Source organism: Paraeggerthella sp. Marseille-Q4926 (assembly GCF_916618935.1).
Classification (GTDB): domain Bacteria; phylum Actinomycetota; class Coriobacteriia; order Coriobacteriales; family Eggerthellaceae; genus Paraeggerthella; species Paraeggerthella hominis.
This window is the reverse complement of sequence record NZ_CAKAKF010000002.1, coordinates 228,771-286,441: the sequence shown is the minus strand read 5'-3', so window position 1 is coordinate 286,441 and position 57,671 is coordinate 228,771. Positions and strand designations below refer to the sequence as shown.

The following is a 57,671-nucleotide window of genomic DNA, read 5'->3' as shown; positions in this document are numbered from 1 at the left end:
GACGTGGCCTCGTCCACCAGGCGAATGATGCCGGAAAGCACGGTGTCGTCGCCCACGCGGTCCGCGCGCATGGAAAACCAGCCCGTTCGGTTCATGGCGCCGCCGGTCACGGCGTCTCCCGGCCGCTTCTCAACCGGAACGCTCTCCCCCGTGATGACGGACTCGTCCACCGTTCCCGCGCCCTCGAGCACAACGCCGTCCACAGGCACGCCTTCGCCCGCTTTGACCGCCAGCACGTCGCCCACGCGCAGCTCTTCCACCGGCACGCGCTCCTCGCACCCGTCCGTCAGGCGCACGGCCTCCTTGGGAGCCAGATCCATGAGCTTCGCGATGGCATCGGTGGCCCTGCCTTTCGCGCGCGCCTCGAAGTACTTGCCCAGCGTGATGAGGGTCAGGATCATGGCCGCAGACTCGAAGTACAGGTCCATGGACGCCGCATGCGCCGCGTGCAGGTCCCCTGCGCCCAGCGCGTACCCCATTTTATACAGAGCGTACACGCCGTACCCCGCCGAGGCGGTCGAGCCCAGCGCTATGAGCGAGTCCATGTTCGGAGCACCGTGGAAAAGCGCCTTGAACCCCACGCGGAAGAACTTGAAGTTCACGAACGCCACGGGGAGCAGCAAGAGGAACTGCGTGAGCGCGAACGGGATGACGTTCGCCTCGCCGAGCAGAAACGCCGGCAACGGCCAACCGAACATGTGCCCCATGCTCAGGTAGAACAGCGGAACCGTGAATGCCGTCGACACGGCCAGGCGCATCCTCACGTGCGCAGCTTCGGCGGCTGCGTCGACAACGGGGCTCGCCTGGGCGGCGCGAGCCCGACTACCGCCCGAAGCTCCGCCTTGCTCGACGCGTGGAAAAGCCCCGTATCCGGCCTTTTCCACGGCGGCGCTCACTTCGGCGGCAGCGTCCGAAGCCGATGAACCGTCGGCGTAGGTCACGTCCATGCTGTTTTTAAGCAGGTTGACCGACACGCCCTGCACGCCGTCCACCGACCGAGCGGCTTTCTCCACCCGCGCCGAGCATGCCGCACAGGTCATGCCCGTCACGTCAAATGTTTGCTTCATCTTGCATTCCTTTCCGGCACATGCCGAAACGCCCGCCTTGCAACCCGACGCTCCGTGAACACAGGGCGCCGAAGCGCCGCGTGAGAGACTCGGCGGAAGCGGAGGCAGAACCTATTGTCGCCCGAAACGTACGCTTTCGAGCTATTTTCCGTACGTTTCGGGCGACAATGACCCTGCGCGCCGGCCTTTCGCAGCGGATGTTCACGACAGCCGTTCGCGTCAGGCGTTCGCAGCGGGCCTGCGCGTCGGCCCTGCGCGCTAACGCGAGAACTTCTTCAGCAGCTGCATGACCTCGTCGATAACTTCCGTGTTGCCGCGCTCGATTTGCTCGACCACGCATGTTTCCAGGTGATTGCGCAGCATAATGGCCGAAACGCTGTGCACGGCGCTTTCCGCCGCCGCAAGCTGCGTGAGCACGTCACCGCAGTAACGGTTGTCGTCGATCATTGATTTCACGCCGTTGAGCTGGCCTATCACGCGATTGAGCCGCTTTTGCAAGTCATCCTGTAATTCAGCCGAGCGCGGCGTGTCCTTATGACGGCAGCAGCACGAACCGGCGGCGGGCGCGCTTGTTTCGCCGTTGCGCTTATCGGTTGCCATGACGGTCCTTTCTCGAAGGCGCATCCATTCTGCACATACCCCCAGGGGGCATGCGATTACGCGAAGTATATACCCGCACGGGGTATTGTCAAGCACTCTTATGGGAAATTTCGGAATACGTCGCACGGCAGTGCCGGATCGTACGCAAGCGCCCCGGGCTCCCCATCCGCCAAGATGCCGGAGACCGGCGCTTACGATGAACTTCTCGAATCCTCAACGATGCGCGCCACCGTCGGAAGGCTCGTGATACAATGCTCGACCACCTTCGAAAGGAGCTGGACCCATGTCGACCGTGCAGTCCGTGCAAGACATCAAGAAAAGCCGCCCGAGCGCGCGCGTGGCCATCGTCTCCATGCTGCTCATTCCCTTGGTGGGCGTCGGATGCCTGCTGTTTCCCGATATCGCCGAAGAGGTGCTGCCCTATTTTCTCGGCGTGCCCATGGTCCTTTCGGGCGCGGGCAGCATCGTCACGGTGGCGCGCGAGCGAAACGTCGATGCCGCGCAGAGCAGCGTGGGGACCGCCATCGTGCTGTGCATTCTGGGAATGACGACCATCGTCCATGGCTCGAAGTCCACCATGTTCATCGGAATCATCTGGGGTTTGCTGGGCCTGTACAAAGCAGGCGGCGAGTTCGACCAGATCATAGCGTCCATCAAAGCGAAAGAACCCTACCTTCTGCCGCTCGGCCTGTGCGTGTTCCAGCTGGTGCTGGCGGTGCTTTTGATCCTCAACCCCTTCGCCAATATCGAGCATCATCTGCTGTTGCTGGGACTCGAGCTCATCGTCTACCCCTTCAAGGTCCACCGCGAGCACGGCAAGTTCAAGCTGGAAGCCGAGGCGTAAAGCCAGCCATCGCCCGGAAAGCTCGACCCGCCAAGGAGCAGCCATGTGCCACCGATTCGCCACGCTCAAGCGCGCAGACATCATGAAAGCCGCCGAGTCCATCGCGGCGGAGCTTGCGCGGGAGCGCATCGACCTCAGCATGCTCGATGCGCTCGAAACGTATCGCCAGCACCTCTCCCGCCCGGTCGATGCAGCGGAAGCGTACCCCTCGTCCACCGTTGCGGTGATTGCGGCAACAGGTCGGGGCTCGCAGCTTGCCGTCGCCGATATGGTATGGGGATTCGATGTTCCTTGGGCCTCGTCGGGCACCGTGTACAACGCGCGCATCGAATCGATCCTCGAAAGCCAAGATGGCATGTGGGCGGACGCCGCTGCCCGACGAAGGTGCATCGTCGCCGTGCGTGCGTTCTTCGAAACCCACCGAAGCGAAACCGCCCTCGACAAGACGACGGGGAAAAGCGCGAAGCGCCAGTACGCGTTCGAGCGCGCCGACGGGGAGCCGCTTTTCCTTGCGGCAGTTCACGAAAAAGGTCGCTTCGCCCTTGTGACCACGAAGCCGTGCGCATGCGTGGCGGACGTGCACAACCGCATGCCGCTCGTGCTGAACACGCAGGAAGCGGCTCGATGGCTGGACGGACGATACGCCGACCTGGCCGATCGAAGCCAGGTGCCCCTGCGCGCAAAGCCCGAAGACTGAGCTTGCTCGAGCCGCTCCAACGTGCAGACGAAGTTCAGAACTCCGGCGAACCTCCCGATCAGACGCAAGGATCTCGCAAGCGGCGCTCACTTTCCCCGCTCGGACAGGAAAAGCCCCGCCACCGTAAGAAGGACGCCCACCAGAACAGGCGGCGTCAACGAGTCCCCCAGTACGACCGCCGACGCCATGACGGTCAACGCCGGCACCAGGTAGATGTAGAGGCTCGTGCGCACCGGCCCCAATTCGCGCACCGCAACGTTCCAAGTCACGAAACATAAAGCGCTCGCCCCTAAGCCCAGAAACGCCAGGTTCGCCCAGGATTGCGGCAAAAGGAGCGCAGGCCAGTCGGGCGAAAAGCCCAGCAGGGGCAGCGTCGGCACCATAAGCGCCAAGCCCCAGGCGAACGTCCGGCGCGTTGCCAGCACGCTGTCGTATCCAAACGTCGAGATCTTCTTCGACACCAGGGAGTAAACCGCCCATGTAGCGGCGGCCGCAAGGGCAAGCGCCACCCCTACGACAACCTCCCCTAGCCCTGCCCTCGCTCCGGCATCCGCCGGAAGCGCCTCCGCGCCGCCGAAACTGACCAAGCACACGCCCGCCATGGCCACCAAGAAGCCGAAGAAGAAGGGCGCGTGCAACCGCTCCTTGAAAACCGCCGCCGAAAGCAAACCGGTGAACAGGGGCGCTGCCGCCACCACGACGCCGACGATCGATGCCGTGACAAATGTGAGCGCAATATTCTCCAACAGGTAATACAGCATGACGCCCGTAGCGCCGGCCGCGATAAACCAGCGCTCCTCGGCGAAACCGCGAACCGACAACCGTCGGGGCCTTAGGGCAACAAGCGCTAAAAAGCCCATGACGAAGCGGAAGAAAAGGATTTCCACAGGCGCGAAATGCTCCAGCAGCACCTTCGTCGAAACGAAGGTGACCGCCCATATAAGCACCGTGACGAGCGCAACCGCATGCCCGCGCGCAATGGGAGAACCGCCCGACCCGCCGGCAGTTCCCAACCGTTTTCCTCTAGACGTCCCGTCGCCGCGCGCGCCAGCCTTCATGCTTCACCTTTCGTCGCAGACGAACGATAGCACGAACCGGCGCCGCGCGCGGCAAGAACGTCGATCGCTACAGCAGCTCTCCGCGCACCGACACGGTTACGACTTCGAACGGCACGTCCTTGCCGCTGAGCTCCAGCGCCGCGCACGCCGCATGCTCGATTCCGCCGCAGCACGGCACCTCCATGCGCGCGACGGTCACCGACGCGATGTCGTTGCCAGCGAATATGGCAGCCAGCTTCTCGGTGTAATCCACGGCATCGAGCTTCGGACACCCGATAACCGTGGTACGGCCGCGCATGAACCTTCGATGGAAATCAGCGTAGGCAAAGGCCGTGCAATCCGCTGCCACCAGCACGTGAGCCCCCTCGAAATAGGGCGCGCGAACCGGCACGAGCTTGATCTCGACCGGCCATTGAGCCAGCTGCGAAGGGGGCGTCGAGGACGCATCGGCCTCAAGCGCGACGTCGGGCTGCTGCAACGCAGGCCGAACCGGAGCAGGCTCCTCGGCTGCGAAGAACCGAGAGAGCGACCCCGGGCATCCGCCCGACCGGCCGCCTGCGGGTGCGGCGGCCATCCGCGCTTTGACGGCCGCTTCATCGTACGGGGCCGCCTCGCGCTCGACGAACGTGATGGCGCCCGTAGGGCACGCCGGCAGACAGTCGCCCAGACCGTCGCAGTAATCGTCGCGCAACAGGCGGGCCTTCCCGTCCACAAGGCCGATGGCGCCCTCGTGGCAAGCGCTCACGCATATTCCGCAGCCGTTGCAGGCCGCTTCGTCTATATGGATAACTCGTCTTATCATGGCAGCATCTTTCTCCTCATGCACAATCCGCCTAGCGTTCGCCGATCGTACCAGGACGCTGTGCTCTATTCCGTTGTATTCACAACAAAAAGCGCACTGAGCCGCCTCATTCACGTTCTGCACACGTTCACGGCAGCGCAACGGACGTCAGAGGAGCGCGGCGGCGTCAACGCTTGGCAAGGGCGCGCTCAACCTGCGCGACGTACATGCAATGGTAGTCGTGCTGGGAATACCATTGCTCATCGTTCTCCTTCGCGATGAAGTTCTCGGGCGGCATGTCCGCAGCGTAGAGCTTACGGCACACGAGCACCAGATCGGCCTCTTGAATGCCCGTCGTGCCATCTACGTAGTAGGGCGACAACCCGGCGCGCGCAAGCTTGTCGGCTTGATCGCGTCCCGACACCTTGCCGCAGTACGCAAGCGCCTTGCGATGCTCCTCGCCCAGAAACGACAGCGTGAAGCGGTCGTTGGCATCGACGAACTCTTTCGTGTAGCGCTGAGGACGCAGGTAGACGGTCGCCGCGTTCATCCCCCACAGCACGCCGAAACCGCCCCAACTTGCAGTCATCGTGTTACACCCGCGCTCGTCGCCTGCAGTCACGAGCATCCATTGGTCGCCGATCATGGTGAACGGGTTCATCTGCAGCTGAGCGACGTCGATCTCTTCGAATGCCATGCGAGCTCCTTCTCTCTTGTCCGCGGTCGCCGCCATGATACCGCATCTTGCGAGACGCTTGCAGCCCGCTCGCCGCTGCCGTTACCGGAAAAGAACGGACGAGTTTTGCAGATTGCTTCACGAACGCTTGACAGCCTCGCATGCGTCCGTATACTTATGAACAGTTGTTCACATGAAAAGAGGTTACCATGTCCACGGAAGAAGCTCCGCATCTTGCCAGCTCCCACGACGGAGGCTGCGCCTGCGGCAATGCCGAACATGCAATCGACGCCACGCTTGACTGCATGCCCGACGAGGAACTGCTCTACGACCTGGCCGACCTGTTCAAGGTATTCGGCGACACCACCCGCATCAAGATCCTGTACGCCCTCATGGGCCAGGAACTGTGCGTGGCGGACATCGCCGACGCGATCGGCGCCACGCACAGCGCGGTGTCGCATCAGCTGCGCACGCTCAAGCAGGCGCGGCTGGTGAAATTCCAGCGCGACGGCAAGAACGTCATCTACTCGCTTTCGGACGATCACGTGCACACGATGCTCGCCCAAGGCATGACCCATATCTGCGAATAAAGCCGAACCAAGAACGAAAGGACAGCGACATGCGCAAAGCGTTCAAACTCCAAGACCTCGAATGCGCGAACTGCGCCGCTAAAATGGAAAACGGAATCAAGGAAATCGACGGCGTGCAAAGCGCCACGATCAGCTTCATGACCTCCAAGCTGGTGATCGAAGCAGACGAAGGTCGCTTCGATGCCGTCCTTGCCGAAGCCCAGCGCATCTGCAGCAAGTACGAACCTGACTGCGTGATCGTGCGCTAGCCCCTCCAGACAACCCAGGTGCACCACGGCGCCGATCGACGCCGGGCATCGTGCGCCCCGAAACGCGAAAAGAAGGACCCTATGAACAAAAAGCAGAGACGGACAAGGAACCGCATCGTTGCAGCCATCGTGCTGTTCGTCCTCGTCTACGCTGCCGTCGAAACGCTTCCGCTAGCCACCTGGCTCGGCAGCGAAACGAACGCCTTTTGGATCGAGTTCATCCTGTTCCTTGTCCCCTACCTCATCGCCGGCTACGACGTTCTGCTGCGCGCAGCCAGGAACATCGGGCGCGGGCAGGTGTTCGACGAGAACTTCCTCATGACGGTAGCGACCATTGGCGCGTTCGCGCTCGTGCTGTTTCCCGACAGCGACCCGCACATGGCCGAAGGCGCCGCCGTTATGCTGTTCTACCAGGTAGGAGAGCTGTTCCAAAGCTACGCGGTAGGAAAGAGCCGCAAGTCGATCGCCGACATGATGGACATCGCCCCCGATTACGCGAATGTCGAACGCGACGGATCGCTTGCGCAGGTGGACCCCTACGAAGTGAACGTCGGCGACGAGATCGTGATCAAGCCTGGCGAGCGCGTGCCGCTCGACGGCGTGGTAGTCGACGGCCGAAGCCAGCTTGACACCGCGGCGCTTACCGGAGAATCGGTGCCGCGCGAGGTGCAAAGCGGCGACGAGATCATTTCGGGATGCGTCAACCTATCGGGCAAGCTGGTCGTGCGCGTGAGCAAGCCGTTCGGCGAGTCCACCGTGTCGCGCATTCTGGAACTGGTGGAGAACGCGGCCGAGAAGAAGGCGCGCACCGAGAACTTCATCACCCGATTCGCGCGCTATTACACGCCCGCCGTGGTGATCATCGCGGCGCTCCTGGCTGTAGCTCCGCCGCTTCTCACGGGCGCAAGCTGGTCGGACTGGGTGCAGCGCGGCCTGGTATTCCTGGTCGTGTCGTGCCCGTGCGCGCTCGTCATATCGGTCCCGCTTTCGTTTTTCGGCGGCATCGGCGGGGCGTCGCGCCTGGGCATCTTGGTGAAGGGCAGCAACTATCTGGAGGCGCTCGCATCCGCAGAAACCGTCGTGTTCGACAAAACGGGAACGCTGACCGACGGATCGTTCAACGTCGTAGCCGTGCACCCGCAAGCCGACATCGACCCCGACCGCCTGCTGTCCATCGCAGCGCATGCCGAAGCGTACTCCGACCACCCCATTGCGCTTTCCGTCAAGAAAGCATACAGCGGGACTCTTGATCGGCAGCGCATCGCGGATACGGAAGAGCAAAGCGGTCACGGAGTGCGCGCGACCATCGACGAGCACGTGGTGTACGTTGGAAACGACAAGCTCATGAGCTCGTGCGGCGTAGACTTCCGCGAATGCGACTTGACGGGGACCATCCTGCACGTGTCGCTGGACGGAAGCTATATCGGCCACATCGTCATAGCCGACGTCGTCAAGCCCGACGCCGCCCAAGCTGTCGCCGATCTGCGCGCGGCGGGCGTACCCGAAACCGTCATGCTCACGGGCGATCGCGCCGACGTAGCCGCCGCCGTGGCCAGCAAGCTGGGAATCGACGAGTACCGAGCACAGCTGCTTCCCCAAGACAAGGTGGCCGAGGTGGAGAAGCTGCTCGACCGCACGCACGCGCACGGTCGAGGACGGGGCAAGCTGGCGTTCGTGGGCGACGGCATCAACGACGCGCCGGTGCTCACGCGCGCCGACATCGGCATCGCCATGGGAGCCATGGGATCCGACGCTGCCATCGAAGCCGCCGACGTGGTGCTCATGGACGACAAGCCGTCGAGCATCGCGCAAGCCATACGCCTTGCGCGCAAGACCATGAGGATCGTGCGGCAGAACATCGTGTTCGCCCTGGGCGTGAAGTTCCTTGTGCTGATCCTGGCTGCGATAGGCTTCGCCAACATGTGGCTGGCCGTATTCGCCGACGTAGGCGTGGCGGTTCTTGCCATCCTGAACGCCATGCGCGCCATGAACGTGGGAAGCATGAAGCGCTAGGCGCTTTCCCTATCGCGTTGATTCGAAAGGTTGCTCGCGCTTTGGCGCGGGCGACCTTTCTTGTACTATGGAACCTTGCGAAACCGAATACGAGAAGGACGACCCATGGCCTCCGACAACCCAAAGATGCGCGAGCATCCCAACGACCCGCTGCACGGCATCACGCTCAAGACAATGCTCGAGGAGCTGGTGGACGAGTACGGCTGGAACGAGCTTGCCCGACGCATCCACATCAACTGCTTCAGCAACAACCCGAACCTTAAAAGCTCGCTCAACTTCCTGCGCAAGACGCCTTGGGCGCGCAACAAGGTGGAGGAGCTGTACAAGGAATCGGGGCTCTGGAGAAAGGAGTAGGACGAGAGTCCGTTTCCTTACCGGTAACGAAACGGATGCGGCTTTCATTCGAGATCACGAAGCCGCCTTCCCCAAGGTAGCATGAAGCCATGAACGACCTCGAAGACAACGAGCCTCCCGCGAAGCGCAACCTTGCCCGGTGCGCCATAGTCGTTCTGCGCTGGGCGCTCGTGGCCGGATGGTTCGCCCTTTCCGCGCTCGTTCAGCCTGGTGCCGAAGAACTCATGCGCGCCGCTTCCCAGTCTCTTGCCTCCGCAGGACTCGCCTTCCTTTTGGTCAATGCTCTCTGGCAGCACATGCCGCTCAAGTGGGCATGCTTGGTCGGCGCGCTTGCCGCATGCAGCTTGAACCTGCTGGCGCTTTCGCCGGACTCCTGGCTTGCCATCGCCATCGGCTCTGTTGCCGGAGTGCTGGTGGGCTACCCCGTTATCCAGCGCATCGACCACCTCATCGCATCACGCCGTTGAAGCCGGCGCGCGTCGGGCACCCTGCCCCGCTTACGCGATCGGTTCAAGCGGAACGAACGCATCGAATGCGCGACCGGGGACACGGCGCGAACTTCGCCAAGCAGCAAGATTCTGAGCGAAGATTTCGTTTAGAAAGGGCGGTTACGAGCCGTCGCCGCCAAAGCGCCGTTTCTCGACGTCCGTTCGTCCGCTATAATCTCACCAGTGAAACCAAGGCTGCGGCCGCGCGCCCGGCTTACCGACGAGAAAAAGGAGACCGCATGGATCCCAACAAGCGTCCCGACGACATGGAGCGCATCACCACGCCCGAACTGGCAAAGGCGTTCATCGACGAGCAGGTGGAGGCCATTCAGGCGCAGGTCGGCGACCAGAAGGTGCTGCTGGCCCTGTCCGGCGGCGTGGATTCGTCGGTCGTGGCGGCGCTTTTGATCAAGGCTATCGGCAAGCAGCTCATCTGCGTGCACGTGAACCACGGCCTCATGCGCAAGGGCGAAAGCGAGCAGGTTGTCGACGTGTTCCAGAATCAGTTGGATGCGAACCTGGTGTACGTGGACGCGACCGATCGCTTCCTGTCGCTTCTCGACGGCGTGGAAGAGCCCGAGGCCAAGCGCAAGATCATCGGCGCCGAGTTCATCCGCGTGTTCGAGGAAGAGGCACGCAAGGTGGGTGACGAGGTGAGCTTCCTGGCGCAGGGCACCATCTACCCCGATATCCTGGAGTCCGACGGCGTGAAGGCGCACCACAACGTGGGCGGCCTTCCCGACGATCTGCAGTTCGAGCTGTGCGAGCCCGTCAAGCTGCTGTACAAGGACGAAGTGCGCGTCATCGGCCGCGAACTGGGACTGCCCGAAGGTATGGTCGAGCGCCAGCCGTTCCCCGGCCCCGGCTTGGGCGTGCGCTGCCTGGGCGCCATCACGCGCGATCGCCTGGAGGCGCTGCGCGAAGCCGACGCCATCCTGCGCGACGAGTTCGCGGCGGCCGGCTTAGAGGGCAAGGTGTGGCAGTACTTCGTGACGGTGCCCGACTTCCGCGCGACCGGCGTGCGCGACGGCGTGCGCGCCTTCGAGTGGCCGGCGATCATCCGCGCGGTCAACACGGTGGATGCCATGACCGCCGAGGTGCCGGAGCTGGATTGGTCGCTGCTCAAGAAGATCACCACGCGGATTCTGGCCGAGGTCCCCGGCATCTGCCGCGTGTGCTACGACCTGACCCCGAAGCCGATCGGGACGATCGAGTGGGAGTAAGACGTACATTTGTTCGATAGATTATCTTTAGTGCCCGAGGGTTTCTTCGGGCACTTTCTTAATGAAGACTATTACGAAGTAGCAGCAGTTGAAGCTGCAGGATATTACAAATTCGCGGATCGTGACCAGAACGAAGCAAGCCTTCGCTGCCCTCAGGAAGCCGAATTAATCATCGCCGCTAGTGAAACCGCCTCTTGCGACTCGGGCCGCGATCCGCTTGAAGCAGCGAGGGTGCAATCGAGACAAAGGCTTAGTTCAGCAAGAGAGATATGTGCATGCAACCCTGGACGCTTCCTTAGTGTTGCTACCGCCCTTCTGCTCGACATGAGGCGTGCCAGCAAGAGCAACCTTAACTGTCTCGCGATCCGACGTCATCATGCTGGTTAAAATACGCTCCACCTCGCTTATGGTCGCGATGAGCTTCGTCAATGAAGTAAATCTCTGTACGTTGAGCGAGTAAACGCAATCCTCCACCTTGGCCGCGCCCCCTTTCACTACACTCGGCAAACTTTTACTTGACCCATGGGTTGTACAAACTTAAACTAAGTAAATCAGCGCCCACCCAAGGCTACGCTTAGCGTCCTGAAATGCGGTGGGCCTCCTTGTATCCGCGGAAGGCTCGCCATGTCCCAGGATAAGCCATTCAAAACCATAGATGAACTTGTTAGCTTGCTTGTTTACGACCGTAAAATCGAATGCGAGGATACAGACGAACTCGCTAAATTTCTCAAAGCAACGAACTACTATCGCTTTACTGGCTATGCGCGCCAATTCCAGCGTAATCCAGAATACGGGGACAACGCATTCGTCGAAGGCGCAAGCTTTGCCGACATACGGAAAATCATGGAGCTAGATAGTCAGCTTCGTAAGCTGCTGTTCCAGCAACTTACCGTAATCGAAATAGGCATAAGAGCTGCGCTTGCCCACGAACTCGGTCGTACGCATGGGAACAAAGCGTTCTATCTTGGCGAATCTTCGTATCTCAACTTAAACGACAAGCGGGAAAACATAGTTAAGAGCCTTGTGAGCGACCTCTCCCGGACAAAGGCTGCTTCTATAGCCCACTTCGCCGATGAGGAATTTAATGGCGATGACCTAGAAAGCAGGATCAGCCGTTACAGGAAGGTTCCCATCTGGGCCGCTGTGGAAGTTGTATCGTTCGGCCATATTTCAAACATGATCGAATATTTCGCTGACCGTGATTCGGTCAAAGCAGTTGCCGCGTCATTATCGTTGCAGTGGGATCCCTTCGGCAGCGTAGTGCATTCGCTGTCCGTTCTTCGTAATATGTGCTGCCACCATGCTCAGATATGGCATCACAGGCTCGACATCCAATGCCCCGTCCAGAAGAAGCTTCGCCCTCGCCACGTCAAATACGATCCAGCTGGACCATACGCCGCAATCATCATGGCGAACCATTACAGAAAAAAGATCGACGGAGACACAACCATTGCGGATGAGATCACTGCGCTTTTGGACAGCAGCCAGGAGTTTGCAAAAGGTATCTACTTCCCGCAACCGAAGTAATTCTCTCCGCTCATACCCGCCGCACCACTTCGAGCGGTACTCCCATGACTACACGCTCACCTCGCCTTCTTCGAGCACGTCCTGTCCGATCCTACGGACTGTGGCCAGGACGTCACTTAACACTTTATCAGCCTTATCCCTAAGTGAACCATTGCTGAAGATGAGCGTGCAGGTATCGGGGTCAAATTTGTGTTTTTCACCAAATACTTGCGTTATTGGACTTTAGAAGCATGCAAACAGCTTCGTGCTTATTCCTAGGGCGCTGGTCATCCACATCAAAGGCGCTAATGAGCAGTCCGTCGTGCATATCAGCAATATAATGAATGACAAGCATCGCAGGGCATTATAAGAGCGAGCGTATAGATAGAAAAGCTATGGGAGGGGAACATTATGGGGTTTAATCTTTTCTCGAAGGCAGCAGAAGCAGTTCAGAGTGCTGCAAAAATTGCCGGCGAGGTTGCCGATACGACATCAGGCAAAATTCAAGAAGCAGCGAATGCGGTTGGCGAAACGGCTTCAGGGGCTGTTAAGGCAATCGGTGGCGCTGCTGCGTCTGCCGCTGATGGTATTACCGACGCTATAAAGAATGCCCAGGAAGAAGATGAAAAGCGAAGGGCTCAAGAGCTTTCAACTTACCACGCTGAAACTAACAAGGCACTGCAGAAGTTATCTGAAAAGGACTCGGGGTCGAATGACGAATTAATATGCAGGCAAACGTCGAAGGGAGTTGTAAAACTTCCGTTGACTGAGCTTGCCGCGCTTGGTGCAGGCTTTGCTTCTCTTTCGGATTCGTTCCGCCAGATAGCCGTCCAATCAAACGGTTCGATTGCTGGCGGAGAAACCTTGTATCGCTGGAGCGCGCCGAGTATCGGAGCTGTACCGTTCGCCCGCGGAGACGGAGCAGGGTTTCTCTCAGCAACCACTGGGGCAAACGGATTAACCCAAGGCGCTTTCGTTCCTGTTGATTCAGGATTCAGCATGACGAGCATGGCGGTTGTGCCCATTGACCCCATGACGCTCTTTATTGCTGCAGCAGTTGTCAACATGGATAGAAAACTCGATGACATCAAAGAGACACAACAGGCCATTCTTGATTTCATAGAGGATAACGAGAAGGCAAAGCATATTGGCAATATTAATGCCTTAAACGAGATAACCGATGCCTATCAGCACAATTGGAATAACGAGAAGTTCAAGGAAGCCAAACTGCACTTGGTCCAGCAAATTAAGAAGGACGCAGAACAGGCGATTGTATTCAGGCGTGGCAGGATTTCGAAAGCGCAAGAAGACGGCTCGCTGATACATGGTGATATTTCCGTAAATTCAAAGCTTGAGGCTCTGAATGCAGAATTTGACCAATACCAACTCGCGCTCTACGAATTTGCCCATGCATGGTTCCTTGAAGTCATGCTTCTGGAGAACTTTGAAGAAGGCTACCTGCAAAGCGTCTGTGACAAATTGCAGCGATATTCGTTGCAGTACCGAGAGCTTTATACCGAATGCTTTGATGGTCTGATAGAAAAGTCGGCCACAACCGTGGAATCGATGCTGCTTGGCGGCGTCTCCGTTGCAAGCAATGCAATCGGCAGCGTTATCGGGTCGATACCCGTTCTAAAGGACGGTCCAGTCGATGAAGCCCTTATCGACGTTAGCTCCAAGATTGGGGATTATCGCTACACCCGAATCGCCGAGTCCCTTGCCAAAATGAAGGAAACGGGCGATACGCGCATTACACCGTTTATCGACTCTGTTGATGGCCTCAATGCACTCCATAACGAGCCAATCGAGGTCTTCTTCGATTCTGGCGAGGTAACATTCAAGTTGCCGGAATAAAACGATCTAAAAAGGGTTGCGAAAAGCATTACGGGAAAAACACCTCTGCAATTCGCTTTCCTCACAAAAGTGTTTATCAAATTCCTACGTGCAAACAGGGAGCAAACGCGCGAAATCCGTATCACCCCTATGATTCGGCTGCGGCAATCATAGGGGTGATTACGCAATGGTTCGGATCGGCGTAACTGCGGATGGCGAAGTGATGCGCATGGAGAGACTGCGAAAACGGAGTGAGAATAGGTCCCTCAAAATAACCGTAGGTATCCAAGCGAATGAAGCGACCTGTCGATTCAAAATCAGCAGGTCGCCCCTTCTATGCAAACGCGGCTCCGAGCCTGAAGTGAATGCCCGCACCACTGGGCGGGTTCAGACGCACAATCAACCGCGACGATCACGACCGGGCGCATGACCCACCCGCCAATGTCCGCGCTTTTTCTCTTCCGCTTCTCAGAACGCTGATCGAATCGAGCTTGCTTCCGCTTGCACCTTCGTGCTCACAGCGGGATTGCCAAGCGCCTTAGACGCCTCGCGTTGGCGACGCTTCGGACTCTTCGCTAATTTCGGCTCGTCAGACCTTTCGTCACCGAAGAACGACAGCGCCTCCCATTCACTCGCCACAAATCGCAGGATCTCGCCCTCCGACGCTCCGTCCCGAATACGATTCGGGCGGCTTGGAGCCTGCCGTCCTTAATCCATTCGACGATCCCCGCCCAAAACCGGCCGTCGTGATAGAGGGTCAGGGTAGACGACACGCCGATCTGCAGGTTGTTCCTCCTTTAAGTAAACAAGCCCTGCAGAGAAAGGACGACCAAGGAAGCAGGTTGCTGATGCGCATTGCGCACGCCCACGACTACCCAACGGAGACTGTGTTTTCATCCTTGATGAGATCATCGTAGTTCAGGCGTAGATTGAAGTAGCTTTAAAAAACACTCGTGGCGACGAAAGCCACACAGCATGCAAGAGGAATTAACTCATGTCGCAAAGAAAAAAGTCCTGACCTTTCGTGCGGCAAAGATATCCAATGCGATTCCGTCCATCAATCATTGCAAGCAAGGTATCGACCTCTTGTATTCTTTCGCCTCGAAACAGTTTCCGATAAACGCCCCAAGGAGTTTCTATTGCAGGATTTTCCTCGATTCGCTTTTCCCATAGTTTGATTTCGGAGTCGGAGTAACGCGGGATTTCAAAGAACAGCTCGTAGTTCTCTTTGTAGTATCGGTACACGCAGTCGGCCAGCCTTTCGCAGTATTTCTGATTGCGGATGCACGAATGCCCCATTGGCTCAAAGATCCTCTCGCCATCATAATTCATGACAAAATAGCCAATTTGCTCGTTACTGCGGTTGCACGCCAATCTCCCGAAGTCACGTTTTGCAAGATCGTTTTCGAACATATCAAGCTTTACAGTTTCACAAGACGTGATGAAACCGCCTTTTCCTACAGATGCCACAAACATGCTTCTATTGGGATTGTTTAAAGGATCGTCCGTGACAATCACATGCCCGACCGCAACATGAGGAAAACCATGGTTTAACAATGACGCAGCCTGAGAATATCCGAATTTATTAGGCGATTTTCCAGGACGCTGCCCGTCTCCCCTCAAGACTTTAATTTCTATAGCGATCGTTTCAGAAAGAACGAGGTCGTTTTCGTCGTATGGAATTGCAAGGATATCTACATCGCCAGGAAAAGACATAGTGGGGTCAATGCTTTGCGAAGGAGCAGACATCGTCACCATAAGACCAGAACGCAAGCCCGATTCGAAATAAAGATTCGGCATAATGCAGGAAAGCCATCTCCCAACAATGTTCATATTCGCAATGATCCGGGCAACAACATACTCTTCATCCCATTTGCCCGTAATCTTGCGAGAGAAGGGCGCAATCATGATTCGTCGCTCGCTGCTATCGCAATAACGAGGAGGATGCTTAGAAATAGGCTTACGATACTCTCGTCCTGTCATCTCTCTTCTTTTCATTATTTCGAATGGCTCAATTGGTGGCGCTTAGCATAAATGCCTGAAGCCATCTTCCGTTTTTTTTGATCAGCGCTTCTACTTTATCTAATAATATGTATTCTTCCAGAGACAGACCGTCCTCCATATTTTTAAGATCGCTTGCATCAACCAGGATAATGGCTCTTCCCTGCGCAGCAAGCCTCAAGGCATGCTTTTTCACTACTCTCGTAAAACCTTAATAGAAACAATAATTCCAGCTCAAGCCCCTTTTGCATCCATTACAAATGAGAAATTGCGCAAGACGGTAGCCCCGCGACTCAATTTATATTCTTGCATTCAATAAGTTTATAAACGTATCTAAAGAAACGAATTCAAATCGCCCCCCATCGTCTAGAACAGAAAAGTACGGGTATTCGAGCAATTCTTATTCCTTTCTTCGAAGAAGCTCGGACACCGTTCTAGAACACCGTACTTCATAGTGAAGCTAAGATCTTTTCGAAGTTTTACAAAACGTCGCATAAAAACCTCTGAATCAAGTCTTTCCCGAAAATTTCTGCGCTGTAGAATCAGGCTAGGCGATACCCGTTATCGGAGCTGCCGCACTTTACACTTAGACTGGGCAAAGCCCGGTGGGGTATCGCCCACTCACAACGTCAATGCTGGCTGTCGATGGCCTCATCATCTTGCCAACGAGTCGTCAACAGCCAGCACCCACCACGCCCCTACTCCCCAAGGCTCACAACCGCATCGCCAGCCAAGCGGGCAAGCAGGCTATCGTGAGTGATGACGACCACCGTCTTGCCGGACCGCGCCAGCTCCTTGCACCACAGGGAAACCTCAGCCACGCCGCGCCCGTCAAGCCCGCTTGTCGGCTCGTCGAGCACGACGAGCTCCGCGTCGGAGCAATACGCCGCAGCAAGGGTAACACGCTGCTTTTGGCCTCCCGAAAGACTCGCTGGATGACGATTCGCCACATCGATCAGGTCGAACGTATCAAGCGCCTCCCACGCGCGCGCCTTCAAATCGTCGTCGACTTTTCGACCGAGCACTACTTCGTCAGCCACGCTCCCCGCATACAATTGATAGTCAGCGTCTTGCATGACGAAATAGCTCATCCGCCTCCTCTGTCGACGAGACAGCGGCTTTCCGCCGCGCACCACGCATCCCCGCTGCTGCTTCGCGGCGCCGCACAGCACTTTTGCCAGCGTCGTTTTTCCCGCGCCGTTCCCTCCTTCGACAACCGTAACCTTGCCGCTTGCGAACACGGCATTCACGCACGCGATGCCGCGCTTGGTAGATGGATACAAATACGAAACATCTTCGACGATCCAATCCTCGCCCGCACGCTCGCTCGCTTTCGCGGAAAACCTGCGTGCCGCTTTTTCCTGTCCATAGAAAGTTCCGGCGACCATGGAAGGATGCCTGAGCCCAAAGCGAGCAGCTTCCTCCGTCGAAAGAGCAGCGAAAGCCCGCGCATCCCATCGAGCCGCGATCCTGCCATCTTTCAGGCAAACGAACTCGTCAGCTACGGGCAACATGCGATGCAGACGATGCTCTGAAATCACGATGGCAACACCCGCCTGCTTCAAGCGCATCAAGATGCTCTCGAGGTCGTCCGTTCCCTGCGCGTCCAGGTTCGACGTCGGCTCATCCAAAATCAGCACCTTGGGATTGCATGCTATGGCAGCCGCAAGGGCGACGCGCTGCTTTTGACCGCTCGACAACTCGGACAGCCGTTCTCCAAGAAGCGCGTCGATACCGCACCATGCGGCAGCGCGGTTGATCCTGCTGATGGTTTCGTCCGGATCGACGCCCAGGTTCTCGGACGAGAAGGCGATCTCGTCCCCAACCAATCCCATGAAAAACTGGCTCCGCGGGTCCTGCAGCACAACGCCCATGCCCGAAGCCCTATCGTAGGAGGTCACTTTTCGCACATCGGTTCCGCAAACGCAAACCACCCCTTCAAGGCATCCCGGGAAAAACGTACCTGCAAGCCCATCGATCATGCGCAAGACAGTCGATTTCCCATCCCCCGAACGTCCGCATAGAACCGTGCAGGCGCCCGGTTTGATCTCGAACGAGATATCGTCTACGAAACTCCCCGCTACACCGTGACGCGCATCGCACGCCGCCCCGTCGGCGGCCTCGGACTGATCGACGTAGCGAAACGATGCGCTCTCCAGCAACACCGAAGCCGTCCGCCGGCATGGCATCCCGCTCATACGTAAAACCCCGTTCCGTACAAGAGGGCGCATGCGCATGCGAAGACCGCGACAACAACGACATCGCGCGCGGCGAACCCCACGTGGTATATCGACGAACGCCCTGTCTGCACGTCAATCCCCCTTAATTCGGACGATGCGGCAAGCTCGGAGGACAAACGCAAGCAGCGCATTACAAGCGGTGTGTACAAGCACTCGTACACAAGCCCCAGATGGGAAAACGCATCGACAACCCGAGGAAACACGCCTCGCATGCGAAGGCCGCGAACTATGGACGAGAACTCGAACGGAAGGATCGAGGCGAATCGAAACACCATGCATACGCCGATCAACGCGCGGTTCGGCATGTGCCACCTGCGCAAGGCGCACATGATAGCCGACGGCGAGAGGGTGAAAAGCGCGCTTCCCGCCGACATCGGCGGCATCATGTGCATGAGGCTTACGAACAGCACGCCGTAAAGTCCGGGCAGCGGAACGAAGCTGAGCCCGCAGATCACCGCGAAGCTTACGCACATCCTCGCAGCCAGCCTCGCCCTGCCGTTCGCCGCAAGATAGGCCGCGCAGAGGATCTGGAGACCGACGAGTTCGGGCAGCCCCACAATAGCCAAAGCCGCCATGCCCGCAGCCAGGATGACAAGCAGATGCGTACGGGGATCCAGCCCAAGAACGCCCTCCTTCATATCGGCATGCAAGAAAGCCGCCTTGTGCGCAGACCCATTTCCAGCCGCAACAGGCTCGATACGCTGCCGCACTGCGGAAGGAGGAGAAAACGGATCCGTACAGTTTTCCAATGGCGTCTCCATAGCGAAACCCTTACGCGATCTTCGCTTTGCGGACATGCTTTTTCAAGAACTTGCCGCCAATAAAACCACCCGCGAACGTACCGGCAGCGAACATAGCCAGCATAAGAACAATCCATGGCAGCTCGGTATATTGAGCCACCATCGCAGCGATGTCAGAGGCGCTGTAGTACGCGCCCAACTGCTGCATGTAAGCTTCTTTGAACAGCAGATACGGAACTATTCCGTAGAAGGCGAATGCAACCCAGTACACGTAGTAGCCCAGCACAACGCGTTTCACCTTATGATACGAATCCTTCCCCCACATAAGCAATTCGCCCACGATCGCGCCGACGATAGCCACGGGAATGCAATACAAGCCGCCCATGATCGCGTAGAAAATGCCGAAGACGATGATCGAGGCGCTCAACACTCCGCGTTTTCCTATACGGTCGGCCATAACCAGGTAAAAAGGTGTTGCGAGCAGCGGAAACAGCCATGACCCAACGAAGAAAGTATTCTGAGGCGATAGCAGCATGTCCTCCACCATCTTCGCCGCCATAGTAACAACAACAATGATGATGTTGAAAACGACAAAGGTTAAAACGTCATGGGTAGTCCAGCCCCCGCCTCGTTTCGAGGACTGAGAAGACGAGGCGTCTTCCCCTCGATCGTATACCGCTTGCGACATAACGAGCGCTCCTTTCAAGCCAACGGCTTATCAATCGGTTATGGTTAGCTTTAGCTAACTTTTGCTACAATAGTCGATGAGTTCATAAGGAAACGCGGCTCAAGCAACAACCGGCCGATTTCGGCATTAAGGCGACCAGACAAGGCTGCGTCGTTTCGACGCCTTTACCCGTGCGCGAAGGAGTGGGAGCCCTGCGTTCTTTCGGCTGTTTGATTTTTTCGCAATGACGACAGAGGGCACCGGCAATCGAAGGAAGGGGAACGCGAGCATGCTCGATATAAAAAGCGACCTGTACGACAAGGCGTTTCAGCAATGGAACATGACGCCGGTCGCGTCGGAGCGCTCCTATGCGCAAGCCGGATGCTCGTACCGGATGGACAACGAAGAAGGCTCGGGCGAATACTGGGTCTATTCTCGAGACAACTTCTTCGCCGTCAGTGCTTTTCGAATCGAGTTCAAAAGCCAAGGCATCATGCGCTTTCGCCATACCGAGCACCTTTCAGTTAGCTACTACGACAAAGCCGGCTTGATCGCAAAAGCCCGCACTGCCACGCCGAGGCCCGGAACGGTCTCCACCTACATCGCGAGCGAAGGAAACGAGTACGTGGCGCGCTTTCTTCCTGGCTCGACCGTGCAGGCCACGTCGATCACCGTATCGCCGGACTATTACAGAACCTACCTGCATGAACGGTTCGGCAATATACCCGACATGCGCAAGGCTTTCCTGCTCGTCGACGGAAGACCGGACTGCCCGGAGCTCATCGCCCTCTTCAAGCAGATCAAACGCTATCGAGGAGCCGGCATGGCGGCTGACTTGTTTTACGAAGGGGCCGTAGCCGAAGCGCTGGCGCTCATCATCAAACGAGCAAGCGAGATCGAAGAAGAGGATGCCGGACGAGAAAGCGCTTTGTCGCCGCTCGACGACCGGAAATCGCTTGACAACGTCGGCAGCTTCATTAGAAACAACCTGGACGCAAACCTTACCTGCAACGTGCTGGCCCATCGCGCATGCATGGGCCAAACGAAATTCAAGGCAACGTTCAAAAGCTACTTCGGAGCGTCCCCCAACGCTTTCGTTACCGAAGCGCGCATGGAAGAAGCTGCCGAACTTTTACGGACCACCAACATGCCCGTGGCCGATATTGCCGAAAAGGTCGGTTACAGAAAGCCGGCGGCGTTCGCCGAGGCGTTCAGACGTCATACCGGCATAGCCCCAAGCGCCATGCGCGGCAAGCGAATGCGTTAGCGCAGGGTCCATGCGGCCCTTTGCCGTCCCGTCTTCCGTTTTCCACCCGACCGCCTAGATTGGCCCGTCGGTTTGACAAAGAGCATCGCGAGCGGTAGCATCCAAAGTTAGATATAGCTAATTTCTAATTGAAGCACGGATCGAAAGCCGCGCGAAGCACAAGTCGCAAGCACCCCCCTTCCCCGCCCAACCAGGAGCTGCTTTATGTCGAACAGCGAACCGAACAAGAAGTTCTGGGACAAGGTCGCGCCTCTGTACGCGCCCCTTGTCGAAAGGCGCAACGGACCTTACCCTCAGCTGTGCCGAGAATTGAGAAATTGGCTGGAAAGGGACATCGACGTGCTTGAACTGGCCTGTGGAACCGGGCAGCTGACCTTCGCGCTTGCAGGGAGAGTCCGCTCTTGGGAGGCTACCGATTTCTCTGAGGCCATGATCGAAAAGGCTCGCACGCGATCGCCTGAAAGCCGCGTCTCTTTCTCCGTGCAAGACGCCACGAGCCTTCCTTATCGCGAAGCGTCCTTCGGCGCCGTGGTCGTCGCCAATGCGCTGCACGTCATGCCCGCACCCGAACTCGCACTGCACGAGGCGCATCGCGTTCTGAAACCGGGCGGTTTCCTGCTGGCCCCGACGTTCGTCCACGACCGGGTAGCATCCCCTGCAAGGCTGCGATTGATGGAGGCGGTCGGCTTCAAGACGTTCCACGAATGGACGTCCGAAGAACTGGCTTCCTTCGTCCAAAACTGCGGCTTCCATGTGATCAGCGCCAATCTGGTCGAAGGCGGTCCCGTCCCCGAATGCGTCTTGATAGGAATGAAGTCCTAGGCGCCCGGCGCGTCAACCACGCCCGAATGCACGATTCTGTTCCCAATGTTGCGCTCGGGCGCATATTGAAACCCGTTCGTCGGCAATGAGCATCCGCGACCAGGCGAAACGCACAGTCGCACCGAAGATCGTCGCTCTGCATGCCCTTCGAGCGCAACATTGCAGTAAGAATCGTGCGGCAAGCAAGTCGTCTGCCTCCGACGCCGCCTGCAGCCCCTTAAACGCTCGCACGGACGACGGACGTTTGGAACCTGCGATTGACCAATTCGGGAGTGAATTCGAAGCCGCTCGGCGCCACGCCATCGCCTGGGGCGAACACGCACGTCGAGAAACCCGCCTCCCGGACGGCGCGCTCGAACGTGCGCTTGCTGCGTGCTGCGCCGAACACGTTGCCGCGCGCAGCAAGCCGGCTCATCGGATCTTTCGACAAAGGAGACTCGGCGAACACGCCCGCGTGGTACAGAAATCCTCCCGATACGAGCACGCGCGCGATCTCGCGCAGCGCGGACGGCAGATCGCGCACCAGGTTGAGCGCGCTGTTCACGACCACCACGTCGAACGTCGCATCCTTGACGCCGGCGGCCCGCAGATCCTCGGGACACCCCTGCGCAAACGCAAGGGTTCGCCTCCAATCGTCACCTTGAGGATGGTTGCGAGCCGCTTGCTCTCGTGCGTGCTCAATGCGATCCTCGTCGGGATCGATTCCCAAAACGAACCCGTCCGGTCCTACCAGATCGGCAATTTTGTAAGCGCCCTTGCCGCTACGGCACAAAAGATCCAGCACGCGCTTGCCCGAAAGACCATCGGGAAGCGACATCTCGCAGCGGGAGCTGTACCCTTGGCGCGGCAGGGCCGCATAGTAGCCCTCCCCGGAAAGCTGCTCCTCCGAACGCCCGCGGGTTTCCACCCCCAACGAATCAAGCAAGCCGACAAGCTCGTCTATGGTTTTGGGATTTTCCAACATGCTCGCTCCTGAATCCAGAAGGTCGCGCCCGACAAGGGCGGCACCCTCCCTCGTCGGCAGCCGTCATGGAACTCCCTCGACTATACCACCGTGCCCAACCCAAATGCAGGGTTGTTTTTTAACCGGATACCGCCTAGTGCCGAATGCCGATGCAGCACGGCGCCTCGCTAGTCCAGCGAACTCGTCTCCAGAAGCGACTTACCCTTGGTCTCGGGCGCCATGAGCACCGACAGCACCAATCCCAGGATCACGAGCCCCGCCGCAACAAGCATGGTGGGTCCTATGCCGTATGCAGCCAAGAACAGCGGCGTACCGTACGTGGCGATGATGGTGCCGATACGCGAGATACCGATAGCCACGCCCACCGCCGACGCGCGCACTTCGGTCGGGAACAGCTCGTTGGGATAGAGCCACTGCAAAATGCCCGGCCCGCCGCTGAAGAATGCGTACAAACCGAACGCCACGATGATCACGTACACGGGAGCATCGGGGAACAGGCCCAGGATAACCAAGCCCACGGCCATAAGCGCCAGCGAACGAATGAGCAGCGGGCGGCGACCCATCGAGTTCAGCCAGAACATCGCCGGAATAGACCCGATCAAGAAGAACAAGCTGACCACGCTCTCGCCCAAGATGGCCTCGTGCCCCTCGCCCAAGCCGAACGCTGTCATGATCTCGGGACCGAACGTGTAGATGGCGTACATAGGCACCACCTGGCACAGCGTCAAGATGCCCAGAAACACGATGCGCTTGGCATAGCCGCCCGCGAACACCTTGCGCAGGCTGGTCTTCTCGCCCGGCTCCTCAAGCTCAAGCTCCACGCCCTCGCCGAAGACGCGACGCATGACCTCGTCGGCCTCGGCGGTGCGCCCTTTCTGCGCCAGCCACATGGGCGATTCGGGAATGTCGTGACGGCCGATCAGCAAAATGATACAGGGAACCACCGCCGACCCGAGCATCCACTGCCATCCGTTGGGAACGCTGTACAGGAAGTAGCCCACGAACGCCGCAACGGTAGCGCCCAGATACCACGCAGCCGACACCATGCCCATCGAAATGGATCGATGCTGCTTGGGGGTGAACTCGGCAATGAGCGACGTGGCGATAGGATAGTCCGCGCCCACGAACACGCCGATGAAAAAGCGCGCCAAAACCAGCTGGAACGGGTCGGCGCAGAACACGCTCAAGATAGAGAACAGGCCGATAGCCACGATGTCGACGATGAACATCTTCTTGCGCCCGATGCGGTCGGTCAGGTAACCGCCGAGAATCGTGCCCACGAAGATGCCCAGCAGAACCGACGCGCCGATAGCGGCGCTCCAGGCGCCCGTCAGGTTGAACAGCGGCGTGATCTGCGTAAGCGCCACGCCGATCAGGGAAAGCACGTACCCGTCCAAAAACGAGCCGCCGCTCGAGAAAAACGTGATCTTGCGCAAAAACGGGGTCATGGCAACGTCGTCCATGGTCTTCTTGGCGGACTTCTTCACCTTGCCCACCATACCCTCGCCAATCTGCTTGGCACCGTCCATCGCCTCGCCCATTGTCGGGCTCGTCACCTGCGTGATCTGCTTCACATCATCCATGCTCTCGTCTCCTCACATGCTAAAACCAGCTCCGCCCGCGTCAATCGCAGGAGGCGATCCTTGGGCTGAGGGTTCCTGAAATATCCTTGGAGCGAAGCAACGGTCTTTCAGGCACCCTCAGCCCAAGGATCGACCCCGCCCGGTTGAACCTGCTACTCCCAGGTGCAAATACCGAAGTTCAAGTGCGGCTTCGCGCCCGTCTCGTCCACGTCCGCATCCACCAACTGGAAGCGGATCTCCTTCTCCCCCACCTTCCACATGCGAGTTTGAAGCGCGGTGCCCGGAAGCACCGGCGAAGTGATCCTCGTCTTGAATCGCTTCATGCGCTCAGGCTCGCCCGGGAAAAACGAGCTGATGATGTGGCGCATGGCGAAGCCGCCCAAACTCACGCCGTGCGCGATCGGACGCGCAAGGCCGGTCTGCTCGGTATAGGCGAAGTCGATGTGCTGCTGATGCCAATCGCCCATAAGACGATAGATGAGCGGCATGTTGAGCGGCATCGTCTCCTCGACCACCGCATCGGGCGCACGATCAGGCATCTCGACGATGTCCTTCGGCGGCTTGGGCCCGCCCCATCCACCGTCGTAGATGCACACGTCCCATGTCTCGGTTTCACACAACAGCGTCCCGTCGGAGGCGAAGGAACGTCCCGTCTGCTTCGACAGGCACCCGCGGCCCTCGCCGCGGTCGTACAGCGCGTCTTGCGTCACGAACGTCTCGATGCGGTCGCCCATCGGGAAGGGAGCATGCAGCTTGATCTCGAACCCGTAATGCAGCGAGCCATCGTAGTTGTAGCCGTAGTCAAGCGTGCGCGTCATCTCCTCGTGCACCGTCAACGGCACGCCGAAAATGGGGAGCACCTTGAGCTGCGGGTTCTCCGCGTCATGCTCGTTCACGTACTCAAGATCGGTCTTGCCGTCGAATCCCGCGTTGCAGCCGAGCGCGCAAATCTCCAGATCCTTGAACGTGTACTCCCGCACGAACGGCCCGAACTCCTTGCCCACGATCTCAGTGCTAATAGCCATGACCCTCTCCTTATCTCCCAACCAGAAAAACAGCACCCATTCACCAGGTTCTCAAGTACGCCCCGTCCACCGACCCCTTTCCCCGCTCTCGTCGAAAGTCGAGCACGTTCAAGAGACTTCGCAGCGACGGGCGGCCCGGGCGGTATCCACCAAGCGAGTTCCGCAGCGAAGCGAGGACTGTTCGAGCGACTGGATGCCGCCCGGGCCGCCCGTCGCCGACAACAGGTTACTTCAGCAACTTCTTCTCGATCTTCATAGAGCACGTGCGCGGAAAGTCGTCGACGATCTGGACGAACGAGGGGACCTTGAAGCCCGCCATGTGCTCCTCGCAAAACGCCAGCACCTCCCCTTCGGTGATCTCGACGCCCGCGCGCGGCTTCACGAAGGCTTTGACGGCCTGGTCGCGAATAGGGTCGGGCACGCCGATCACCGCGGCCTCGTCGACGGCGGGATGCTGCATGAGCACGCTTTCAAGCTCGCTGGCCGATATGTTCTCGCCCGCTCGCTTGATCATGTTGGCCTTGCGGTCGACGAAGAAGAACCAGCCGTCCTCGTCCATGTAGCCCTTGTCGCCCGTGCGCAGCCATCCATCCTGGGTGAACGTGCGCGCCGTAGCCTCGGGGTCGTTGTAGTACTCCTTCATGATGGTGCGCCCGCGCGTGCCCTTGACCTGGATCTCCCCCAATTCGCCCGCAGCGGCTTGCACGCCGTCGTCGCCCGCAATGCGAACCTCGTACCCCAAGCCCGGGCGTCCGACGCTCGGCCAACGACGCGGACCGGTCGGAGGGTCGGTAAGCACCCAGCTGATCGACTCGGTGGAACCGTACGTGTTCATGATGCGCACGCCGTAGCGCTCCTCGAACGTGCGCTTCTCCTCGTCGGAAACGGCCAGGAAATACAGCATCTCGCGCAGGCAATGATCCTTTTCGTTCGGATCGACCGGTTGCAGCAGCAGGGTGCGCAGCATCATGGCCACGCATTGCACGACCGTGGCTCGATAGTCGCGGATCTGCTTCCAGAAGCGGCTCGCGCTGTACTTCTCCACCACGATGAGCGTAGCGCCCGCCGTGAGCACCGGGGTGAGCGCCGCCAGTTGGAAATTGGAATGGCAGGCAGGCATGGTCGAAAGCATGCGGTCGTCGCGCGTAAGCGACACTTCCCAATCGCCATACAAGCCGCTGAACAGCATGTTCGCATGCGTAAGCACAACACCCTTCGGACACGACGTCGTGCCCGACGTGAAGATGATCTCAACCGGGTCGTCCGAGGCAAGGGGGCGTTCCTCGCGTAGCACGGTCGGCTCGCACGCGCGCGCCTTGTCGAAACAGCGCACCGGAACGGAAGCGGGCAAGCCCGCTTCGGCATCTGCCGAACCGCGCGCAACGAACACGCCTTTGGCAAGATAGCCCTGCTCGTCAGCCAAACCGTCGTACAGGCCGACGAAATCCGCCTCCACCACTGCGCACGACGCGCCGGTACGCTCGAGCACGAACGCCGCCTCTTCGGCCAGGTACTGCTCGTTCATCGGTACCATGACGGCACCGATCTTCGCCAAGCCGAACAGGCACATCATGAACTCGGGGCAGGTGTGCATCTGCACGGCCACCCGCTCGCCCGCCTCGATGCCCAACGTGAGGAACAGGTTGGCGGTTCGGTTGATCTCCTGGTCGAACGCGCTGTAGGAAAACTCGCACGTCGCGCCCTCGCGATCCTGGAAGATGAGGAACGTGCGGTCACCGCACGAGTCGACGAGTCCCGTCCAAAGGCTTCGCAGCGTTTCGTTTCCTACGATGTCGGTCACCCGTCTCACCCTTCTCGTCCTTCGACCCCTCGTTCAATCCCCTACCCGCACGATGCCGCCGTTCGACCGCGCTTCGCTTTCGGAAGGCGGCATCGTGCGGGTGCGCGGAACGTTCGGGCCGCGCACCCGCATCCGGTTTCACCGGACGGCGGTCCCTTGAAAACGGAACCGCGCTACGGGCGGCGTGCCTATCGCAAGCCGCCCGCCAAACGCATGGACCTTATTCGCTGATCTTCACGACGCCGGCCTCGGCCAGCTCGTTGATCTGCTCGGGCGTGTAGCCCAGCTTCGTCATGATGTCCACGGTGTCGCCACCCTGATGCGGCATCGGACGCCAGATCTGACCCGGGTTGTTCTTGAACTTGGGGAACACGCCCAAGCCGTGGAACGTCTCGCCGTCGACGGTCTCCCAGTCAACCCACGTGTTGCGCAGCTTCAGGTGCTCTTCCTTCACGAGATCTTCCATGTCGTTGACCACCTGGGCAGCGATGCGGTGCGCAGCGAAATCCTCTTCGATGTCGTACTTGGAGTTCGCCAGGCAGTACTCCTCGAACGCCTTCTGGATCTCGTCGGCATGCGGGTTGGACAGCCACAGGCCCGACGTGTCCTCGGGAATGTCCTCGGTGCCCCACAGATGTCCCAGGCCGATGGTCTCCAGGAAGTACTTGTTCTGGTCGACGCCGTACAGGCACACGCCCAGGAAGCCGTCCTTGCACTTGAACTCGCCGATGCCGCACAGGTTCTGGTTGCGCGCGCCGGGGCGGGGCCACTTGATGCCCTCGTTCAAGTAGTCCACCAGGTAGTACTGGCCGATGGCAAGCAGCGTCTCGTACATGGCCAAGTCGATGCTCTCGCCCTTGCCGGACTTCTCGGCCTTGTAGAGGGCCGCCAGCGCCGAGCTTGCGATCATGAGCGTGTTGAAGTAGTCACCGGCGTACGGTCCGGGCAGCATCGGCTGCTCCTCCGTGCCGTTCTGCATGATGATGCCGGAGTAAGCCATCACCGTCAGGTCGTACGCAGCGCGCTTGACCATCTTCGGGTCGCCTTCCTGGCCGAAGCCGGAAACATGCACGATGACCATCTTCGGATTGAGCTCCCACAGCACGTCGTCGGTGATGCCCTTGCGCGCCCACGTGCCGCCCTTCGATGCCTCCATGAAGATGTCAGCATCCTTCACAAGGTCGAAGAACACCTTCTTGCCCTCTTCGGAGAAGTAGTTCAAAGCCACGGAACGCTGGTTGCGGCGCTCGGCCTGCTTCACGTACGCGGTATCGCGGATGGTGTCGCCCGCGCCGGTGTTCTCGAGCCAGATGACGTCGGCACCCCAGTCGGCCATGAGGTCGGCTGCTTTCGGGCAGGCCAACTCGACTGCTGCGTAGACGACCTTGACGCCGTCGAGGGGGCCGTAGGACGGCTTGTCGGTAGGAATTGCCATGTTGTTCCTCCTTGTTCGCATGGGTTTCAGGATGCGGGGGCGCTATCCGCGCCCCCGTGGACGAGCGGCAGGTTACTTCTGCTTGTACTTGATGGAAGCGCCCTTGGAGGTGGCCAGGATCATCATCTCGTCGGTGCCGCCGGAAACGCGGTCGACGCGCAGGTCGCGCCAGATGCGGTTGATGCGATGCTCGCTGGCCACGGCGATGCCGCCCATGATCTGCATGGCGTCGTCGGTCACCTCGAAAGAGGCGTTGGCGCAGTAGTACTTGCACATGGCGGCCGCTGCGGCGTTGAAGTTGCCGTCGTTGTTGTCGGCGTTCCAAGCAGCCTCGTACAGCATGTTCTTCATGTTGGTCAGCTTGATGCACATCTCGGTGATCTTGAGCTGGTTGAGCTGGAAGCGGCTGATGGGCTTGCCGAAGGCGATACGGGAGTTCGCATGCGCCATGGCGTCCTCGAACGCGCAGATAGCGGTGCCGTAGTCACACGCGCCCACGAGCCAGCGCTCGAAGTTGAAGTCGGACACGCCGCGCATGAAGCCGTTGCCCTCTTTGCCGAAGATGTCCTTTTCCTCAAGTTCCACGTTGTCCAGGTAGACTTCGCAGCAGCTGTCCATGCGCAGGCCCAGCTTGGTCAGCGGGGACAGCTTCACGCCCGGCTTGGACATGTCGACGAAGAACTCGGTGAACACGGACTCGTCGTCAGCGTTCTTGGCCATGATGACCAGGTACTTCACGCCAGCGGAGGAGGTGATGAACGTCTTGGTGCCGTTCAGGTAGATCTTGCCGTTCTCGCGCTTGTACGTGGTGGCCAGCGCGCCCACGTCGGAGCCGGCGCCCGGCTCGGTGCATGCGGAGTTCCAGATCTGCTCGCCGGAACCCAGCGTGGACATGACGGCTTCGATCTGCTCTTCGGTGCCCTCGCGGATGATGGTCTCGAAACCGGGCAGCTGATACAGCACGTAGGTGGGAGCGCCGTACTTGCCCAGGATCTCGTACACGGCCATCAGCGTCACGCACGGCTGCTCAAGGCCCAGACCGCCATGGCTCTCGGGAAGCATGATCTGGTCGAAGCCCAGCTCGCACAGGCCCTTCACCCAGCGAAGCGGGTACTCGTGCGCTTCGTCGCACTCGTGGAAGTAGGTCTCCCAGTTCTCGCTTTCCATGTACTCGCGGTAGCTATCGACGATCAGCTCCTGCTCGTCCGTCAACTTGAAATCCATGACGATCCTCCTTTTTGTATGTGTTCAGCGGGATCCTCCCGCTTTGAAACCTGAATGATGTATCTCTCGCCTACAGGCCCATCTGCTGGCGATAGAAGGTCGCACCGTGCTCAAGGGCGTCGTTCGCCTCGTCGAGCATCTTGGTGTAGTGCAGAAACGCGTGGATAACGCCTTCGAACAGTTCGAAACGGTACGGAACCCCGTACTCCTCGCAGATCGTCGCCAGCGTGGTGCTGTCGTCGCGCAAGGGGTCGTACTCGGCCGCCGCGATATAGCAAGCAGGCATGTCGCGCGTCATGTCGTTGAGGAACAGGTTCGCGTACGGGCTTTCCTCCAGCTCGGCGGGATCGTTCGCGTACATCTGCATGTAGAACTTCCAGTCCGCCTCGGTCAAGCCGTCCCACGAGCCGCCCAGAAGGCGCATCGAAGACGAATCCTTGAGCCCGAACCAGCCGTAGTACAAAAGGCAGCACTTCACGAAATCGCTGCCGCCCAGCTCCTCGCGCAGATACATCGTGGCCGCAAGGCTCAGATGCGCGCCGCCCGAATCGCCCGCGAACGACAGGCGCTCGCCGTCGATGCCGTGCTCGGCACCGCGCTCGTGCAGGTACGCAGCAACAGCCGCAACCTCGTGAACCGCGCTCGGGAACTTCGCTTCGGGCGAAAGCCGGTAATCCACGGCCACCACGGCAACGCCGGCGTTGCGAGCAAGCACGCGGCAGATGCGGTCGTGCGTGTCCAGGTTGCCCAGGACGAACCCGCCGCCGTGCACGTACACGATAGCCGGAGTCTCAGGCTTGCTCGCGGCGCGCGCCGCGGCGGACTCGTCAGTGGGATAGTAGTAACGCACCGGGATGTCGCCGTACGGACCCGCCACGGCAGCGTCGAGCTTTTCGGCCATGACCGGGCCGCCTTCGACCCAGTACGCGCGACCGGCAACGTAGTTCTCGCGCATCTTCTCGAAACCCACGCTCGTGTCGTTCGCGTCGCCAGCCAGCTCGTCTTCCTTCGCCAGCACGGCGTTCATCTGCGGATTGATCAGAGACAGTACATCGAGCTTGTTCACGTTCGCCTTCCCTTTCCGATCGGTGATGCAAAGCCGCGGAGGGCTCGGGCGAACCGTCGCCCTCCGCGGTGATCTGTAAACGCAGCGCTTGGATTACGCCTCTTCGGCCTGAGCGGTCGAGCCGAAGTGCTTCTTGACCGTGCGGAGCAACATGACCAGGCAGAAGCAGCCGATGACGCCGAACATGATTTCGAATCCGAAGATCATGTTGAAGGCGGCGGTGCCCTGAGCGTCGATCATGCCGCCGTACCAGGTGTGGATGAACACGTCAGGCAGGAAGCCGACGACCGAGAGGATGCCCGTAGCGGTACCGAAGATGGACATCGGGATCTTGACCTCGGACAGCGGGGAGGAGCCGATGGAGAAGGCGCCGTAGGTGGTGAAGCCGAACACGACCACCAGGATGGAAGCGATCACGGCACCGGAGGGATCCTGCGGGAAGAGGATGAACCCGACGAGCACGGCGACGGAGAGGATCAAGCCGCCCAGGATGGCCTTCGAGGGGCTCTTGATCTTCGTGGCGATGTAGCCGATAACCGGGCCGGCGATGAGGCCGATACCATAGGTGCGGATAAGGCCGACCACGTTCACCAGGTTGCCGTCGGCGTTGAAGCCCTGCGTCAGGTACGGGGTGGTGTAGGTAGCGCCCTGGTACACGGCATACACGCAGAAGTAGGCGACGCAAGCCCAGATCACGCCGGGGTGCTTGACGGCCTGCAGAGCCTCGGACACGCTGAACAGCCTCGCGTCCTTGTTGATCTCGCCCTTGAAGTCAGGGATGATGAAGTACGAGACCACGCCCAGGATGGCGATCATGACGCCCAGGAAGATGAGCATGGCCTGCACACCGGCAGAGCCGGAGATGGCAGCGATGATGCCGGCGTTTATAAGGCCGATGACCAAGCCGGTCACGCCGTAGATGGAGTAGCTGACGCCGATCTTGGAGGCGTACTCGTTCTCCTCGCAGCACAGGCGGATCACCTTGAAGCGCGTGCCCCACCACACCAGGATGGAGGTAACGCCCATGAGCACGAACAGGATCAAGCAGATCTGCACGGAGGGCAGCGTCGCGTATACGAACACGAGCACTGCGGTGGCCAGGAAGCCCAACCACGCCAACGTGCGCATCCGGAACTTGTCGGCTACGATGCCGGAAGGCAGGTAGCAGATCATGGCAGCGATGCCGTAGGCGGACACCATCAAGCCGAGGTCCGCGTTGGTGGCACCGAGCGCCTGCATCAAGGGATCGTAGAACACGTTCTTCAGGTACATAGGCGCGTAGATAATCGACGAGCCCATGGAGATGAGCACGACGAGCGCCCACTTGTGCAGCGTGGAGAGTTCCTTATAGGTAACCTCTCCCTTGCTCTTGGCAAGCAACGACATCTTTCATTCCTTTCTCCTTGTCTTTGCCCGGCCTCGCGGCCGGCCGCCGGTAGCTTTCCCTCGGCGTCCGGCTGCCAAGTCGAGCCGATGGGTGCATTCTGTCCTCGAGCGGTCGAATTAGCATCGCAAAATGCCCACTAATTAGGCGAATACTTAATTTCTTGCGAGGGTTTCATGACGAACTAGTGATAGGTTTCTATACTAACGATTGCGAAGCTATGCACTGCAAGTGCTGAACAATCTGAGCAGTTCAGCGGCATCATCATCTATCACAAACGCACGATAGGAAGGATGGTCGACTTCATGGCACCCCAAACGGCAGCATCTCCTGCCACCGGAACGGAACCGCGCGAGGCTTTTGCATCCATCATGGCCCGCCCGTCGTTGAAGTACGTGGGTTTCGCGCTTCTTCTTGCCTGGCACTACGCGCTGTGGTTCGTTCCCCACATGTTCGCGCAAACTCAGCTGCTCGATGAACGCGTGACAATCGCCTGGCTCGTGAACCTGGGGGCCACCGTCCTCTTTCTTTTAGCGTTCGCCTTCTTGCTCGGACGCAAGAAGCACCTCTCATCCTATAAATGGATGTACGTGGCTGCCCCCGCGCTGACGGCGGCAGCCACGTTGACGCTCTGCCTGCTCCCCCAGGTGTTCACTGTTCCGGGCTTGGCGTACGCGCTTTCGTTTTTCCTGGGAGCAACCGAATCGGCTATGTGGATCCTCTGGGGCGAGCGCTACGCGTGCGTGAAGGCGAACTACTCGCTGCGCCACATCGGCACGACGTTCGGCGTGGCGGTCCTGGCAACCGTCGCTATCGCCTGGGCGCTGCCGACGTACGTGACCACGGTGTTCGTGGCCGCGCTGCCCATCGCATCCGGCGTGCTGCTGGTGCAGGCTCGTCGCGACGGCGAGCGGTCCTTTCCCGTCCTGCTGCCGAAAAGCGCGGCGCAAGGCGGGCTCAAGAACATGGTAGCCGTCAGCGCCATCACGTTTCTAGCGAGCGTCGCCTGTTACTTCCTGGTCGCCATCATTCCCTGGGAGGTGCTCCCCACCGACGACCTCAGCTTCACCCTGGGCATCATAGGCGGAGCCGTGCTCATGCTGGGGCTGGCCGGAATAGCTCTTCTCACGAAGGACAAGGCCAACATATTCAAGATGTTCCCGTGGATGATCGTGCTGCTGATAGCGGCGTTCGGCCTTTTCCTGGCCGACCCGGTCACCTACTTCCCCTCGTTCATCATGGCCACGGGCATCTCTTCGCTCATGGAGATCCTGCTCATCATGTACTTCGGCATCTTGACGTCGAAGGGCTACGTCACGCCCGCCATGGCCTTCGCGTTCGCCGGCGGGTTCGTACGGGCGGGCATCGCCGTGGGCAACACCTGGGCCGTAGGCTACGAGCACGCACCGCAACTGGCAGCGGCCATCACGCCGGAAACGTGCCTTGCGCTTATCTGCTTGCTGGCGGTATTGCTGATCCCGCTCGTGCGCCAAGAGTTCAACATCATCGCCCTGACCGCAGCCCCGCCCACGAAGGCCGAAATCGACGAGATTTGCGCCGAAGTGGCGAAGGAGTTCAGCCTGTCGGGTCGCGAAAGCGAAATCCTCGTGCTTATCGCGCGCGGGTACACCACTAACAACATGGCCGAAAAGCTGGTGATATCGCCGTACACCGTGAATACCCACGTGCGGCATATCTATGAGAAAATGCAGATACACAAACGAAGCGAGCTGCTGAACTACCTTAATATGCAGCGCAGCGACTTTTAGGAGGGGTTTTGGGGGAAGCGAACGCAACCGAGCAGCGCATGAGCCCGACGCGCACGCGCGCGTCGTGGAAGCCCGGCGTAAGCAGCCACCCCCTGCCGTTTTTCCGCTGCACCGAATGCCACGCCGTGCTCTGCGCCGTCGACGACGCAGCGGATCTTCGGATCGACCGCTCGCTGCGGCGCGAAGACGCGACGCTCCCCTTCGCCGGAAACGCGTTCGCCCCTTCGTGCTGCGGACGGCTCATGGAGCGCTTGGAGCCGCTTCCCGACGGCCAACGCGCCGGTTTCTCGATCGGCTACGAAGTGGTAGGCGGAGTCGACGCGAACGCGCTGCGCGTTCGATGGAGCTCGACAAGCGATCATCCGCTGCGCTGGGTCGCGCTCAAGACGTTCACCGGCGTGCAGCTGAAGTACGTGCTGCCCGGGAAAAAGCCGCCGCTCGTATTCGCGTTTGCAGACGAGGACGCCTACGCGTACTGCAACGAGGATCCATGCCGCGCTTGCACGTTCCGCTGCAAGCGCGGCTTTCACCTGTACGCCTATCTGGACGGCCTAGGCTTGATCGACCAAGCCGTCCACGCAGAAACCCTTAGGATGTAGAGACAGGCCGCCCTTCGGGCCAATGGCCGAAATCCACATCGTCTGAATCGAACCGCTTGACGAAATCGATGAACGAGCGAACTGCCCCGCTTTTGTAATGCTTCTTGCTGCACGCGAGGTACACCCAGTAAAAATCGCGGGGAACGCCTTCGATGGGAATCATCGTGATGTCCGAGAACAGCTTGATCCCAACCGAGTTCAGCATGAGCGCGCCGGTACCGCCGTCAATCGAGATCACCGAAGCCATGGAGATGTCGTCGTCGTAGTTTTGCACGACGCCTTCAAGAGCCGCTTCTTCGAGCAGCTTTTCAACTTGTTCTCCTATGGGAATTCCCCGTCGATACGTGATAAGGCGCATGCCGCGCAAGTCGTCGAACGTCACCGAGGAGCGCCGCGAAAGCGGATGACCGGACCGAACGCACAGCTCGAGCGGACGGTTCAGCACCGGAAAGTAGGCTATGTCGGGCTCGTTTTCCCGTTTCCCGCAAAACGCCAAGTCCAAGGTTTCGTTGTGCAAGTTCTGCGTCAAGTAGTTCGTGAACGCCTGATGGATCTCGATGCTCACGTTGGAGCCGAATTCCGCCTGGTAGGCGCGCAAGAGCGCCGGCAGGTAGTCGTCCTGCACGGTAAAGATCATCCCCAGATTGACAAGGCCGTGCAAGTCTCCCTTGCGCGCCTCCATAGCGGCAACGCCCTCGTCAAGCTGGCGCAACGAAGCGCGCACGTACTCGTAGAATTCCGCGCCGTGCGGCGTAAGCTTAATAGATCGTCCGTCTCGCTGGAAAAGAGGAAGCCCCAGTTCCTTTTCGAGCGAGGATATAGCGTCGGACAGCGTCGGTTGCGTGATGTACAGCTCCTTCGCCGCCCGCGTGTAGTGCTGCAGTTCCGCCAACTTCTTAAAGTAGTACAACTGCGATAAGTTCACGATTTCCCCCTCGTTCGCCTCGAAGCAATGATAAAAGAAGTCCCCTCCCCCCGACAAGACTTCCCTTACACCGAAAAAAGGGGGATCCGCGAAACCGGATCCCCCGTGAAGCTTTTCAGAAGAGCCGCCCCTTTTTCTCGAGACGTTATTCAGTCCACTGGCTCTTGAACTTTTTGGCGTTGGAGAAGGTGAAGAAGCCCAGCATCAGGATGAGAGCAAGCATCACGAGTCCGACGATGAACACCACGTTGAAGCCGAAGCTGGAGCCGATCCAAGCCCAGATCATGGACGCGAACGCTGCGATCAGGTTGAACACGGTGCTGACGCGGGAGTAGATGACCGAGTACTCACGCGAGCCGAACGACTGGCGAACGATGATCGGCACGAGCACGACCGCAGTGGCGTAGAAGGCGCCGAAGATGAACGACCCGATGTAGAGCATGTACTCGGAAGCAAAGCCCAGCCAGCACAGCAGGATACCGGCAACGCCGCACACGAAGGCGAACACGAGCGCGCCCTTGGAGTTCTTGTCGGCAACCGCGCCCAGGATGATCTTGAAGATAGCCTGGCCAACCATCATGACCGTGGTCATGAGACCGCCGACCACCAGCACGTCGAAGGTGACGTCCGTCAGCGACTTGGTGTAGGTGGGGAACTGCATGGCGATGAGAACGGCGATGTTGATGATACCGGCGCACACGCAGACGGCGTAGAACGCGGGGGTCTTCATAGCCTTTGCAGCAGAGAGGCCCATCGGCTTGGCAGGAGCCTGGCCGGCGGCGACGGAAGCGCCGTACGGAGCAAGGCCGCAGTCCTCAGGAGAGTTGCGCACGCAGAACAGCGTGAACGGCAGCGAGGTGACAAGCGCGATAACAGCCCAGATCAGGTAGATGGTGTGGAAGTCCATGCCGCCGGAGCGCAGCGCGGTGAACACCGCAGACCAGATAGCGCCGCCGATGCCCGTGAAGGCCATGCACAGACCGATGAACGTACCCGCCTTAGCGGCGAACCAACGGTTGATGAGCGTGGGGATGGCAAGCCACAGGATGGAGATCTCGCCCAGGCCCAGCAGCACGGCCGCCAGGTAGAACATCCAGATCTCGTTCGAGAAGCTCATGAGCAAGAACGCGCCGCCCACCAAGCAAGCAGAGACGGACAAGATGATGCGGATGTCCATGGTCTGCAGAAGCTTGCCCATGAACGGAGAAGCGACGGTCATCGTCAGGTACATAACCGTGACGTACATGGCGAAGGCAGTAGTTTCGACCCCCAAGCCCTCAGCCACGACCGGCTGGAACAGGCCCCACGTGGAGAAGCACAAGGCCGAGCATCCGAACGTGATCATGATGCCCGTGAGAACGACGAGCATGTGGCGCACGCTCATCTTCTCTTTCGTTGCTGTTGTACTCAATTTGATCCTCCTAAGAATGTCTGTCGCCCCTTTTCGTGAAATTGAGTCACACGAAAAGGAACGGCGCCCCTGAACCGATACTACACAGAGCTGGCTCTCTGGGCAGCATTGTCCCCCGTTCGCCGAAACGTGAGAATGGTCATACTTGAGAAACTGACCGAGGAAATGCTTCCTCAATGGACAATTGCCTATATTTGAGTAGGTATTACATACAAAAAAGACCTGCAGAATCGAAAACGCATTCTGCAGGTCATTAAAACACAGGACAGGGATGCTCTTTGTGCCGCATCCCAACGCAAGAAATTTCCCTTAGTATTTGTCCAGAACAAGCGGTGCGGCAATGTACACCATGATCTGGTCCGTACCCTCTGCAATCTGGTTGCCGCGACAATCCTGCCAAATTTGACTGACGCGCGCATGCTCGGTATAGCCCATGCCGCCGAGTATCTGCATGGCGGAGCTGGCCACGTCGGTTGCAGCCGCCGGGACGTAGCGCTTCATGAGCGCCACGGACAGCCGCTCGTCGTCTTCCCCGTTGTCCACGGCAAGACAGGCGCGATACAGCATGGAGCGCATGTTGTAGATGCTCACCTCCATGTCCACGAGCATCTGCTCGATCTGCTGGAACCGCCCGATCTGCACGCCGAACGCCTTGCGGCTGCGCGCGTGCTTGACCGCGTCCTCCATAGCCGCGCGCGCCATGCCCAAAGAGCCCGCGCACGTTGTCACGCGCCCGAACTCCAGCATGCGGAACAGCTGACGGAAGCCAGCGTGGCGTCCCGTCAGACGATACTCCGGCTGCAACTCGACGTTCTCGAACACCACCGTGGAAAACGGCAGCATCGACTGCCCTATCTTGTTCACCGGATATGCGCGGATGCCCTTCAGATCGCGCGGCACCAGCCAGAACGTAAGCGCAGGGTACTTGTCCGAGCCCTCCGCGTCGCGGTCGATGGCCGCAACAAGGATGTAGGGCGCGTACTCCCCGTTGTTTACGAACGTCTTGCACCCGTTCAAAATCAAGCGCCCGTCGACCGTGCGGTTGTACGTCTGCATGTTCATGGAGTCCGAACCGGCTTCCGGCTCGGAGATGGCAAGCGCGAACATAAGGCGGCCCGTCTTGCGGTAGTCGTCGACGATAGCGTCGAACTCGCTTTGCGCGGCGAACTCGCCCATGAGCGCCAAATTGAACAAGTCGATCTGGAACGGCAGCGTCGCGCCCGAGCAGCGCGAAAGCTCCTCGATGATAAGAGCTTGGGAGCACAAGCTGAACGCGCCGGGGCCGTCGCCGTCCGCAAGATCCTCCAACCCGAAATACAGGTCGACGAATCCCTTGACCACCTCATCAGGCAGTCCTTGGTCGCGGCGCCACTGATGCACCAGCTCGGGCTTGAAGCGCTCTTCGCCGAACGTCCGAAACGCCTCGACGAGCTTGCGCTGACCTTCCGTCAGGCTGAAGTCCACGATGGGATCCTTTCTCCTATATATAGGCAAGACGCTTTCGTGCGCCCTCGTTTCAAGGACGCGTTTTGGCTCAAGCGCCCGATCTTCTCTAAAAAGTATAGCGGGCATCTGCCCCGCCGTTACCCCCAGTTTAGCGAATTCAACCATGTCAAACGGCAAAACGCTTCCTAACCGACAAAAACCCATGCCGTTTGCGATCATGGAGCAGTCCAAGACCGCAGTCGCTCGGCCCGTAGCAAACCGAAGCAGGCTAGCTTCGGGCTGAAGCATATAGAAGCACATCGCCCGGACGAATCAATAGATCTGTGTACGCAGAAGGCGCATCTGGTAAACAAATAGCGTTGCATGTGAGTATTTCCGGCAAATTTAATATTAATTGCAAAAGTCCATCAAGTATTAGCAATTGTCCATAGCAACAAAAACAAGAACATGTGAGTATAACGACAGGAGAAATCACCGACCGCAAAAGAAAGGAGAACCGTCGTATGACCGTCACTGAGAAACTCAATGGCTACGGCCCGCTCGCGGGCATCAAAGTGGTCGAGATGTGCACGTACGTCGCGGCTCCCGCAACTGTTCGAGTTCTGTCCGAAATGGGTGCCGAGATCATGAAGATCGAGTCGTTCGATGGCGACATCCAGCGCACTCAGGGCCCGGGCTTCGGCTGCGAGCTCACCGACACCGAGGATCCCACGATCGACCTCAACAACACGAACAAGAACTGGATCTCCCTCAACCTGAAGTCCGAGGAAGGCCTGGCCATCGCAAAGAAGATGATCGGCGAAGCTGACATCTTCATGAACAACATGCGCACGGCCGCCCTGGAGAAACTGGGCTTGGACTATCCCACGCTTTCCGAGCAGTTCCCGGGCCTGATCTGGGCTCAGATGCGCGGCTACGGCGAGCACGGCGAGTTCGCGCACGCTCCCGGATACGACGCGGTCTGCTGGGCTGCACGCGGCGGCGTTGCCGGTACCTTCTGCGAGAAGGGCACCTCTCCCGCCATCCCGCCTCAAGCGTTCGGCGATTACAACACGGCTATCATGATGGCCGCAGGCATCCTGGGCGCGCTTGTCAACAAGCTGCGCACCGGCAAGGGCGACAAGGTCGTCGTCAACCTGTACCACGCAGCCATCTGGGGCGGCAGCATCGGTATCTGTGCCCAGCAGTTCGGCGCCGACTATCCGAAGTCGCGCACGAACGTCCCCAACCCGTTCAACAACACGTACAAGACCGCTGACGACAAGTGGATCTACATCTGCCAGCCGCAGCACAACCGCTACTACAACGACATGATGAAGATCATCGGTCGCGACGACCTGGTCGACAGCCCGGACTTCGCCACCATCGAGAACATCAAGGCCAACAACCTGCAGCCCGATCTCATCAAGATCCTCGAAGAGGGCTTTGCGAAGAAGGAACTGGACGAGTGGCTGCCCATCCTGTCCGAGTGGCAGGTGCCGAGCCAGAAGGTCTTCCGCTTCACCGACATCATCAAGGACGAGGAAGCCTACGTCAACGACGCTATCCGCAAGGTCGAGTACAAGGCGTTCGGCGAGCATGCGCTGCCCACCACCCCGATTCGCTATGCGAGCTTCGGCGATCCCCCGGTAGTGCTGTCCAAGCCCATCGGCTACCACACCGCCGAGTACCTGCAGAAGTACGGCTACACCGACGAGCAGATCGCGGAACTGGAAGCAAACGGCGCTGTCAAGTGCTACCACGGCGAAGAGGTTCCCGACGTGGTCTTCAAGTCCCAGCGTCAGGTCGAGGGCAAGGTCGAGTGCAAGTTCTAAATCCTTGAATAGGGCATTGATTCAGAAAAAGGAGCCTTCGGGCTCCTTTTTCGCATTCGGGTGCGCAGATGCCATGATGTCAACGCATGGCCAGCTCCGTCGCATCGCTTGATCTCAACGCCAGTGTATTGTCGATCCAAAAACACGTTCTTCGGGCTGAAAACGTGTTTTTGGATCGACAATGACCGCCGCAGGCACGCAAAAGGGAGCCAACCGGGCTCCCTTTCAACCACTTGCGCCAAACTGCGCAGATCGCAGCCTGACGCAGGTTCGAACACCTGGCAGCGCTACGCTCCCAAGCGCTCCAGCAGCTCTACCATATCGCGTCCCAGCTGACGAGCGACATCGAAGGCCACCTGGTCGTCCTCGACGCGACGCCACTGAACGCGCCCCTTCTCGGCGTTGAAGCCAGCGTACTGGGTGGCGGCAGCTCCGGACCCAAGCACCGGACCTTCCGGGCGAGGATGCACCACGAGCATCTCCTGCGTAGCGAACCAGCGGTCCATGGTGGCAAGCGTCTCCTCCACGCCGCAATCGCTCAACCCGGCCGTAGCCACCATGCCGCCCACCTTGCCCTTGAAGGCGTTGGCCACCATGTGCTGAGGGCGCGTGCGCTCCATGAACGTCTTCATGCGAGCCGAAACGCTCGAGAAGTAGTCGGGAGAGGCCAGCACGATACCGTCCGCAGCCAAGAGCTTTTCCACAAGCGCCGCCATGTCGTCCCCCGAGAGCGCGCAAGCAGGCTTCGCAAGGCACGCGTTGCATCCCACGCAGTACTGAATATCCAAATCGGCAAGCTCCACAAGCTCAACCTGCGCGCCTGCCGCCGACGCCTCGTCAAGAACCGCCGCCAAGAGATGCGACGTGCCCTTTCCGCTTCGATGGCTTCCGTTTACACCGATGATTTTCATGCGATTCCCTTCTCCGCCTCGGTATAGGACAGTGCCCCCGCGCCAAAGGGCACGAGGGCACTGCAAAGCATTCGAACGTTACGCTTGACGCGTTCTTACATGTTATGGAACGCGTACTTGTCCGGGTTGTCCTTGACGTCCTGCTTGTTCTTCGGGTTCATCTTGAGGGTGCCCATGATGCCGTCGTTGGTGTTGGAGGCCAGCACCTGGTTGCGGTTCTCCATCTTGATGACGTTCTCGAAGCTGGTGCCGTCCAAGGAAGCCTGCAGGCATTCCTTCGTCAGACGCAGGCCGAACGGAGCCGTGGCATCGCACATCTGCTGAGCGAAGGCAACAGCCTCCTCAACCACGTCGTCGTCGGCAACGACCTTGTTCGCGAAGCCCCACTCGAGCAGCTTCTCAGCGCCGAAGCGGTTGGGGTTCATGAGGATCTCGCAAGCGCGAGCATAGCCCACGATCTTGGGCAGGAAGAACGCGCCGCCCATGTCGGTGCCGGTGTAGCCGATGGACAGGTAGCCAGCGTTCATCTTGTAGGACTCGCCCAGGAAGCGCATGTCGCATGCGCAGGAGATGGACAGGCCGCCGCCCACAGCGTAGCCCTTGAGCGCGCCGATGATGGGCTGCTCGCAACGACGCATGTTGATGATCTGGTCGGAGCACATGCGCTGCATGATGTAGAAGTCGCGCTGGATGCGGCCCATGTCCTCGGGCGGATCAAGAGCCAGGTCGTTGAGGTTGAAGCCGGCGCAGAAGGACTTGCCTTCGCCCGTCAAAACGATAGCGCGGCAATCCTTGTCCAGGCGAACCTTGATAAGGAAGTCGTTGAACTCGCTCATCTGCTTGTACGACATGGCATTGAGGTTGCCCGCGTCATTGAACGAGCAGATGTAAACCGGACCGCGCTTCTCGATCAGCAGTTTTTCGTACTCGTAGTCGAACTCCGGCAGATGATAGCTTTCCTGATATACGCTCATTGGTTTCAAGCCCCTTTCCCTGTGTTCCTCATTTTTACGTTTTGATCCATACGATTTTTTTAACGCACACAGGCTGGTACTATAGTCACATGCTACCCCGGCATACACCACGGACAATTCAATAGTATTGTTGATTTTGGAAGCCCTATTGGTAACACATTTCAAATAATGACCGGAATCTAAAGGGGATCTACCGACGAAAGCGGTCGGGCGCCCGCGCTTCCCGCATTGTCTCAGCACGCATCACGTCGGCCGAATCGGGCTCGTTCTCAATCGCGGGCGCGTCCATGCCGCCCGCCGCCCTGCTGGCAGGCCCCGCGGCTAACCGGACGCTCGCACCGCTCGCCTGGGATTATAGGCGCTCCCTATCGTTTCATAGGAACTACCGATAGGTCCCGAAGCATTTCACCGACAAATCATACCTTCAGCATCATACAATGGCCGCAACGCACATGATCCATGCAAAAGGCCGCACAAGCGCGGCATCGCAGTCCGCATCTCGAACACGAGGAGGCCACCCCGCACAGGCAAGTCATACACCATCGGCACTGAACCAGCTTCAACCCGCTTTGCTGCAAAGCGCATCGACAGTTCAAGGGCATAGGCGGGCAAAAGTCGATCAGGAGAGGACATCAGGGGCATGATAACCGATCTAAAAATCAACGAGGATCGCAAGCGGCACTACTACGAGCAGGGGTATTGGACCGAGAAAACACTGGGGGATCTTTGGAGCGAGCGGGTGGCCAGCCATCCGGAACGCGAATACGTGTGCAACGACCAGGGCTCGCGCTACACGTACGGGGAGATTGACGACAAAGCATCGCGTCTGGCCGCATGGCTGGTCGAACAGGGTGTGCAGCCCGGAGACGTCGTGACGTTCCAAATGCCCACCTGGGCGGAATTCTGCATCGTCTACGTAGCGGCGCTCAAGGCAGGTGCGGTCATGCATCCGCTGCCCCGCAACTTCAACGACGCCGACCTGGTGTACGGCATGAACCTTGTCGAATCGAAGGCGTTCATCTGCCCAACGAGGGCTGGCAAGGTTGACTTCGAGCAGCAGATCCTGAGCATCGTCGACCAGATCCCCTCGCTCGGCCCGGTGGCGCTCGTCGACAAAGTGGAGCCCAAGCATTCCGATCTGCCCGCCTTGAGCGAGATCTGCTCGCAGTACGAGCCTTTGTCGAAGCGGCCGGCCATCACGTCCGACGACATCGCGTGCATCCTGTCCACCTCGGGGACCACGGGCAAGCCCAAAGCGGTTCTGTTCACGCACAACAACCTTATCTTCTCGGAAAGCTCTTTCGTGAAGGGCACCGAGCGCACTTCGGACGACGTCATGTTCATGGCCTCCCCGCTCAACCACGCCACCGGCTTCTACCACGGCCTTATCTCCCCCATGATCCTGGGCGGGCGCACAGTGTTGCAGCAGGATTTCCGCCCTGCTCAGGCCATCGAGCAGATGAACCGCGAGAAGTGCACGTGGTCGATGGGCGCAACGCCGTTCATCTACGACATGCTCAAGTGCATCGAGCACGAAGGCGGCCCGCAGATCGAAACGCTCGAGCTGTTCCTGTGCGGAGGCGCGCCGGTTCCCGGTTCGCTCGTGCAGTGCGCCGCCAACCACGGCGTCATGCTCTGCGAGGTCTACGGTTCCACGGAAAGCTGCCCGCACATCTTCGTTCCGCCTGCGGCTTGCCGCGAATGGAACGGGTCGTGGTCGGGAACGCCCTTCCCCGGCATCGAAGTGCGCATCGTGGACATGGACCGCAACGACGTGCCCCTGGGAGAACAAGGCGAGGAGATTTCGCGCGGGCCCCATCAGTTCGTCGGCTACCTCAACGCGCCCGAGCGCACCGCCCGCGCCTTGGACGACGACGGCTGGTTCTACAGCGGCGATTTGGGATACATGGACGAACGGGGACGCATTCGCATCAACGGTCGCAAGAAGGAGATCATCATCCGCGGCGGCGAGAACATTTGCGCTCGCGAAATCGACGACGACCTGATCGGCTGCCCCGGCATCGGCGAAACGGCCACCATCGGCATGCCCGACGAACGCCTTGGCGAACGCATCTGCACCTTTGCCGTGCCCACCGACGACCGCCGTCCCACCGTGGCAGACGTGACAGCCTACCTGGCCGAGCGCCATGTCGCAAAGCGCCTGTGGCCCGAGCGCATGGAGTACATCGATGCCATCCCGAAGACGGCGACCGGCAAGGTGAAGCGCTTCGAGCTGGCACAGGAACTTGCCAAGCGCATGCAAGCGTAAAGGTTGTTCGAGAACGGCTCTGAAGGCAGCTAAAAGGCCCTGTACCAAGGAGCGCACAGCGTGCGAGCTCCACGGTACGGGGCCTTTCGCGCCATCGAAGACCGAAGCACGCGTCAACCGTTACGAACCTGATCGCATGACGGCGATGCGGGGCGCCCTCAAATACGGGTCGAGGAAGCAGCCTCTTCCTGCAAGTACGCGATCTGCGCTTGAACGTTGACGCGCGCAGCGGGATTCAGACGCGCGTCAACGTCGTCGTACACCGTTTCCAGAATACGATCGACATCGAACCCCGCCCCCGCCGCGACGATCTTCCTCACGCGGTCGAGACGGCTCAGACGGTGCGCCGTCTGTCGGTCGATCAAGCCCAAGGGATCGTCGATCGGCAATCCATGAGCAGTCAACAGCACGCGTATGCGCCGCGTTCGAACGATGCGCCTCAAGCGCTCCAGGCTGGCTATATAGTCGGACAGCGTGCCGTCCGGCCAGCAGATGAGCGTGGAGCTCTGACGGAACACGTGATCGCCCGTCACAACGGACCCATCCTTGGGAAACACGAGTCCGATGGAGTCCTTCGAATGGCCCGGCAAAAACACCGCTTCGAGCGCAGGAGCATCTGCCCCCAGGTCAAGAGGACCCTCCGAAAGCGTCTGAGCACGACGCCCGAGCAGGGGCGCCTTCGCCCGTCGTGCGAACTGCTGCGCGCCTTCGGCATGGTCGTAATGGTCATGCGTGAGGACCACCGCCGCAACGCGCAGCCCGTCCTCTTCACACGCGGCATGAACGGCATCGAGGTGCGCGGGCAGCGCAGGACCGGGATCGACCACGACGCACCCCGTGCAACCCGGTTCCGAAAGCACCCAGGTGTTGGTTCCCACGTACGTGAGCGGCGAAGGATTGTCGGCTAGAATGCAACGCGCCCGCGCAGAGAAGCGCCCGCCGCGCCACGTAGCCCGATCGGCAGGCACGGTGCCCGGAGCGGGCCGGGGAAGCTCGCGCTCGCACGCAGCTACGGAAGCACGCATCGCAGCACCACCCCTTCGGGTTCGCGCTTGCACGGCTCGAGCATGATGCGCCGAGCGCCATCGACGCCCGCCGCGAAAGACTCGGGGCTTTCGGCATACGCAAGATGGGATAAGTTGTACACCGTCGGAGGCACAAGGCGCATCTCGCCCCGAGCGCCTTTCTCCAGCGCGTCGACCGGATCAATCCAACCAGCGCCGTTCGCTTCGCTTGTACGGTCATCGGGAACCTGCCCCTGCGGAGCAAGCGCGGCGAAAAAGTACGTATCGTAGCGACGCGGCTCGAATTCGGGCGTCAGCCAATGGGAACGCAACCCTAGAAGATCGGCGCGCAGCACAAGTCCATGGCGAAGCAGAACCTCCGCGAACGACGACTCGTGCTCGGCAAGACGCTGCCGCTCTTCAGCCCATTCGGAGGTGCCCACCTGCTCAACCACGGCGCCGTGATCCCGTCCCGCCAGCAGCACGCCGCACTCCTCGAACACCTCGCGGGCCGCCGCCGTCACCACCCGCCGCGCCGTTTCCTCGTCTACGCCCATGCGCCGAGACCAGACGGCAGGCGAAGGACCCGCCCAAGGAAGGCGCTCGTCAGCGTCGCGAGGGTCCACTCCCCCGCCGGGAAACACCACCGCATCGGGAACGAACGCCATGGTTTTCGCGCGGCGCAGCATGAACACTTCGCGCGGGCCGCGCACCAGCATCACCGTGGCGGCAAGGCGCGGAGGCACAGGGTCAGCGCCCGACGCGACGTACGAGCGAAGTATCTCCGAAAGCGCTTCGCCCACCGGCACTTCCAGCAGTTCTCCTGAGCGCCACGCATTCACCGCGAACTCCTTCCCGCATACGCCCCGACGCCGCCGCAAGCAGAATGCGGCGGCGTCTACGACACGCTATATCAATCGAAGAGCCTCGGCAAGAAGCTCCGCCACGTCTCTTGCGGGAACGTCGGCGTCGCGTGCCGCCAACCCGTCCTCGAACATGGCAAGGCAGAACGGGCACGCCGTTGCCACCGCATCCGCGCCCGTAGCAAGCGCCTGGTCGGTTCGCATGGCGTTGATGCGCTGGCCCTCGCGTTCCTCGAGCCACATGCGCCCGCCGCCCGCGCCGCAGCAGAAGCTCTGTTCGCGTGTGCGCTCCATCTCCACCACGCGCGCGCCGCTGGCGGTCACCAAGGCACGCGGCTCTTCGTACACGTCCGCATAGCGACCCAGATAGCACGAGTCGTGATAGGTAACGTACTCGAACGGCAGTCGCGAGCTCATGCCGGCGGTGCAGCCCAGCTTGCCCTCTCTCACCAGGCGCTCCAGCAGCTCGACGTGCCGCACCACCTCGAACGTGCCGCCCAGCTGCGGATAGTCCCGCTCGATCACGTGCGCGCAGTGAGGGCACTGCACGATGATCTTCTTCGCTCCGTACGCCTTGAGCGTTTCGATGTTCTCGGTAGCCAGCTGATAGTACACGAACTCGTTGCCCAGGCGCCGCGCGGCATCGCCGCAGCACTTCTCTTCGTTTCCGATGACGGCGAAGCTCACGCCGGCATGCTGCAAGAGCGCCACCAGAGCGCGCGACACCTTGCGGTTGCGCGCATCGTACGCCCCAGCGCAACCGGGCCAGTACACGTACTCGGCATCCGGTACGTCGGCCAACGTCGGCACGTCCAGCCCCTCGGCCCAGGACAAGCGGCTCTGCCATCCCAAGCCCCACGGGTTTCCGTTGGTCTCCAAGCTGCGGAACGTCGAAGTCGCCTCGCTGGGAAACGCGCTTTCCATCGACACCTGGTACGTACGCATGCCGACCGTCTTCGGAACGTGCTCCAGAAGCGCCGGGCAAGCCTCCATGCACGCGCCGCACGTCGTGCACGACCAAAGCGCTTCGGGAGAAATCACATCGCCCACCAGTGCCTTGTCCAGCACCGCCTGCTGCTGCTCGGTCGGCTCGAACGCGACCGCCGGAGCGCCACCCTCCTTCGACCCCGATTCGGAACCCGCCGCCTGCGCCACCTCGGCTTTGCGCTGGGCGAGCACGATCGGCCCGCGTTCGCTCAGATGAGCATCGAGCGATTGCATGAGATCTTTCGGGGACAGCGGCTTTCCGCTTGCATGGGCGGGACACATAAGCTCGCAGCGCCCGCACCTGACGCACGCCTGTGCATCGAGCAGATCCTTCCAGGTAAAGTCCTCCAGCTTTCCAACGCCGAATTCCTCCAGGTCCTCGTCCTCCAGGTCGACGTAAGGCAGCGTGCCCTTCGGCTCCAAGGAACGGCAGTACACCGTGGCGGGCACCAGCAGCACGTGCGCCAGTTTGGAATACACCCAGTACGCCAGGATGCCGAAAGCCACGGCCATGTGGCCCCACCAGAGAACCCTGTGGACAAACGAGATCTGCTCTGCGCTCCAGGTGGCGAACAGCTGCGCGAACAGGTTTCCTATCGGCGAGAACGCCGCCCAAGGATCGCTCGTCCCCACGATGCGCAGACCTTCGACGAAGAAGCCCGACACGCCGATGACCAAAAGCCACACCAGCACGACGATATCGGCCGGCTTCGTATCCAGCGAAGGGTTCGACCCTGAAACGCGGCGAACGATGCAGGCGACCATCGCGATGCAGAACGCAAGCCCTGCGACGTCGGTGGCGAAGGCCAGAAAGTACAGGTAGTAATCCCCTTTTGCTATATCAAGCCCCAGGTCAACCTGAGCTGCATAGGTAACGGTGGACACCGCCATAACGGCCATGCCCACGTACATCCCCAGGTGAGCCAGCTTGATGCCCGCCCCGCGCCCCTTGAGCACCGAAGCCTGCAGAACCGCATCGACGAACGCGCCTTTCAAGCGCTCGCGCGGATTGTCCGTCCGATCAGCCGGAAGCCCCACCTTCCATAAGCGGTAGCGCCGCCAGAAACAGTAAGCGGCTACGGCCAGCACCAGCAAAAAGCACGGGTACATGATCCATGAACCCTCGATGTTCCACAAAGCCTCGCGAGAGGGAACCGCCGCGTCCACGCTACGATGCCTTGCCGGCGCGGAACGCCTCGGTCAAAAGCGGAACTGCCTCGAACAGGTCGGCTACGATACCGTAATCGGCCACCTTGAAGATGTCCGCTTCGGGATCGCGGTTCACCGCCACGATGCACTTCGAACCCGCAGCTCCTGCCATGTGCTGGATGGAACCCGAAATGCCGCACGCGATGTAGAGCGAAGGCGCAACGGTCTTGCCCGTCTGCCCAACCTGGAACTGGATGTCGGTCCACCCCTCGTCGACCGCAGGCCGCGATGCGCCGACCGCGGCGCCCAGCACGTCGGCAAGCTCTTCGATCAGCGCGAATCCCTCTGCGCCCTTCGTGCCGCGCCCGCCCGACACCACCGTATCGGCCTCGGTCAGCTCCACGCGGCCCGACGCCCGGCGCACCACATCGGCCACCGTCTGGCGCACGTCGCCGAAGCCGTCCACCTGCTGCATGACAACGGAAGCCGTCCGCTGCTCGTCTGCCTCAAGGGGCTCGAACGCCTTCGGACGCACAGTGGCCAGCATGGGGCGCGCATCGGCTGCGAAAACGACGTCGGCCTGGACCTTTCCCGAGTACGGCTCGCGCGTGAACGCGAAGCCCGCTTCCTCGTCGCGCGCGATCGCCACCACATCGGCCACGAAGCCGGTATTGAGCCGCTGAGCAAGCACGGGAGCCAGATCAAGTCCCGTCGCCCCCTCCGCGAACAGCACGGCATCGGGGCGTTGCTGCTCCGTCAACGCTTGAAGCGCCGACGCGTACGCGTCGGTGGTGTACGTCGCCAACGCCGCATCGTCCAGCACGGCAATCGCATCGGCGCCCGCATGGGCAAGGCAATCGAGCGAAGCATCGGCAAGCCCGCTGCCCAGAACTACAGCGGTCACGCTGCCGTCGCCCTCGGCGGCCATCGAGCGCGCAGCCGCCAGCATTTCAAACGTCACACGCGGAAACGAACCGTCTTTCGGCTCCGCATAAACCCAGATTCCTGCCATCGGTGATCCCCTTTCGTCCTACAAGACCTTGGCTTCGCTAGCCAGCAAATCCATCGTGGCGCGAACCACCTCGGCAGTCGTTTCGCCTTCGACGATGCGCCCTCCCTGACGAGCGGGCTTCTCGCGATAGCGCAGCACGCGGGTCCGAGGCTCCACCTCAACCACTTCCGCCTGATCAACGCCTATATCGGCAAGCGTCCACACCGTGACGGGCTTCTTCTTCGATTGCATGATCGACCGAACGTTAGGATAGCGCGGCTCGGCCAGGCCCTGCTGCGCCGTCACCACGGCGGGCAAGGCAACGTCGACCAGGGCAACGCCGTCGTCGATCTCGCGCGTGGCGTGCACCGTTGCTCCCGCTACGTCAACCGTCAGCTCCGTGACCACCTGCACGCACGGCAAGCCGCGAAGCTCGGCAACGCGCGGCATGGTTTGTGCGCTCGACGTATCGGCCGACTTGCACCCGCCCAAGATCAGATCCACGGACAGGCGTTCAAGGGCGGCGGACAGCACGCGCGCCTTCGCCGCACCGTCCACGCCGGAAAGAGCCGGGTCGTCGATGAGGTACCCCGCATCCGCGCCCATGGACAGCGCATGGCGAACGGCGGGCATCGACTCGTCCCCGCCTACGCACACGACGAAGACCTCCCCGCCGTGCTCCTCTTTCAACTGCACCGCCCGCTCGACCGCGAACTCGCTATACGGATCGATAACGAGCGTCTGGCCCTCAGTCGACACGCGTCCCTCGGAATCGACACGCACCTCTGCCTCGGTGTCGACGGTTTGCTTGATGCAGACTGCAACGTTCATGGGCAGCCCCCCTTCGTAGTCATCGCGCTGCATGCGGCGGCGCAACGCTTCCTAATACTCCTTCAGAACCGATTTCGCAATAAGGGAACGCTGAACCTGGCTGGTTCCCTCGACGATGGTGAACGATTTTGCATCGCGGTAATAGCGCTCGACCGGGTAGTCCTTGCACAGGCCGTAGCCGCCGAAGATCTGCACCGCCGTTTCCGACGCCTTCACCGCCGCCTCGGAGCAGTACACCTTGGCCACCGAAGCGGTTTTCATCATGGTCTGGATGTCGCCGCCGAACGCGGACGACGCCTGGTCGAGCAGCAGACGCGAAGCCTCCAAGGATATTTCCATATCGGCCAGCATGAAGCGGATGGCCTGTAGATCGGCGATATGCTTGCCGAATTGGATGCGGTCCTTCGCGTACGCTGCCGCCGCCGCAAGCGATGCGGCCGTCACGCCCGTGGCAAGCGCGGCAACGGCCAAGCGACCGCGGTTGAGCGTGTGGTGAGCGATCTCGAAGCCGTCGCCCACGTTGCCCACCACGGTTTCGGGGCCCACGTGCATGTTCTCGAAGAACAGCTGCGACGTCACGGAACCGCGCAGCCCCATCTTGTCTTCTTTGCGGCCGATGATCAGGCCCGGCGTGTCCTTATGCACGATGAAGCACGAAGGCTTCGATTCGCCGTCCTCGTTGACGCGCGCGAACACGGTGAAGTAATCCCCCACGGCGCCGTTGGTGATGAATATCTTGCTGCCGTTGATCACGTAGCCGTCCCCGTCGGGCAGAGCCGTTGTCGCGATGGAGGAAATATCGGAGCCGGCATTGGGCTCGGTCAGCGCAAAGCAGATCTTGGCTTCGCCTGCGGCCAGCGCGGGAAGGATGGACTCCTTCTGCTCGTCGGTGCCGGAAAACACCAACGCGTCGGACCCGATAGCCGAGATAAGGATCATCAGCGCCACGGCCGGAGACTCCCGTGCAATGCGCTCGATCACCCGCACCCAGCAGTGCATGCTCACCTCGACGCCGCCGTGCTCCTCGCCGTACGCAAGCGCGAACAGCCCCTGCTCCACGAACAGCTCGTAGATGTCCTCGGGGAACTCGTCCTCCTCGTCAATATCGGCAGCACGCTGCGACACGACGTCGACGCACAGATCGTCCACCATCGCGAGGATCATGCGCTCCTCTTGCGTTAGTTCGTACATGGGACCCCTTCCCTTATCGTGCTTTGATCGAGGATTGATAGCAGGAGGCCGCCGCATACAGGTCGAATCGCCCACAAGCGATTGCAACGGCGTATTCCTTTCCCACTGATTACTTTCATGATAGAGCGTCACCAAGGTATGCCTACGGTCAAAACAAACGGAATGAGCATCATTGCTGGCCAAAGATTTGGTTCTGTTCCTTCCTTGCGCATGCGCAGTCAAGTCCGATTGGGTAAGCTGCGAATTCTGCCCCGCTACGCATGCGCGAAAACTGCACACAGGAAAGTAAATGACCGGGTCGCATCAACCTCCGACGCGCTATCATCACACTGAGAGATCATTTGAATTGCGCCCGGAGAACGCAAGGCGCAAGCAAGCCCGCAAAGGAGAACCACTATGGCCGTCCAGCTTCGGCAGATCATCGAAGTGCCGTGCGAGATAGACGCGCTTTCTCGTCTTGACGTACTGCGCCAGCTGGACGACGACGCGTTGGCTGCGCTCAACGTCGATCCGTCCGAACTCGACGAACCCTCAACCGAGGAAGAGCCCGCATCGGGCGATCCGGACGAGGTGGCCGACGAGCCGTACGAGCCCGCGCTTTCCGAAGATGCCGCGCATCGCATCGACCGCGCCATCGCCGCCTGCCTAGCCGCATACGAACCGCGCGGAGCCTACAAGGTGTTCAACCCCGCTATCTGCACGCTGCCTCCCAAATACGTCGAGCCTGCCATCAAGCTGGTCGGCACCATGATGGTGTTCCACGGGCAAAGCTCCTACGAGAAGCTGCGTCGCGCCACGCACTGCGCGCTCATGGCCGCAACCATCGGGCCCGAACAGCCCGAAGCGCTGCCCGCAAACGCGGACGACCTCGATCGCGCCATCGCACGCGCATGCGCGCTGGCCTTGGTGGAGAGCACGGCCGACCACGTGAACGCCGACATCGTGAAAACCGCCCTGGACGAAGAGCTCTACACCGACGACCGGCTCTGCCCCGGCGTCGGCGACTTCCCGCTGGAATCCCGTTCGCAGTTCGTGTTCTACACGCAGTCCGAGCAGCGCCTGGGCTTGAAGCTGAACGCCGACGGAGCGTTCGACCCTCCCTTCAGCACGGTTGGCGTCGTGGGCATGTACGACCCCACGCAAAAGGGCCGCAGGCGCGCGTGCGGACGCTGCAAGTACCGCTCCTTTTGCTCCATTCGCGCCATCGGCATGAACTGCCACGGAAGCAAGGGATCTTTCAAGAACCTCTAAGCTCCTCTTCTTGCAACAACGAACGCCTCCCGCAAAGCCCTGCGCATGCAACGCGCAGGGCTTTGACGTCGCACCCCCCCATTCGCGCCCGCAATCGATCCGGAGCGCCCCTGTAAACGGCGAGAAGCCCCAGCTTGCACCGGGGCTTCCGCATCGCTTTCGGAAACGTCCCAGAAAAGACGATCCGACGGGTAGGTGGGACTTAGATCGTGTACAGGTGATCCGGATCCTCCACGGCCTTCGCGTACTCCTTGAGGATACCGCGACCGGAGATGTGCACCATGATCTCGACGGTGCCGCCACCGATCTGGAAGCCGCGGCAGTCGAGCATGAGGCGGGACACGCGGGTCTCGTCGGTGTAGCCCAGGCCGCCCATCAGCTGCAGAGCGCGCGAGCAGCAGTCGGTCATCGCGGGAGCACCGTAGCGCTTGAGCATGGCGGCGTCGTTGTTGACGGGGATGCCGTTGTCAAGCTTCCAGCAGGTGCGATACAGGAAGTTACGGGTGTTGGAGAGCTCGATCTGCATCTCGACGATGTGCTCCTGAACCAGCTGGAACGTCTTGATGCCCTTGCCGAACTGCAGACGCTCGTTGGTCCATGCGCAGGCGTCGTCCATGGCAGCCTGAGCCTCGCCCAGAAGCTCGGCCAGAAGCACGCAGCGCTCCCACTCGAAGTTCTTCATGAGCTGGTAGAAGCCCTTGCCCTTGATGCCCAGCAGCGCGCTTTCCTCGACCACGACGTCATCGAAGTGGATCATCGAGAACGGCATGATCTGCATGCCGATCTTGTTGAGCGGCTCGATGATCACGCCGGGAGCGTCGGAAGCCACCAGGTACATGGACATTTCCTTGTTGTCGCGGGACGGATCCTCGTCCTTGCAGACAACGATGAAGCCGCCGGAGTTCTCGCCCGAGGTCACCCAGGTCTTCGTGCCGTTGATGTGGATCTTGCCGTCGGCATCCTTGGTGGCGCAGGTTTCCATGCCCTGGTTGTCGGAACCGGCACCGGGCTCGGAGATGGCCAGGCAGTACGGAGGATAGCCGTTCTCCTTGTAGTAGTCGATAGCGTACTTGACCTGCTCGGGGTTACCGAACTCGCACATGTCGAACATGATGAGCAGGTTGGGAGCCATGGGGATATTGCCGCCAGCATGGTTGAGCTCTTCGATGATCATGGCCATGGTCACATGGTCGACCGGCTTTCCGCCGTACTCCGCGGGCAGGCCGTACATGCCCCAGCCGTCGTCAACCCAAGCCTTGGCAACCTCGGGAGCGATGCCGCGGTTCTTGTAACCGGCAGCGATGACTTCCTCGGTCAGGTGCTCCTTGCACCACTCGCGAATACCCTTCTTGATCTCGAGCTGTTCCGGGGTGTAGCTGAAATCCATGTTTCCTCCTTCAAAGGACGGTCTCTATTCAAAACACTTGCGTGCTTGAACCTTGGTAATCGGATGCCGCCGTTGCAGCAGACGGCATCCGCTTCCGGAGGCGCAGCGTCACCGCGCCTCCGGGTCGCGCCATAAGAACTACAGGGTCATCGACGCTGCGTAGCCGCCCTTGACAGCCTCGAGCGTACGGTAGACCTTGCCGGCCGGCGTGGTAGCGTCGCCGATGAGCTTGGCGTTCGGGAACACCTTGGCGATCTCGTCGTAGAGCTTGGTGTTCTGCTCGACGCCGAGCGACGTCAGAACGGTATCGCACTCGATAAGCTGCTCTTCGCCGGTCTCGACGTTCTGAACCTTCGCGCCCTTCTTCGTAACCTCGACCAGGCGGGTCAGCGGCATGAGCTTCACGCCCTTGGACTTCACCAAGTTGATGGTGGGGTTCTTGTCGATGATGCCGATGCCGTTGCCCATCTTCTTGGCTTCTTCGATGACCGTGATCTCACGGTTCTCGCACATCGCCTCGGCAACTTCCAAGCCGGCGAATCCGCCGCCCACGACCACGACGCGCTTGCCCACGATAGCGGTGGGACCGGACGCCATGTTCAGGCCCATGCGCATGAAGCCCACGGTACCGCCCTGCGCCTTGATGGCCGCGACGGCAGCCTTCCACAGCATGCCCTTGCCCTCGGGAACCTTGCCGGAGCACATCTCTTTGATGTCCTCGGACTTCACGACGTTCTTGCCGTCGATGCCGGGAACGTCAAGGCTGATGATGCCGCCGCCGGGAGATACGATGACCTCGTCGGGGTTGAGAGCCTTCACTGTGTCGGCATCCACGTAGGTGTTGAGCTTGACCTCGATGTTCGGATGCAGCTTCATCTCTTCGTTCCAGTAGGACACCAGCGGCTCGATCTTGGCGTTGAGCACCTGCGCCATGCCCAGCAGGCCGGCAACGCGATCGGACTTGTCGAGCACGGTCACCTTGTGGCCGCGGACGGCCGCAACGCGAGCAGCTTCCAGGCCACCGGGGCCAGCGCCCACGACGACAACGTGCTTCTGAGCCTCGGCCGGCTTCTCCTCGGGCAGGCCCACCTTGACGCCTTCCCACACGTTGGCGTTGACGGAGCACTGGCACGGCTTGCCGATGAAGATGTTGTCAAGGCAGCGGCTGCACACGATGCAGGGGCGAACCTGCTCGGGATGACCGGCGGCAACCTTGGCAGCCGTATCGGGATCGGCAATGAACTGGCGCGCCATGCCCACGGCGTCGCCGTAGCCCTGCGTGACAACCTTGTCGCACATGTCGAGCGTGTTGATGCGGGTGCCGGGGAAGACGGGCTTGTTCGTAACGGTCTTCACCTGCTTGGCAAGGTCGATGAACTCGCCTTCGGGAACGATCTGGTTCGCGACCGGGCGCGGAGCCTCGTGGAAGCCGGCCTGCACGCTCCAGGCGTCCACGCCGTGCTTCTCGACGATCGGGATGATCTCGAGGGTGTCCTCGATGCGGTTGCCGTTCGGCATCAAGTCGTCGGCGGAGATGCGCACCAGGATGGGCATGTCGTCGCCGCAGGTCTTGTGGATCTCGTCGACGATCTCGCAGAGGAAGCGAGCGCGGTTCTCGGCGCTTCCGCCGTACTCGTCGGTACGATGGTTGGAGTACTTGGACAAAAAGCGCATGACCATGTAGCCGATGCCGGCATGGATCTCGATGATGTCGATGCCGCTGTCCTTGGCGCGCTTGGCAGCTTCGCCGTACTGCTTTACCACGATGGCGATCTCTTCTTTGGTGTACTCGCGCTCGGGCATGCCCACGAACGGACCGCTGGGAACGTCCTTGGAGGGAGCGTAGGACAGCAGCGGATCGTCGCCGGAGGCGCGCCACTCGTAGCACAGCTGCAGCTGAGCGGCCACCTTGGAACCGTGCTTGTGGCAAACCTCGGCGATGCGCTGCCAACCGGGATTGAACTCGTCGGCCCAGATGCCGCATGCGCCCGTCGTGGTGTGGTACTTCGGCTCCGTGTTGAAGCAATCGCAGATGTACGCGCTGCCCACTTCGATCAGGCCCACGCCGCCCTTAGCGCGCTGCTCGTAGAAGTCCACCAAATCGTCCGAAATGTGATAGTTGTCGACCTTCTCGATCGTCATCGGCAGCATGACGAACCGGTTCCTCAGCTCGACGTTGCCGATCGAGAACGGCTCGAGCAGCTTCTGATACTTTGCCACGTTACAACCCCTTTCCGCTTTGCGTTTGCCAAGCGTTCATTCACGTGATACGCCAAGAGGGCGACTCGTCTTGCCCGACCTCTTGATCGTCATTGTACGCGCTGACTTTTAGGCTGACGATGGACAGATAGATTAGATTGTTGGTTATTCGGGGTGTTTAACCCAACATTGCTGGTACAAATTGCCCATTTAGTGGGCTTTTTAGGGCATAGTTATCCCAATTCTGGGGGTTTGCAAACTGCAAACATGCACATTTTTTTTATTTTGTCCTAGAAATAGCCGGCAGCACACGCTATACTGCAAGCGTTCACCGCAGGCCGTACAATCCGAGAGCGAGGCAGCCCTATGAACGCGCTAAGCACGATGCTCCTCATCGCCGACACCTTCGTGGCGCTTTGCGACGAAATGCCCTTGAAGAAAGTGTCGATCAGCGACATCATCGAGCGCACTGGGAAGAACCGCAAAACGTTCTACTACCATTTCGAAAACAAAGAATGCCTCATCACGTGGATATTCCGCTACGATTTAGGCCAGGAGCTCAAGAAGCGCTTCCCCGAAAGCGCGCTGGTGTACGAAGAGAACTCGAACGACTCCATCTCCCGCTTCCCCTACTACATCCTGCAGAAATCCGGCGTTCGCTCGCTCGACCATTCCGAGTTCTTCGAATGCTTCGGCAACGTGCTGGAGACCAAGCGACGCTTCTACACGCAAGCGCTCGTGGACAACAGCCCTTATTCGCTGCGCAACTACCTGTACAACCTGTACTTGCCCGCATTGCGCACGGACATCGACACCATTTTGTCGAACCGCTACCTTCCCAACGAGAACATCCAGTTCCTTGCCGAGTTCTACACCTGCGCGTTTCTGTACTACTACATCCGCAAGTGCGACCAGCCCACTGTCGAGCATTTAACCGGTCAGGCAGGCCCCTTCGCCAACATCATCCACAGCTCGCTTGAAATGCAGATCAAGGAAGCGCAGCTGCGACGCAACCTGTAGGCTTTCAGCGCCCCGAAGGAAGGCTGCGGATTGCGCGGCCTTCCTTCGGGGCGCTGTGCTTCTCATGCGAGAAACTTCGGCGGCAACGCGGCAGATCCCAGTTCGCGCACGGCCGCGCTCATAGGCTGAAGATGAGGTCCTACCAGAAGCTTCGAAGTTGCATGCGCCAGCAGCGCACCCTGCCCGTTGCGCACTTCAGCCTCGCAGAAGCACATGGTGCGACCTCGCTTGATAACGCGACCCGTCGCCGTAACGGGACCGACGCTCGAAGCCTTGAGGTTCGATACGTTGATGTCCATAGTCGTGCAGCCCTCGTCCTCTTCAAGCCATCCGTACACCGCCCAATACGCAGCGCAATCGAGCAGCGAGGCGTACGCGCCGCCATGGGCCCCGCCGAATGCGTTCATGTGCTTGCGCTGAAGATCGCACGACGCGACGCACGACCCCTCGCCCAGCTCCACCAGCTTCACGTCAAGCAGCTCG

The 57,671-nt window shown here is 60.1% G+C and carries 50 protein-coding genes and 1 pseudogene (2 of these 51 cut by a window edge); 18 read left to right on the top strand and 33 right to left on the bottom strand.

What is annotated here, in order from left to right; all coding sequences use genetic code 11:
* Positions 1 to 1,067, bottom strand: the start of a protein-coding gene (locus tag LG373_RS04505) for a heavy metal translocating P-type ATPase (RefSeq protein WP_225749125.1). 1,525 nt of this gene lie to the left of the window's left edge; the window shows 1,067 of its 2,592 coding nt (coding positions 1-1,067); it begins with the start codon at positions 1,065 to 1,067; the stop codon falls past the left edge of the window.
* Positions 1,068 to 1,325: 258 nt separating this feature from the next.
* Positions 1,326 to 1,667, bottom strand: a complete 342-nt coding sequence (locus LG373_RS04500; RefSeq protein ID WP_216528477.1) for a metal-sensing transcriptional repressor — start codon at positions 1,665 to 1,667, stop codon at positions 1,326 to 1,328.
* A gap of 283 nt (positions 1,668 to 1,950) precedes the next feature.
* Here LG373_RS04500 and LG373_RS04495 point away from each other — a divergent pair, with 283 nt between their 5' ends.
* Both LG373_RS04495 and LG373_RS04490 read left to right on the top strand, forming a co-directional pair.
* Positions 1,951 to 2,511 (top strand): hypothetical protein, encoded by a 561-nt coding sequence (locus LG373_RS04495; protein ID WP_114566049.1) that lies wholly within the window; start codon positions 1,951 to 1,953, stop codon positions 2,509 to 2,511.
* 43 nt (positions 2,512 to 2,554) lie between these two features.
* Positions 2,555 to 3,208: an SOS response-associated peptidase family protein gene (locus LG373_RS04490; RefSeq protein WP_225749124.1), complete on the top strand. Its 654-nt coding sequence runs from the start codon at positions 2,555 to 2,557 to the stop codon at positions 3,206 to 3,208.
* A gap of 86 nt (positions 3,209 to 3,294) precedes the next feature.
* On the opposite strand, the gene LG373_RS04485 is transcribed toward LG373_RS04490, so the two are convergent.
* From LG373_RS04485 to LG373_RS04475, 3 genes are all read right to left on the bottom strand, one after another.
* Positions 3,295 to 4,266, bottom strand: coding sequence for a DMT family transporter (locus tag LG373_RS04485; protein WP_225749123.1), 972 nt, complete (start codon positions 4,264 to 4,266; stop codon positions 3,295 to 3,297).
* A 67-nt stretch (positions 4,267 to 4,333) separates the two neighbouring features.
* Entirely contained in the window at positions 4,334 to 5,068 is a 735-nt protein-coding gene (locus tag LG373_RS04480; RefSeq protein WP_225749122.1) for an ATP-binding protein, read from the bottom strand.
* A 166-nt stretch (positions 5,069 to 5,234) separates the two neighbouring features.
* Positions 5,235 to 5,744, bottom strand: coding sequence for a flavin reductase family protein (locus LG373_RS04475; RefSeq protein WP_225749121.1), 510 nt, complete (start codon positions 5,742 to 5,744; stop codon positions 5,235 to 5,237).
* 188 nt (positions 5,745 to 5,932) lie between these two features.
* Between LG373_RS04475 and LG373_RS04470 the strand changes: the two genes are divergently transcribed.
* From LG373_RS04470 to LG373_RS04435, 8 genes are all read left to right on the top strand, one after another.
* Positions 5,933 to 6,313, top strand: coding sequence for a helix-turn-helix transcriptional regulator (locus LG373_RS04470; protein WP_114566044.1), 381 nt, complete (start codon positions 5,933 to 5,935; stop codon positions 6,311 to 6,313).
* A gap of 29 nt (positions 6,314 to 6,342) precedes the next feature.
* Positions 6,343 to 6,561 carry a cation transporter gene (locus LG373_RS04465; RefSeq protein ID WP_114566043.1) on the top strand — a complete coding sequence of 73 codons (219 nt, stop codon included), beginning with the start codon at positions 6,343 to 6,345 and terminating at the stop codon, positions 6,559 to 6,561.
* An 81-nt stretch (positions 6,562 to 6,642) separates the two neighbouring features.
* Complete coding sequence (locus LG373_RS04460; protein WP_225749120.1) at positions 6,643 to 8,574, top strand: heavy metal translocating P-type ATPase; 1,932 nt, start codon at positions 6,643 to 6,645, stop codon at positions 8,572 to 8,574.
* Positions 8,575 to 8,679: 105 nt separating this feature from the next.
* A complete protein-coding gene (locus tag LG373_RS04455; protein WP_216528472.1) occupies positions 8,680 to 8,928 on the top strand; it encodes a VF530 family DNA-binding protein in 249 nt (82 codons plus the stop codon).
* Positions 8,929 to 9,017: 89 nt separating this feature from the next.
* The gene (locus LG373_RS04450; protein ID WP_225749119.1) at positions 9,018 to 9,395 is read left to right on the top strand and encodes a hypothetical protein; all 378 of its coding nucleotides are present in this window, start codon (positions 9,018 to 9,020) and stop codon (positions 9,393 to 9,395) included.
* A 260-nt stretch (positions 9,396 to 9,655) separates the two neighbouring features.
* Positions 9,656 to 10,639, top strand: a complete 984-nt coding sequence (gene guaA, locus LG373_RS04445; protein ID WP_225749118.1) for a glutamine-hydrolyzing GMP synthase — start codon at positions 9,656 to 9,658, stop codon at positions 10,637 to 10,639.
* A gap of 624 nt (positions 10,640 to 11,263) precedes the next feature.
* A complete protein-coding gene (locus LG373_RS04440) occupies positions 11,264 to 12,166 on the top strand; it encodes an Abi family protein (protein ID WP_225749117.1) in 903 nt (300 codons plus the stop codon).
* Positions 12,167 to 12,556: 390 nt separating this feature from the next.
* Positions 12,557 to 13,999, top strand: a complete 1,443-nt coding sequence (locus LG373_RS04435; protein ID WP_225749116.1) for a hypothetical protein — start codon at positions 12,557 to 12,559, stop codon at positions 13,997 to 13,999.
* A gap of 447 nt (positions 14,000 to 14,446) precedes the next feature.
* On the opposite strand, the pseudogene LG373_RS12300 reads toward LG373_RS04435, so the two are convergent.
* The 6 genes and pseudogenes from LG373_RS12300 to LG373_RS04405 form a co-directional block, all read right to left on the bottom strand.
* Positions 14,447 to 14,751 (bottom strand): annotated as a pseudogene (locus tag LG373_RS12300) (YjdF family protein).
* 214 nt (positions 14,752 to 14,965) lie between these two features.
* Complete coding sequence (locus LG373_RS04425; RefSeq protein WP_225749115.1) at positions 14,966 to 15,961, bottom strand: hypothetical protein; 996 nt, start codon at positions 15,959 to 15,961, stop codon at positions 14,966 to 14,968.
* 28 nt (positions 15,962 to 15,989) lie between these two features.
* Complete coding sequence (locus LG373_RS04420; RefSeq protein WP_225749114.1) at positions 15,990 to 16,175, bottom strand: hypothetical protein; 186 nt, start codon at positions 16,173 to 16,175, stop codon at positions 15,990 to 15,992.
* 502 nt (positions 16,176 to 16,677) lie between these two features.
* Positions 16,678 to 18,177 carry an ABC transporter ATP-binding protein gene (locus LG373_RS04415; RefSeq protein ID WP_225749113.1) on the bottom strand — a complete coding sequence of 500 codons (1,500 nt, stop codon included), beginning with the start codon at positions 18,175 to 18,177 and terminating at the stop codon, positions 16,678 to 16,680.
* Complete coding sequence (locus tag LG373_RS04410; RefSeq protein ID WP_225749112.1) at positions 18,174 to 18,980, bottom strand: energy-coupling factor transporter transmembrane protein EcfT; 807 nt, start codon at positions 18,978 to 18,980, stop codon at positions 18,174 to 18,176. Before LG373_RS04410 ends, LG373_RS04415 begins: the two co-directional genes overlap by 4 nt.
* Positions 18,981 to 18,990: 10 nt before the next feature.
* Positions 18,991 to 19,647, bottom strand: coding sequence for an MptD family putative ECF transporter S component (locus LG373_RS04405; RefSeq protein ID WP_225749111.1), 657 nt, complete (start codon positions 19,645 to 19,647; stop codon positions 18,991 to 18,993).
* A 268-nt stretch (positions 19,648 to 19,915) separates the two neighbouring features.
* Between LG373_RS04405 and LG373_RS04400 the strand changes: the two genes are divergently transcribed.
* Together LG373_RS04400 and LG373_RS04395 are read left to right on the top strand one after the other, a co-directional pair.
* Entirely contained in the window at positions 19,916 to 20,893 is a 978-nt protein-coding gene (locus tag LG373_RS04400) for a helix-turn-helix domain-containing protein (RefSeq protein ID WP_225749110.1), read from the top strand.
* Between the two features lie 204 nt (positions 20,894 to 21,097).
* The gene (locus LG373_RS04395; protein ID WP_216528461.1) at positions 21,098 to 21,715 is read left to right on the top strand and encodes a class I SAM-dependent methyltransferase; all 618 of its coding nucleotides are present in this window, start codon (positions 21,098 to 21,100) and stop codon (positions 21,713 to 21,715) included.
* Positions 21,716 to 21,932: 217 nt separating this feature from the next.
* Here LG373_RS04395 and LG373_RS04390 read toward each other — a convergent pair whose 3' ends face one another.
* From LG373_RS04390 to LG373_RS04355, 8 genes are all read right to left on the bottom strand, one after another.
* On the bottom strand, positions 21,933 to 22,679 hold the full coding sequence (locus LG373_RS04390; protein ID WP_225749109.1) for a class I SAM-dependent methyltransferase: 747 nt from the start codon (positions 22,677 to 22,679) through the stop codon (positions 21,933 to 21,935).
* Between the two features lie 167 nt (positions 22,680 to 22,846).
* Complete coding sequence (locus LG373_RS04385; protein WP_114566027.1) at positions 22,847 to 24,262, bottom strand: MFS transporter; 1,416 nt, start codon at positions 24,260 to 24,262, stop codon at positions 22,847 to 22,849.
* A gap of 152 nt (positions 24,263 to 24,414) precedes the next feature.
* The gene (locus tag LG373_RS04380) at positions 24,415 to 25,287 is read right to left on the bottom strand and encodes a MaoC/PaaZ C-terminal domain-containing protein (RefSeq protein ID WP_114566026.1); all 873 of its coding nucleotides are present in this window, start codon (positions 25,285 to 25,287) and stop codon (positions 24,415 to 24,417) included.
* 226 nt (positions 25,288 to 25,513) lie between these two features.
* Positions 25,514 to 27,088, bottom strand: coding sequence for a crotonobetaine/carnitine-CoA ligase (gene caiC / locus LG373_RS04375; RefSeq protein WP_114566025.1), 1,575 nt, complete (start codon positions 27,086 to 27,088; stop codon positions 25,514 to 25,516).
* Positions 27,089 to 27,308: 220 nt separating this feature from the next.
* Positions 27,309 to 28,523, bottom strand: a complete 1,215-nt coding sequence (gene caiB / locus LG373_RS04370) for an L-carnitine CoA-transferase (RefSeq protein WP_114566024.1) — start codon at positions 28,521 to 28,523, stop codon at positions 27,309 to 27,311.
* Positions 28,524 to 28,595: 72 nt separating this feature from the next.
* Complete coding sequence (gene caiA, locus LG373_RS04365; RefSeq protein WP_114566023.1) at positions 28,596 to 29,747, bottom strand: crotonobetainyl-CoA dehydrogenase; 1,152 nt, start codon at positions 29,745 to 29,747, stop codon at positions 28,596 to 28,598.
* Between the two features lie 70 nt (positions 29,748 to 29,817).
* On the bottom strand, positions 29,818 to 30,813 hold the full coding sequence (aes, locus tag LG373_RS04360; RefSeq protein WP_216528458.1) for an acetyl esterase: 996 nt from the start codon (positions 30,811 to 30,813) through the stop codon (positions 29,818 to 29,820).
* A 93-nt stretch (positions 30,814 to 30,906) separates the two neighbouring features.
* The gene (locus LG373_RS04355; RefSeq protein ID WP_225749108.1) at positions 30,907 to 32,199 is read right to left on the bottom strand and encodes an MFS transporter; all 1,293 of its coding nucleotides are present in this window, start codon (positions 32,197 to 32,199) and stop codon (positions 30,907 to 30,909) included.
* 303 nt (positions 32,200 to 32,502) lie between these two features.
* Between LG373_RS04355 and LG373_RS04350 the strand changes: the two genes are divergently transcribed.
* Together LG373_RS04350 and LG373_RS04345 are read left to right on the top strand one after the other, a co-directional pair.
* Entirely contained in the window at positions 32,503 to 33,966 is a 1,464-nt protein-coding gene (locus tag LG373_RS04350; protein WP_114566123.1) for a helix-turn-helix transcriptional regulator, read from the top strand.
* An 8-nt stretch (positions 33,967 to 33,974) separates the two neighbouring features.
* The gene (locus LG373_RS04345; protein ID WP_225749107.1) at positions 33,975 to 34,565 is read left to right on the top strand and encodes a hypothetical protein; all 591 of its coding nucleotides are present in this window, start codon (positions 33,975 to 33,977) and stop codon (positions 34,563 to 34,565) included.
* Here LG373_RS04345 and LG373_RS04340 read toward each other — a convergent pair.
* The 3 genes from LG373_RS04340 to LG373_RS04330 form a co-directional block, all read right to left on the bottom strand.
* On the bottom strand, positions 34,555 to 35,490 hold the full coding sequence (locus tag LG373_RS04340) for a LysR family transcriptional regulator (protein ID WP_114566020.1): 936 nt from the start codon (positions 35,488 to 35,490) through the stop codon (positions 34,555 to 34,557). The two genes, LG373_RS04345 and LG373_RS04340, sit on opposite strands and share 11 nt — an antisense overlap.
* Positions 35,491 to 35,635: 145 nt before the next feature.
* On the bottom strand, positions 35,636 to 36,901 hold the full coding sequence (locus LG373_RS04335) for a CynX/NimT family MFS transporter (RefSeq protein ID WP_225749106.1): 1,266 nt from the start codon (positions 36,899 to 36,901) through the stop codon (positions 35,636 to 35,638).
* 309 nt (positions 36,902 to 37,210) lie between these two features.
* Positions 37,211 to 38,365: an acyl-CoA dehydrogenase family protein gene (locus LG373_RS04330; protein WP_114566018.1), complete on the bottom strand. Its 1,155-nt coding sequence runs from the start codon at positions 38,363 to 38,365 to the stop codon at positions 37,211 to 37,213.
* Positions 38,366 to 38,850: 485 nt separating this feature from the next.
* On the opposite strand from LG373_RS04330, the gene LG373_RS04325 reads away from it, so the two are divergent.
* A complete protein-coding gene (locus LG373_RS04325; RefSeq protein ID WP_216528455.1) occupies positions 38,851 to 40,161 on the top strand; it encodes a CaiB/BaiF CoA-transferase family protein in 1,311 nt (436 codons plus the stop codon).
* 287 nt (positions 40,162 to 40,448) lie between these two features.
* Here the strand turns inward: LG373_RS04325 and LG373_RS04320 are convergent, their stop codons facing one another.
* Together LG373_RS04320 and LG373_RS04315 are read right to left on the bottom strand one after the other, a co-directional pair.
* The gene (locus LG373_RS04320; RefSeq protein ID WP_216528454.1) at positions 40,449 to 41,072 is read right to left on the bottom strand and encodes a flavodoxin family protein; all 624 of its coding nucleotides are present in this window, start codon (positions 41,070 to 41,072) and stop codon (positions 40,449 to 40,451) included.
* Between the two features lie 95 nt (positions 41,073 to 41,167).
* Positions 41,168 to 42,046 carry an enoyl-CoA hydratase/isomerase family protein gene (locus LG373_RS04315; protein WP_114566015.1) on the bottom strand — a complete coding sequence of 293 codons (879 nt, stop codon included), beginning with the start codon at positions 42,044 to 42,046 and terminating at the stop codon, positions 41,168 to 41,170.
* A gap of 640 nt (positions 42,047 to 42,686) precedes the next feature.
* Between LG373_RS04315 and fadK the strand changes: the two genes are divergently transcribed.
* The gene (fadK, locus tag LG373_RS04310) at positions 42,687 to 44,315 is read left to right on the top strand and encodes a medium-chain fatty-acid--CoA ligase (protein ID WP_225749105.1); all 1,629 of its coding nucleotides are present in this window, start codon (positions 42,687 to 42,689) and stop codon (positions 44,313 to 44,315) included.
* Between the two features lie 158 nt (positions 44,316 to 44,473).
* Here the strand turns inward: fadK and LG373_RS04305 are convergent, their stop codons facing one another.
* The 6 genes from LG373_RS04305 to LG373_RS04280 form a co-directional block, all read right to left on the bottom strand.
* A complete protein-coding gene (locus LG373_RS04305; protein ID WP_225749104.1) occupies positions 44,474 to 45,340 on the bottom strand; it encodes an MBL fold metallo-hydrolase in 867 nt (288 codons plus the stop codon).
* Positions 45,325 to 46,161: an NUDIX domain-containing protein gene (locus LG373_RS04300; protein ID WP_225749103.1), complete on the bottom strand. Its 837-nt coding sequence runs from the start codon at positions 46,159 to 46,161 to the stop codon at positions 45,325 to 45,327. Before LG373_RS04300 ends, LG373_RS04305 begins: the two co-directional genes overlap by 16 nt.
* Positions 46,162 to 46,227: 66 nt before the next feature.
* Positions 46,228 to 48,336 carry a heterodisulfide reductase-related iron-sulfur binding cluster gene (locus tag LG373_RS04295; protein ID WP_225749102.1) on the bottom strand — a complete coding sequence of 703 codons (2,109 nt, stop codon included), beginning with the start codon at positions 48,334 to 48,336 and terminating at the stop codon, positions 46,228 to 46,230.
* A 1-nt stretch (position 48,337) separates the two neighbouring features.
* On the bottom strand, positions 48,338 to 49,330 hold the full coding sequence (locus LG373_RS04290) for an electron transfer flavoprotein subunit alpha/FixB family protein (protein WP_225749101.1): 993 nt from the start codon (positions 49,328 to 49,330) through the stop codon (positions 48,338 to 48,340).
* Between the two features lie 18 nt (positions 49,331 to 49,348).
* Positions 49,349 to 50,140: an electron transfer flavoprotein subunit beta/FixA family protein gene (locus LG373_RS04285; protein WP_114566122.1), complete on the bottom strand. Its 792-nt coding sequence runs from the start codon at positions 50,138 to 50,140 to the stop codon at positions 49,349 to 49,351.
* Between the two features lie 51 nt (positions 50,141 to 50,191).
* Positions 50,192 to 51,331 (bottom strand): acyl-CoA dehydrogenase family protein, encoded by a 1,140-nt coding sequence (locus tag LG373_RS04280; RefSeq protein ID WP_216528447.1) that lies wholly within the window; start codon positions 51,329 to 51,331, stop codon positions 50,192 to 50,194.
* A 396-nt stretch (positions 51,332 to 51,727) separates the two neighbouring features.
* Between LG373_RS04280 and LG373_RS04275 the strand changes: the two genes are divergently transcribed.
* Entirely contained in the window at positions 51,728 to 52,582 is an 855-nt protein-coding gene (locus LG373_RS04275; RefSeq protein ID WP_216528446.1) for a phage tail protein, read from the top strand.
* A gap of 202 nt (positions 52,583 to 52,784) precedes the next feature.
* Here LG373_RS04275 and LG373_RS04270 read toward each other — a convergent pair whose 3' ends face one another.
* Together LG373_RS04270 and LG373_RS04265 are read right to left on the bottom strand one after the other, a co-directional pair.
* Complete coding sequence (locus tag LG373_RS04270) at positions 52,785 to 53,969, bottom strand: acyl-CoA dehydrogenase family protein (protein WP_225749100.1); 1,185 nt, start codon at positions 53,967 to 53,969, stop codon at positions 52,785 to 52,787.
* Positions 53,970 to 54,107: 138 nt separating this feature from the next.
* The gene (locus LG373_RS04265; protein WP_114566006.1) at positions 54,108 to 56,189 is read right to left on the bottom strand and encodes an FAD-dependent oxidoreductase; all 2,082 of its coding nucleotides are present in this window, start codon (positions 56,187 to 56,189) and stop codon (positions 54,108 to 54,110) included.
* 345 nt (positions 56,190 to 56,534) lie between these two features.
* On the opposite strand from LG373_RS04265, the gene LG373_RS04260 reads away from it, so the two are divergent.
* Complete coding sequence (locus LG373_RS04260; protein ID WP_225749099.1) at positions 56,535 to 57,188, top strand: TetR/AcrR family transcriptional regulator C-terminal domain-containing protein; 654 nt, start codon at positions 56,535 to 56,537, stop codon at positions 57,186 to 57,188.
* Between the two features lie 62 nt (positions 57,189 to 57,250).
* On the opposite strand, the gene LG373_RS04255 is transcribed toward LG373_RS04260, so the two are convergent.
* On the bottom strand, positions 57,251 to 57,671 hold the 3' portion of the coding sequence (locus tag LG373_RS04255; RefSeq protein ID WP_225749098.1) for a PaaI family thioesterase. It continues 65 nt past the right edge of the window; the window shows 421 of its 486 coding nt (coding positions 66-486); the start codon falls outside the window, past its right edge; it ends in the stop codon at positions 57,251 to 57,253.

What these genes read in the sequence shown, in the direction of transcription:
- LG373_RS04500 (WP_216528477.1), bottom strand. Translation starts at nt 1,667, where the DNA reads ATGGCAACCGATAAGCGCAACGGCGAAACAAGCGCGCCCGCCGCCGGT.
- LG373_RS04495 (WP_114566049.1), top strand. Translation starts at nt 1,951, where the DNA reads ATGTCGACCGTGCAGTCCGTGCAAGACATCAAGAAAAGCCGCCCGAGC.
- LG373_RS04490 (WP_225749124.1), top strand. Translation starts at nt 2,555, where the DNA reads ATGTGCCACCGATTCGCCACGCTCAAGCGCGCAGACATCATGAAAGCC.
- LG373_RS04485 (WP_225749123.1), bottom strand. Translation starts at nt 4,266, where the DNA reads ATGAAGGCTGGCGCGCGCGGCGACGGGACGTCTAGAGGAAAACGGTTG.
- LG373_RS04480 (WP_225749122.1), bottom strand. Translation starts at nt 5,068, where the DNA reads ATGATAAGACGAGTTATCCATATAGACGAAGCGGCCTGCAACGGCTGC.
- LG373_RS04475 (WP_225749121.1), bottom strand. Translation starts at nt 5,744, where the DNA reads ATGGCATTCGAAGAGATCGACGTCGCTCAGCTGCAGATGAACCCGTTC.
- LG373_RS04470 (WP_114566044.1), top strand. Translation starts at nt 5,933, where the DNA reads ATGTCCACGGAAGAAGCTCCGCATCTTGCCAGCTCCCACGACGGAGGC.
- LG373_RS04465 (WP_114566043.1), top strand. Translation starts at nt 6,343, where the DNA reads ATGCGCAAAGCGTTCAAACTCCAAGACCTCGAATGCGCGAACTGCGCC.
- LG373_RS04460 (WP_225749120.1), top strand. Translation starts at nt 6,643, where the DNA reads ATGAACAAAAAGCAGAGACGGACAAGGAACCGCATCGTTGCAGCCATC.
- LG373_RS04455 (WP_216528472.1), top strand. Translation starts at nt 8,680, where the DNA reads ATGGCCTCCGACAACCCAAAGATGCGCGAGCATCCCAACGACCCGCTG.
- LG373_RS04450 (WP_225749119.1), top strand. Translation starts at nt 9,018, where the DNA reads ATGAACGACCTCGAAGACAACGAGCCTCCCGCGAAGCGCAACCTTGCC.
- guaA (WP_225749118.1), top strand. Translation starts at nt 9,656, where the DNA reads ATGGATCCCAACAAGCGTCCCGACGACATGGAGCGCATCACCACGCCC.
- LG373_RS04440 (WP_225749117.1), top strand. Translation starts at nt 11,264, where the DNA reads ATGTCCCAGGATAAGCCATTCAAAACCATAGATGAACTTGTTAGCTTG.
- LG373_RS04435 (WP_225749116.1), top strand. Translation starts at nt 12,557, where the DNA reads ATGGGGTTTAATCTTTTCTCGAAGGCAGCAGAAGCAGTTCAGAGTGCT.
- LG373_RS04425 (WP_225749115.1), bottom strand. Translation starts at nt 15,961, where the DNA reads ATGACAGGACGAGAGTATCGTAAGCCTATTTCTAAGCATCCTCCTCGT.
- LG373_RS04415 (WP_225749113.1), bottom strand. Translation starts at nt 18,177, where the DNA reads ATGAGCGGGATGCCATGCCGGCGGACGGCTTCGGTGTTGCTGGAGAGC.
- LG373_RS04410 (WP_225749112.1), bottom strand. Translation starts at nt 18,980, where the DNA reads ATGGAGACGCCATTGGAAAACTGTACGGATCCGTTTTCTCCTCCTTCC.
- LG373_RS04405 (WP_225749111.1), bottom strand. Translation starts at nt 19,647, where the DNA reads ATGTCGCAAGCGGTATACGATCGAGGGGAAGACGCCTCGTCTTCTCAG.
- LG373_RS04400 (WP_225749110.1), top strand. Translation starts at nt 19,916, where the DNA reads ATGCTCGATATAAAAAGCGACCTGTACGACAAGGCGTTTCAGCAATGG.
- LG373_RS04395 (WP_216528461.1), top strand. Translation starts at nt 21,098, where the DNA reads ATGTCGAACAGCGAACCGAACAAGAAGTTCTGGGACAAGGTCGCGCCT.
- LG373_RS04390 (WP_225749109.1), bottom strand. Translation starts at nt 22,679, where the DNA reads ATGTTGGAAAATCCCAAAACCATAGACGAGCTTGTCGGCTTGCTTGAT.
- LG373_RS04385 (WP_114566027.1), bottom strand. Translation starts at nt 24,262, where the DNA reads ATGGATGATGTGAAGCAGATCACGCAGGTGACGAGCCCGACAATGGGC.
- LG373_RS04380 (WP_114566026.1), bottom strand. Translation starts at nt 25,287, where the DNA reads ATGGCTATTAGCACTGAGATCGTGGGCAAGGAGTTCGGGCCGTTCGTG.
- caiB (WP_114566024.1), bottom strand. Translation starts at nt 28,523, where the DNA reads ATGGCAATTCCTACCGACAAGCCGTCCTACGGCCCCCTCGACGGCGTC.
- caiA (WP_114566023.1), bottom strand. Translation starts at nt 29,747, where the DNA reads ATGGATTTCAAGTTGACGGACGAGCAGGAGCTGATCGTCGATAGCTAC.
- LG373_RS04355 (WP_225749108.1), bottom strand. Translation starts at nt 32,199, where the DNA reads ATGTCGTTGCTTGCCAAGAGCAAGGGAGAGGTTACCTATAAGGAACTC.
- LG373_RS04350 (WP_114566123.1), top strand. Translation starts at nt 32,503, where the DNA reads ATGGCACCCCAAACGGCAGCATCTCCTGCCACCGGAACGGAACCGCGC.
- LG373_RS04325 (WP_216528455.1), top strand. Translation starts at nt 38,851, where the DNA reads ATGACCGTCACTGAGAAACTCAATGGCTACGGCCCGCTCGCGGGCATC.
- LG373_RS04320 (WP_216528454.1), bottom strand. Translation starts at nt 41,072, where the DNA reads ATGAAAATCATCGGTGTAAACGGAAGCCATCGAAGCGGAAAGGGCACG.
- LG373_RS04315 (WP_114566015.1), bottom strand. Translation starts at nt 42,046, where the DNA reads ATGAGCGTATATCAGGAAAGCTATCATCTGCCGGAGTTCGACTACGAG.
- fadK (WP_225749105.1), top strand. Translation starts at nt 42,687, where the DNA reads ATGATAACCGATCTAAAAATCAACGAGGATCGCAAGCGGCACTACTAC.
- LG373_RS04305 (WP_225749104.1), bottom strand. Translation starts at nt 45,340, where the DNA reads ATGCGTGCTTCCGTAGCTGCGTGCGAGCGCGAGCTTCCCCGGCCCGCT.
- LG373_RS04290 (WP_225749101.1), bottom strand. Translation starts at nt 49,330, where the DNA reads ATGGCAGGAATCTGGGTTTATGCGGAGCCGAAAGACGGTTCGTTTCCG.
- LG373_RS04285 (WP_114566122.1), bottom strand. Translation starts at nt 50,140, where the DNA reads ATGAACGTTGCAGTCTGCATCAAGCAAACCGTCGACACCGAGGCAGAG.
- LG373_RS04280 (WP_216528447.1), bottom strand. Translation starts at nt 51,331, where the DNA reads ATGTACGAACTAACGCAAGAGGAGCGCATGATCCTCGCGATGGTGGAC.
- LG373_RS04275 (WP_216528446.1), top strand. Translation starts at nt 51,728, where the DNA reads ATGGCCGTCCAGCTTCGGCAGATCATCGAAGTGCCGTGCGAGATAGAC.
- LG373_RS04270 (WP_225749100.1), bottom strand. Translation starts at nt 53,969, where the DNA reads ATGGATTTCAGCTACACCCCGGAACAGCTCGAGATCAAGAAGGGTATT.
- LG373_RS04260 (WP_225749099.1), top strand. Translation starts at nt 56,535, where the DNA reads ATGAACGCGCTAAGCACGATGCTCCTCATCGCCGACACCTTCGTGGCG.